This is a genomic window from Pseudomonas typographi (assembly GCF_014694385.1).
Lineage (GTDB): Bacteria > Pseudomonadota > Gammaproteobacteria > Pseudomonadales > Pseudomonadaceae > Aquipseudomonas > Aquipseudomonas typographi.
This window is the reverse complement of sequence record NZ_JAAOCA010000004.1, coordinates 1-57,066: the sequence shown is the minus strand read 5'-3', so window position 1 is coordinate 57,066 and position 57,066 is coordinate 1. Positions and strand designations below refer to the sequence as shown.

The following is a 57,066-nucleotide window of genomic DNA, read 5'->3' as shown; positions in this document are numbered from 1 at the left end:
AGACGAAGCCCTGCAGGCGAAGTTCATCCGTGACCTGGACGAGCTCGACCTATTGGTCAAAGGTGCGCTGCAGTGCGTGAAAGACACCGATATCCACGAAAACATCGAACCGGTTGACCTAAACCACACCCTGTTATGCCTGATCGAACCGTATTTGGCGCCGGAGGGCGATGGTCGCGTGACGCTCAAGGGCCGCGCACGCTGGCCCTACCTGGGCAAGCCGCTGGCGCTCAAGCGCTGCATGGGCAACCTGATCGACAACGCGCTCAAATATGGCCACCGTGCCCACCTGCTGATCGAAGACGACGTGCACCAGTTCATCCTGCATGTAAGCGATGAAGGCCCGGGCGTGCCCGAGCAGCGTTTGGAAAAAGTATTCGAGCCGCATTTTCGCCTGGCCGGGCGGCAGCAAGGCTATGGCCTCGGGCTGGGCATCGCGCGCAATATCGCCCACAGCCACGGCGGAGAGGTGACGTTGCAGAACCTCCCGGCGGGCGGGTTGCGGGTGACCCTAAGCCTGCCGCGGCGGGAACCGACAGCACCGGCTTGAATTCAATGTCACCAAGCTGTGACATTTTCCTTGCCCTTCGTTACCTACGACGTGAAAAAGCGTGGTTAAACTCGACCAGCGCTAGTCGTTTGGCTTGCAACAAATAAAAACAACAAAGGATTCGTTATGAACGCCATTACCCGTTTGGCTACTGCTGTTTCCCTTGCCTCCTTGTTCCCCCTCGCCGCCAGCGCTGCCGATGACAAAGGCACGATCGAGGTCACCCACTGGTGGACCAGCCCGGGCGAGAATGCCGCGATGGAGGTGTTGCGCAATCAGGTCAAGGCCGATGGCTACACTTGGAAAGACAACGCTGTAGCCGGTGGTGGTGGCTCCACGGCGATGACCGTACTCAAGTCCCGCGTAGTGGCGGGCAACCCACCCGGTGCGGCGCAGATCAAGGGCCCAGACATTCAAGAATGGGCAAAGGCAGGGTACCTGATCCCGGATAACGGCCTGGACGACGTGGCCAAGGAAAATAATTGGGACACGCTGCTGTATCCTACTGCGGCCAAGATCGTGCAGTACGGCAACCATTACGTGGCCGTGCCGTTCAATATCCACCGGGTGAACTGGTTGTGGATAAACCCCGAGGCTTTCAAGAAGGCCGGCATCGCCAAGCCGCCGACCAGCCTCGAAGAACTGTACGATGCTGCGGCAAAATTGCAGCAGGCCGGTATCACCCCAATCGCCCTGGGTGGGCAGCCTTGGCAGGATTCGACGCTGTTCGAAAGCGTGGTGCTGGCGGTCATGGGGCCTGAGGGCTACCACAAGTCGTTCGTCGACCTCGACCAGGCCACCCTGACTGGCCAGAAAATGGCCGATGCCTTCGCGGCGCTGAAGAAGCTCGCCGGCTACATGGACCCTAACCGCAGCGGCAAAGACTGGAACCTCACCACCGCCGACGTCATCAACGGCAAGGCTGGCATGCAACCGATGGGCGACTGGGCCAAAAGCGAATGGACCGCCGCCAAGAAAGTCGCTGGCAAGGATTACCTATGTGTGCCATTCCCAGGCACCGCCGGTAGCTACACGTACAACGTCGATTCATTGGCAATGTTCAACGTCAAGAACAAAGGCACCCTGGCCGCCCAGCGAGACGTCGCCAAGATCGCCTTGGGTACGCAATTCCAGACCGTGTTCAACCAGAACAAAGGGTCGATCCCGGTACGTAACGACATTGACATGAGCCAATTCGACAGCTGCGCCCAGGCCTCGGCCAAAGACTTCGCAGAAGCTAGCAAGGATGGCGGTGCCCAGCCGAGCATGGCGCACAATATGGCCACCAACTTGCCTGTGCAGGGCGCGGTGTTCGATGTGGTCACGAACTTCATCAACGACAAAAACGCTGACCCGGCCAAGGCGGCCCAGCAATTGGGCGCCGCCATCAAGGCCGCCCAGTAAGCGCAGCCCAGCCCGAAAGGAAGCCCGGGCGGCACTGCCGGGCCTCCTCGCGTGGCGTACATTATCGTGAGAACGTATCGATGAATTCCGTCGTTGCACTGCCCAGGGCAACCCCTGTGCTCGACCGCTTGCAGCGTTGGCTGCCCAAGTTGGTGTTGGCGCCGAGCATGGTGGTGATCTTGGTGGGTTTTTATGCCTATATCGGCTGGACGCTCGTGCTGTCATTCACCAGCTCAAGCTTTGTGCCCAACTACACCTTCGTAGGCCTGGCCCAGTACTGGCGCCTGTGGGATAACGACCGCTGGTGGGTGGCGAGCAAGAACCTGGTCATTTTCGGCGGCCTGTTCATCGGTATAAGCCTGGTCGTTGGGGTGCTGCTGGCGGTGCTGCTTGACCAACGAATCCGCCGGGAAGGTTTTATTCGCACCGTGTATCTCTACCCGATGGCGCTGTCGATGATCGTCACCGGCACCGCCTGGAAGTGGCTGCTTAACCCCGGCATGGGGCTGGATAAACTGCTGCGTGACTGGGGTTGGACGGGTTTCACCTTCGATTGGCTGATCAACCAGGACCGGGTGATCTACTGCGTGGTGATCGCCGCGGTATGGCAGGCCTCGGGCTTTATCATGGCGATGTTCCTGGCGGGCCTGCGTGGTGTCGACGGTTCGATCATCCGTGCGGCGCAGGTCGATGGCGCGAGTTTGCCCACGATCTACCTGAAAATCGTGCTGCCGAGCCTGCGCCCGGTGTTCTTTAGCGCTTTCATGATCCTGGCGCACATCGCCATCAAGAGTTTCGACCTGGTCATGGCCATGACCGCCGGCGGCCCGGGTTATGCCTCGGACTTACCTGCGGTGTTCATGTACTCGTTTACCTTCAGCCGGGGGCAAATGGGCATGGGCTCGGCCAGTGCCATGCTGATGCTCGGGGCGATCCTGGCCATTCTGGTGCCTTACCTGTATTCGGAATTGCGAGGCAAGCGCCATGACTAGTGCGGTGCTCAAACCTGGGCTTACCCCCAGCCGCGTATTGATCTACGCGGTACTGATCCTGGCCTGCCTGATGTACCTGGTGCCACTGGTGGTGATGCTGCTCACCAGTTTCAAAACCCCGGAAGACATCAACAGTGGCAACTTGCTTACACTGCCGCACGTATTCAGCACCCTTGGCTGGGTGAAGGCCTGGGCCACGGTGAGGGGCTATTTCTGGAACTCGGTAGCCATCACCGTGCCGGCCGTGCTGATCTCCACCGCAGTGGGCGCACTCAATGGCTACGTGTTGTCGATGTGGCGCTTTCGCGGCTCGCAGCTGTTCTTTGGCTTGTTGCTGTTCGGCTGTTTTCTACCGTTCCAGGCGGTGCTGCTGCCGGCCTCATTCACGCTCGGCAAGATGGGCCTGGCCAACACCACCGCCGGCCTGGTAGTGGTGCACGTGGTCTATGGGCTGGCGTTCACCACATTGTTCTTTCGCAATTTTTACGTGAGCGTGCCCGAAGCCTTGGTGAAGGCTGCGCGGCTCGATGGCGCCGGCTTCTTTACGATCTTCGGGCGTGTGCTGCTGCCGATGTCGGTGCCGACCATCATGGTGTGCGTCATCTGGCAATTCACCCAGATCTGGAACGACTTTCTCTTCGGGGTGGTGTTCGCCAGCGGCGACGCGCAACCGATCACCGTAGCCCTTAACAACCTGGTCAATACCACCACGGGTGTCAAGGAATACAACGTGGACATGGCTGCGGCAATGATCGCCGGGCTGCCGACCCTGCTGGTGTATGTGCTGGCGGGCAAGTATTTCCTGCGTGGGCTCACCGCCGGCGCGGTCAAGGGGTAAAGCATGGCAACGCTCGAACTGCGCAATGTGAACAAAACCTACGGCAGTGGCCTGCCGGACACCCTCAAGGACATCCAGCTGAAAATCGCCGAAGGCGAGTTTCTGATCTTGGTAGGCCCTTCGGGCTGCGGCAAGTCTACCTTGATGAACTGTATCGCCGGGCTGGAAAACATCAGCGGTGGGGCGATCCTGGTCGATGATGCGGACATCAGCCAGATGAGCCCGAAGGACCGTGACATCGCGATGGTGTTTCAGTCTTACGCGCTGTACCCGACCATGACGGTGCGGCAGAACATCGAGTTCGGCTTGAAGATCCGCAAGGTGCCCAAGGCGCAGATCGACCAGGAAGTGGAGCGGGTCGCCAAGCTGCTGCAGATTGAGCATTTGCTGGCACGCAAGCCCGGCCAGCTCTCCGGCGGCCAGCAGCAGCGGGTGGCCATGGGCCGTGCGCTGGCGCGGCGGCCGAAGATCTACCTGTTCGACGAACCACTGTCGAACCTCGACGCCAAGTTGAGGGTAGAAATGCGTACCGAGATGAAGTTGATGCACCAGCGGCTCAAGACCACCACCGTGTATGTGACCCACGACCAGATCGAGGCCATGACCCTGGGTGACAAAGTGGCGGTCATGAAGGACGGCATCATTCAACAATTCGGTACGCCCAAGGAAATTTACAGCGAACCGGCTAATCTGTTCGTGGCGAGCTTTATCGGTTCACCTCCGATGAACTTCATCCCGGTAAAGCCGGCGGGTGGGCGCGGCCGCTGGCACGTGCCCCTGGCCACCGACCTCGGCCAGCTAAGCCTGCCGCTGGCCGCTGGCGACGCCGACCTGGACCAGCGCGAGCTGATTCTGGGGCTGCGCCCCGAGCAACTCGCGCTGGCCGCCGAGGGCGACAGCGCGGTACTGCAGGCGCGGGTCGAGGTGACCGAGCCCACAGGCCCGGACACCTTGATATTCGTGACCATCAACGGCACCAAGGTGTGTTGCCGACTGGCGCCGGACCTGGCGCCGGCGGTAGGGGAGATGCTCAAGCTGAGTTTCGATGCTGGCAAGGCCTTGCTGTTCGACGCTAAAACCGGTGAAAGGCTGGCCCGCGAGAGCAAGACCCCGGCCGAGGGTTCGGCCGGTAACGTGGCGCAGTTCAGGGGGCGCTGAGCCCTGCCAGGTGGCCTGTCACCCGGCACTGTTGTGCTGCGATAACAACAAAAACCGCAATAACAATAATGAGGGTGATCAAGGGATGAACAAGCAAATTTATACCCGTGCCAAGCCTGCCCAGTTGGCCCGTGGGCTTTGTGTGGTCGGTGCCATGGGCCTTGCGGCCAGCGTGCAGGCCGCAGGGGATACCGGCCAATTCGACGCCTCGCAGTACGCCACCGGCGACTGGGGCGGCCTTCGCAGAGAACTCTACGATAAAGGCTACGACTTCACCCTGGAGTACGTCGGTGAAGCAGCGAGTAACCTTGACGGCGGTTACAACGACGACACCACTGCCCGCTACAGCGACCAACTCGCCCTGGGCGTGAAAATGGACTTGGATAAACTCCTCGGCTGGCATGGGGCGGATTTTCGCTTCACCGTGACCGAACGTAGCGGCCGCAATATTGGCAATGACCGCATCAGCGACCCACGCGCCGGCATGTTCAGTTCGCCGCAGGAGGTCTGGGGCCGGGGCCAGACCTGGCGCTTGACCCAACTGTGGTACCGCCAGCGTTTTATCGACGACAAACTCGACATCAAATTTGGCCGTTTCGGCCCAGGTGAGGACTTCAACAGTTTCCCTTGCGATTTCCAGAACTTGGCATTTTGCGGCTCGCAGGTGGGTAATTGGGTCAATGTCTGGTACAACTGGCCGGTCAGCCAATGGGCTGCGCGGGTGAAATGGAACTTCACCCCCGAGTTCTATGCCCAGGTCGGGGCGTATAACCAGAACCCTTCCAACTTGGAAACGGGCAATGGCTTCAAGCTCAACGGCAGCGGTACCAAGGGCACTATCTTCCCGGTAGAGGCGGTGTGGTCGCCCAAGGTCAACGGGCTGCCGGGCGAATACCGCCTGGGTTACTACTACAGCAACGCCAAGGCCGACGATGTGTACGATGGCGCCGATGGGCAGGCCCAGGCCCTGACCGGTGGCAACTTCAAAAGCCATGGCAGCAAGCACGGTTGGTGGGTGGTGGCCCAGCAACAGGTGACCTCGCACCACGGCGATAACAGCCGCGGCCTGAGCCTGTTCGCCAATGCCACGGTGCATGACAAGGCCACCAACGTCGTCGATAACTACCAGCAGGTGGGGCTTGTGTACAAGGGTTTGTTCGATGGCCGGCCCAAGGATGCCATCGGCGTGGGCATCGCCCGCATCCACGTGAACGACGACGCCCGTAAACGCGCTGAATTGCTTAACACGGTGAGCGGCATCGACGACTACGACAACCCCGCCTTCGTGCCGGTACAAGACACCGAGTACGACGCCGAGATCTACTATGGCGTCCACGTGACCAATTGGCTGACCGTGCGGCCCAACCTGCAGTACATCAAGCACCCTGGTGGTGTGGATGAGGTCGATAACGCACTGGTTGCCGGCCTGAAGTTGGAATCGAAGTTCTAAGCCACCGTGGCGCCCCGTGGCTTCATGGCCCGGCCCTGATACCGGTCCACGGGGCGCCATCAGGCGGCAACGCCACTGTGCAGCCTATTCAACCCTGTTCCAGCGGGTACCGGCTGGCGTTCAAACTTTCCTTGATTTTGCGTAAGTGCGGCTGGAAGTCGGTGCCGCGGCGCAGGGTCATGCCCGTAGCCAACACGTCCAATACCGTGAGCTGGATGATGCGCGAGGTCATCGGCATGTAGATGTCGGTATCCTCCGGCAGCGGAATGTTCAAGCTCAGGCTGCAGACTTTGTCCAGCGGCGAGCCGGCAGCGGTCAGCGCCAGCACCGAGGCGCCGTTCTCCCGCGCGGTGCGCGCCACCTCTACTAATTCGCGGGTACGCCCGGTGTATGAAATGATCACGAACAGCTCCCCGGTATGGGCAACCGACGCCAGCATACGTTGCATCAACACGTCGGCATGGGCGCTAACGGCCAGGTTGAAGCGAAAAAACTTATGCAGCGCATCCTGTGCCACTGGCGCCGAGGCGCCCAGGCCAAAGAAATGAATCTGCCGGGCCTGGATCATCATGTCGACCGCGCGGCTGACCTGGCGCGGGTCGATCTGCTGCCAGGCGCTGTCGAGCGAGGCAATGGCGCTGCCAAAGATTTTTTGTGTGTAAGCCGCCGGGTCGTCGTCGGCCGCTACCGCCCGGCTTACATACGCGGCCCCGCTGGCCAAGCTTTGCGCCAGTTGCAGTTTGAGTTCCGGGTAGCCGCTCACGGCGAAGGAACGGCAAAAACGGTTCACCGTGGGTTCGCTGACCTTGGCTGCCTGAGCCAGCGCGGCGATACTGAAGCGGGTGGCCTGTTGCGGGTTGTGCAGGATCACTTCGGCGACTTTGCGTTCGGCCTTGTTGAGTTCATCGAGGCGTTCCTGGATTTGCTCGAGGAGGTTACGCACTCGGTCCATTACGGGCTCCTTGGGCTAAGAATACGGCTGTCGTCTGCGGTGGTCTATCGTACTGAGGGGCCACCTCAATCACCACCGGTATGTATCATAGCGGTGCAATGTTGTTTTATTACTACATTTCGCCTTGAAGGTTGCCCCGCAAACCGGTAATACTTGTTCAACTTGATAAAGAAACCAAAATCATGCTTTCGATTTCCGAACCTTGCACGTTTGCCCTGTTCGGCGCCATGGGCGACCTGGCACTGCGCAAGCTGTTTCCCGCCCTTTACCAGCTCGACCGTGCCGAACTGCTGCACGAACACACCCGCTTGCTGGCGTTGGCCCGGGAACCGGGTGACGCGGCGTTTCATTTGAACGAAATCGAAGAACACCTCAAGGAATTCGTACCCGCGGCACAGCTCGATGAGGGGGTATTGGCGCGCTTCAAAGCGCGGCTGGATTATGTACACGTCGATTTTCTCAAGGCCGACGATTACACCCACCTGGCGGAACGGATCGGCGAGGCGGCAACCGTGATCGCCTATTTCGCCACCCCCGCGGCCGTGTACGGCGCGATTTGCGAAAACCTGGCCCAGGCCGGCCTCGCCGAGCGTACCCGTGTGGTGCTGGAAAAACCCATCGGCCACGATTTGGCTTCCTCGCGCACGGTCAATGATGCGGTGGCGCGGTTCTTTCCGGAAAACCGCGTATACCGTATCGACCATTACCTGGGCAAGGAAACCGTCCAGAACTTGATCGCGCTGCGCTTTGCCAACAGCCTGTTCGAAACCCAGTGGAACCAGAACTATATCTCCCACGTCGAGATTACTGTGGCCGAAAAGGTCGGTATCGAGGGCCGTTGGGGCTATTTCGACAAGGCTGGCCAATTGCGCGACATGGTGCAGAATCACCTGGTGCAGTTGCTGTGCCTGATCGCCATGGACCCGCCGGCGGAGTTGTCGGCCGATGCCATTCGCGATGAGAAGGTCAAGGTGCTTAAGGCACTGCAACCGATCACCGGGGAGGCGCTGCACAGCCAGGTGGTGCGTGGCCAGTATATTGCCGGTTATAGCGAAGGCCGGGCGGTGCCGGGTTACCTGGAAGAAGAAAACTCCAACCCGCAAAGCGACACCGAAACGTTCGTTGCACTGCGGGCGGATATCCGTAACTGGCGTTGGGCAGGGGTGCCGTTCTACCTGCGCACCGGCAAGCGGATGCCGCAAAAGCTGTCGCAAATCGTGATTCACTTCAAGGAACCCCCGCATTACATCTTCGCGCCGGAGCAGCGCATGCAGATCAGCAACAAGCTGATCATTCGCTTGCAGCCGGACGAAAGCATTTCGTTGCGGGTGATGACCAAGGAGCAAGGCCTGGACAAAGGGATGCAACTGCGCAGCGGGCCGCTGCAGTTGAATTTCTCCGATGCCTACCGCAGTGCGCGGATCCCTGACGCGTACGAGCGGCTGCTGCTGGAAGTGATGCAGGGCAATCAAAACTTGTTCGTTCGTAAAGACGAAATCGAATATGCGTGGAAGTGGTGCGATCAACTGATCGCCGGCTGGAAAAAAGCCGGGGATGCGCCCAAGCCTTATGCGGCAGGGTCTTGGGGGCCGATGAGCTCGATTGCATTGATTACCCGCGATGGGAGGTCCTGGTATGGCGATATCTGAACTGCAACTGCCACAAGGCGTGGCCCCGCACGAATTCCCCAGCCCGCCGGTGCTGGCCGAGGCCCTCGCCGAGGTGGTCAGCGCACGGTTGCGCGAGGCCATTGAAGCCCGCGGGCAGGCCGGCCTGGTGGTATCTGGCGGGCGCAGCCCGGTGATGTTCTTCCAAGCCCTGGCGCGCCAGCAGTCACTGGACTGGAACCACGTGACCATTACCCTGGCCGATGAACGCTGGGTGCCGGTGGCACACCCCGACAGCAATGAGGGGCTGGTCAGGCGCTACCTGCTGCAAGGCCCAGCGAGCAAGGCGCGCTTTATCGGCCTGTACCAGGCCAGTGACAGCCAGGAGCAGTCTGCGCTGGCGGCCGACCAAGCGCTGGCCGGGCTGGCGGGCATCGACGTATTGGTGTTGGGCATGGGCGACGACGGCCACACCGCTTCATTGTTCCCCAACAGCCCAGGCTTGGCTGCGGCATTGGCCGAGAGCAGCGCGCGCCGCTGCGTGGCGATGCAGGCCCCAAGCGTGCCACACCAACGCCTGAGCATGACCCGCGCACTGCTGGCCAGTGCGCGTTATCCCATTCTGTCCATTCAAGGCCAGGGCAAACTCGACACACTGCGCGCGGCGCTGGCCGGCGGCGAGATCGCCGAAATGCCCGTGCGTGCGTTTCTTCATTCGCCGTTGGATATTTTCTGGTGCCCATGACCCAAGGATCAGTAGCCATGACGCCTGAACAACAAACCCGCATGTCGGAAAAGGTCAAGCAGATCGACGCGCTCGCGGCGCGTGCGAAGATTTTGCCGGTGATCGTAATCAATGCCGAAAGCGAAATCCTACCGCTGGCCGATGCACTGGCCGCGGGCGGCCTGACCGTGTTGGAAGTCACGTTACGGTCGCAGTATGGGCTGAAGGCGATCAAGCTTCTGCGCGAACACCGGCCTGGTTTGCTGGTGGGCGCCGGTACCGTACTGGACCGCACCATGCTCAAGGCAGTGGAACAGGCCGGTGCGCAGTTTGTCGTCACCCCGGGCTGCACGCAAGACATGCTCGAGGCCGGCGTAGACAGCCCGGTGCCGCTGCTGCCAGGGGTGGCCAGCGCCTCGGAAATCATGATGGGCTATGCCTTGGGTTACCGCCGCTTCAAGCTGTTCCCGGCTGAGGTCAGCGGCGGTGTCGCCGCTATCAAGGCGTTTGCCGGGCCCTTTGGCGATGTGCGCTTCTGCCCCACCGGTGGGGTGAATACCGGCAATTTGAACACCTACCTGGACCAGCCCAACGTGATGTGCGTGGGTGGCACCTGGATGCTCGACAAGGCTTGGATACAGGCCGGCCACTGGGCCCAGGTGGAGCAATGCAGCCGTGAGGCCTTGGCGTTGCTGGATTAATGTTTCTTCGGGGTGTGCTCGCCTCACTCGGTGCGCGTGGTCAGCGCACTTTTTTTTGCTCGCGCAATGGCGCCAGTAGGCCGCGAAGGCCGTTATGGTCAACCTCATGCATCAAGGCCAGCAGTGTGCCCAGTTCGCCCCTGGGGAAGCCTTGGCGGGCGAACCATGCCAGGTAGTGCCCAGGCAACTCGGCAAGCAGGCGCCCCTGGTATTTGCCGTAGGGCATGGTGCGGGTGACCAGCAGTTCAAGTAATTGAGGGTTCATTGGTTGGTACGTTAATAGTTTGAAGTGAGCGCGAATAAACTTGCATTTTGCAATGGGCTTTTCAAGCGCATCATGCAGAACAACGGCTTTAAAAATTCAACCGCAATCATAACACACTGTTTTAAAAGGCTTTATTTTTTTTATATATTTGGCACGCGGCCTGCAATGTTTGTAGTTATCCCAACAGGAGGGCCGAAGAATGACCGACTCAGTCAAAGACACCATCAAAGTATTGAATAATCTTATCGAAACCAGCAAAGACGGGCAGGAAGGCTTTAAAACCTGCGCTGAGGATGTCAAAAACGCCGAATTGAAAGCACTGTTTATCAAACGTGCTGAAGAGTGTTCCAAGGCTGCAGGTGAATTACAAGCCGCCGTCACTGAATTGGGCGGCTCGCCGGAAGACTCCACCAGTGTAGTCGGTGACATTCACCGCTACTGGGTAGACCTTAAGTCGCGGATCACCGGCCAAAGCGAAGAGGCCATCCTCAATGAAGCCGAACGGGGTGAGGATGCAGCGTTGAAGGCTTATAAAGAGGCTTTAGCGAAGCCCTTACCCGCTAATGTTTACACCCTTATCGAACGCCAGTTCCACGGCGTACAGCGTAACCACGACCAGATCAAGGCGTTACGCAATATTGCTCGTGCCAGCTGATACTGGCCCTTTGCATGGCGCCGGTTAGCCCCGGCGCTTTTTTCCCCTTACAGCGGGGCCTTGGCGGTGTGCCATGCCTCCAAGGCCTGCAGTCGTTATGGCATTTGGGGCGGCGCTCGCGGAACAGCTGGCGGAACATAGTGTTAACGCGCATGTATCCGCGCGCCAGCATGGCACTTTGCTCGGATGCTGAAACGATACCCCTATTTTTCTCCTGTTTTCCTACAGCACTGTCGGAATCGTCCAATAGAACCCGTACACGAGAGCAACCAAACTGCTGGGCGTCATAAACAGATGAGAGCCGGCGATGTTCAGCCCTGTTTTGCGTTTGCTGTTCGGTGCCCCCCTGCTTCCTATCACGGTGCTGGGCCTCTATGGGGCGGTACTTGCGCTAACCCTGCATTCATTGCCCAGGGCCCAGTGGGCCTTGGGCCTTCTGCCGTTAGGGCTGTTGTTGGCGCTGGCGCAGGGTCGTGCAGCCTGCCGCTGCTTGGCGTTGCTGATGCTGATCCTGGCGGCGGCCCTCGCCGCTCAGGGCAGCGAGGGGTTGGTGCAACGGTTGCTGGGTGCGGCCGCGTTTTTGATCTGCCTATGATCAGGCCGGGAACACAACCCGGGCGGCGCGCACCAGGCTGTTGGTCAGTTCGGGCGACGAAAACTTGGTCAGCACCGCATTGGCGCCGGCTATTCGGGCTTTTTCCGCATTCATGGTGCTGTCCAGCGACGTATGCAGCAGAATGTAGAGGCCCTGGAAGTCCGGCGTTTCGCGCAGGGTACGGGTAAGGGCGTAGCCGTCCATTTCGGACATCTCGATGTCTGAAACCAGGAGGTTGATCTGCTCAGGGCCACCTTGCAATTCGAGCAGCACGTCCATCGCTTCCCGGGCGCTCCGTGCCGTGCGGCAGTGTAGGCCCAAGTTGCGCAACGCCAGGGTCGATTGCTGCAACGCCACCTGGCTATCGTCTACCACTAGAATGCGAGCCCGCGCCAGGCGCTCGGCATCCGCCGCGCTCAGCACGTCGGCGGCCTGCTCGATCTGCGAAGGGGTAACGGTGTGGATCACTTTCTCGATGTCCAGCACCTGCACCAGTTGCCCGTCCACCTGGGTCACGCCGGTAATGAACGAGCGATCGCCTGTTGCATAGGGGCGGGGGCGGATGTCGGTGGTCAGGCAATGTATGATCCGGCTCACCGCCTGCACGTGCAGGCCCTGCCGCGAGCGGCTCACGTCGGTTACGATCAAGCAGCCTTGTTCTGGGTTGGCCAAGGGGCTTTCGCCGATGGCGCGGCTGAGGTCGATCACTGACAGCGGCACGCCACGCAGGGTCGCCACGCCTTTGACATGAGGATGCGCTTCGGGCAGGCGGGTCAACCGTGGGCACGGGATGATCTCGCTGACCTTTAGCAAGTTAATGGCCATTAGCTTGCCGCTGCGCAGGGTAAACAGCAGCAGCGACAGGGCATCGGCATGGGCGTTGGCAGTTGGCATGCGACGGTTCACCAGGGTTGATAGCCTGCTATCGGCGGCCATGCGGCAAGCTTTAGGCCGGGTAGCTGTATTCATACCTAACCTGGCGCCCCAGGCGTAGGCTGCGCACGGTCGGCTGCCGGGCGCAGTGCCCGAGCACACTGCTTAACGCGTCGATTCTTTTGCGAACGCCCGGGGGCGCCACATTGGCCACTGTGGTAGGCCTCATGGTCGTATAGAAGGCACGGTGGTTAACGCCGCTTTAATAGGCTGTCTCTTAACTGCCAATGGCGTTCGGTGATACCGTAGCTGCCTTTTGCCTACCCAGTCGGAGCCTAGGGATGCCTCATGAGTGAGCTGAAATTGCGATTGGCGCGTGAACGGCGCTTTCTGGTGCTGCTGGGGCTGATTTGCCTGGCGTTGATCGGCGGCGCGCTCTTCATGCAACACGTGTTGGGCGAGATGCCGTGCCCGCTGTGCATCCTACAGCGCTATGCGCTGTTATTGATCGCCGTGTTCGCCTTTCTCGCTGCGGCCATGCCGGGTAAGCGCAGCATCACGCTGTTCGAAGTGTTGGTAGTGCTTAGCGCCCTCGGCGGGGTAGCGGCTGCCGGCAACCATGCCTGGGTGCTCGCTCACCCGCTGTCGAGCTGTGGCGTCGACACCCTGCAACCGATCGTCGATGGCTTACCGTTGGCCAAATGGTTGCCGCAGGTGTTCGAGGTGCAGGGCTTTTGCACCACGCCCTACCCGCCGGTACTGGGGTTATCGTTGGCGCAGTGGGCATTGTTGGCCTTCGTGCTCACGCTGCTGCTGGTGCCGCTGGGCGTTATCCACAACCGCCGGCGGGCGGTGTCATAAATCGTGCCGAAGGCTGGCAATGCCCTGCATTGGCGCAGGGGCATGGTTCGCCCCAGCGCGCTACCTCAAAACGCTGAAGCGCCCGATTTCAAAGGGCTTCAGCCCCTCTCGAGCAGGTGCGACATCGTGTCGCAAGGGGTTGAAAATGCGCTGGATTGTTGCATACTTCAGAAGTAACTGTTGCTATATAAGCCATATTCAATGTGGGGTTAGCTCACTACAATCGCGGCAATTTCTGCTCGGGCTATGCTCTGCGAGCCGCTAAACTCAAGGCAATGGCGCTTGATATAGGCGTTTCGACGGCCCCCGTGGAAGGCCGGGTAGATACCCTTCATGATTGCCCGCACCAAAAGGATTTGGGGCGCGAATGGGCGACTTGCCTATAATCGACGAGTCACAGCAAGAGACCGTACCGAACAGGTCTGCCTACCGCAGTAACCGGTCTGTAGGCACGCCCGTCATCAATCTCGAGAAATGCTGACGCTTGGCAGGACGAAGTGTTGGCGATCACAACACACATTGCATTGAAGCAAGCTGCTTAGAGGTCGTGAGATGAGTAAAAAGCGTTACCCCAGACTATTTGGCATATTGCCGTTCACCGGCATGCTTTTTCTCAGTGGGTGCGACTGGACCCTGCTCAACCCGAAAGGGCAGGTCGGTATCGACGAGAGAAACCTGATCCTCATCGCTTTCACGCTGATGCTGCTGGTCGTCGTTCCGGTCATCATCATGGCCCTGGCGTTCGCCTGGAAATATCGCGCTTCCAATAAAAGCGCCACCTATGCACCTGAGTGGGCTCACTCCACTAAAATCGAGATGGTCGTGTGGGGCATCCCGCTGCTGATCATCCTGGCGCTGGGCACGGTCACCTACGTGTCGACCCACCACCTCGACCCCTATCGCCCGCTTGACCATGAAGCCAAGCCGGTGACCATCGAGGTGGTATCGCTCGACTGGAAATGGGTATTCATCTACCCAGAACAAGGTATCGCCACGGTCAACAAAATCGTGTTCCCGGCCAATACCCCAGTCAATTTCCGCATTACTTCCGACTCGGTGATGAACTCCTTCTTCATCCCCGCGCTGGGCGGCCAGATTTACGCCATGGCCGGCATGACCACGCAGCTGCACCTGATCGCCAACGAGAACGGCGAGTTCGACGGCATTTCCGCGAACTACAGCGGCGCGGGCTTCACCGGCATGAAATTCAAGGCGGTGGCCACCTCCCAGGCCGATTTCGACTCCTGGGTCAATGAAGTGAAAGGTTCGTCTAAAACGCTCGATGCGGCAACGTACGATGCACTGGTCAAACCGAGCGAGAATAACCCTGTCGAGTTGTACGCCTCGTATGCCCCCAACCTGTTCCAGACCATCGTCGACAAGTACGAAGGCATGAACCCAGGCAAGGGCCATGGCGAGCATAAAGGCGAAACGGCCGACATGGGCGGGATGGACATGAGCACGCACGCAGCTGCAGGGGCAGAGGAGTAAGAGATGTTCGGTAAACTAAGTCTGGAAGCGATACCCTTCCATGAACCGATAGTGATGGTGACCCTTGCCGTCGTTGCGGTTCTGGGGTTGGGTGTCGTGGGTGCCATCACCTACTTCAAGAAGTGGGGTTACCTGTGGACCGAATGGTTCACGTCGGTAGACCACAAGAAAATCGGCGTAATGTACATCGCTGTCGCGGTGGTCATGCTGCTGCGTGGGTTCGCCGACGCCATCATGATGCGGTCCCAGTTGGCCGTCGCCACCGGCGGCTCCACGGGCTACCTGCCGCCGGAGCACTATGACCAGATCTTCACCGCTCACGGTGTGATCATGATCATTTTCATGGCGATGCCGTTCATGATCGGCCTGATGAACATCGTCGTGCCGCTTCAGATCGGTGCCCGCGACGTCGCCTTCCCGTTCCTGAACTCGGTGAGCTTCTGGTTCTTCGTGGTCGGCGTGTTGCTGGTGAACATCTCCCTGGGCGTTGGCGAATTCGCGAAGACCGGTTGGGTGGCCTATCCACCACTGGCGGGCTTGCAATACAGCCCCGGGGTTGGCGTCGACTATTACATCTGGGCCCTGCAGATCTCCGGCCTGGGTACGTTGCTGACGGGCGTCAACTTCATCGTCACCATCTTGAAGATGCGTGCCCCCGGCATGACCCTGATGAAGATGCCTGTCTTCACCTGGAACTGCCTGTGCACCGCGATCCTGATCGCTGCCTCCTTCCCGATCCTGACCGCTACCTTGTTCCTGCTCTCGCTTGACCGTTATCTGGGCATGCACTTCTTCACCAACGAGCTTGGTGGCAACCCGATGATGTACGTCAACTTGTTCTGGGCGTGGGGTCACCCAGAGGTGTACATCCTCATCCTGCCAGCGTTCGGCGTGTTCTCCGAAGTCACCTCGACGTTCTCCAAGAAGCGCCTGTTCGGTTATGTTTCGTTGGTCTGGGCGACGGTGGCGATTACCGTGCTGTCGTTCATCGTTTGGCTGCACCACTTCTTCACCATGGGTTCGGGTGCCAACGTCAACGCCTTCTTCGGCATCATGACGATGATCATCGCGGTGCCTACGGGTGTGAAAATCTTCACCTGGCTGTTTACCATGTACCGCGGGCGCATCGAGTTCAAATCACCGATGCTGTGGACGGTGGGTTTCATCGTGACCTTCAGTATCGGCGGTATGACCGGCGTACTGCTGGCTGTTCCGGGCGCTGACTTCGTACTGCACAACAGCCTGTTTTTGATTGCCCACTTCCACAACGTGATCATCGGCGGCGCGGTATTCGGTTACCTGGCGGGCTTCGGCTTCTGGTTCCCGAAAGCGTTCGGTTTCACCTTGAACGAGCGTTGGGGCAAGGCTTCCTTCTGGTTCTGGCTGGTGGGCTTCTACCTCGCGTTCATGCCGCTGTACGTGCTGGGCTTCATGGGTATGACCCGTCGCCTGAACCACACCGACAACCCGGATTGGACCCCTTGGCTGCACATCGCCATGCTGGGTGCGGTGATCATTGCCCTGGGTATTGCTTGCCAACTGATCCAGCTCTACGTCTCGATCCGCGACCGCCACCAGAACGCCGACCTTACCGGCGACCCATGGGATGGTCGTACCCTGGAATGGTCGACTTCCTCGCCGCCGCCGTTCTACAACTTTGCCCAAGTACCCGCGGTTTCCGACCTCGACGCCTACTGGGGCATGAAGGAGCGCTCTCAGGCCACCGAGAAGACGGCTAACTACCAGCCGATCCACATGCCTCGCAACACCGGCATGGGCGTACTGATGGCAGCGTTCAGCCTGATCTTTGGCTTCGCCTTCATCTGGCACATCTGGTGGGCTGTTGGCGTGGGCTTCGTGGGCATGATCGTTACCCTGATCGTGCGCAGCTACGACGATGACATCGACTACTACGTACCAGCCGATGAAGTCGCCCGTATCGAAGCTGAGCATTTGAAAACATTGGCAAACGCCAACGCTGGCCTGGCTGGTGAGCGCGTTAACTCCTCGATGGAGAAGGCTTAACACAATGTCCAATACAGTACTGCACGGTGATGTTGCCCACGGCCACGACCATGGGCACGATGACCACCATGACGCCGGGGGCGTGACCGTCTTCGGCTTCTGGATCTACCTGATGACGGACTGCATCCTGTTCTCGTGCCTGTTCGCCGCTTATGCGGTGCTATCAGGCAACGTGGCAGGCGGCCCTTCAGGCCATGAAATCTTCGAACTGGATTACGTCCTGGTCGAGACCTTCCTGTTGCTGTTCAGCTCGATCACCTTTGGCTTCTCCATGCTGGCGATGCATAAGGGCAACAAGAGCGGCGTGTTGCTGTGGTTGTTCATCACTTTCCTGTTTGGCGCCGGCTTCATCGGCATGGAAATCAATGAATTCCACAAGCTGATCGGGGAGGGCTTCGGCCCTGACCGGAGCGGTTTCCTCTCGGGCTTCTTCACCCTGGTAGGCACCCACGGGCTGCACGTGAGCAGCGGCTTGCTGTGGATGGCGGTATTGATCGCGCAGATCTCCAAAAAAGGCCTGACCGCTACCAACCAGACGCGCATGAGCTGCCTGAGCTTGTTCTGGCACTTCCTGGATGTGGTCTGGATCTGCGTGTTCACCGTTGTCTACCTGATGGGGGCCCTGTAATGGCTAACTCCAATCATTCCGCCGGTGGCGCCAGCCACGGCAGCTTCAAGTCGTACATGGTTGGCTTTGTGCTGTCCGTGATCCTGACGGTGATTCCGTTCGGCCTGGTGATGTTCCCGTCGATGTCCAAAGACGCGATCCTCGCCATTATCCTGGTGTTCGCAGTGGTGCAGGTGATCGTTCACCTGGTGTACTTCCTGCACCTGGATCGGTCGTCGGAGCAGCGTTGGAATGTGATTGCCTTCATTTTCTCGGCAGTCATCATCGCGTTCCTGGTGGGCCTGTCGCTATGGATCATGTTCAGCATCCATCACTTCATGATGGCGAAGTAAGGAAAGCTCGCATGTCCATTAAGCACTTTATCCAAATCACCAAACCGGGGATCATTTTCGGTAACGTGCTTTCAGTGGCAGGCGGCTTCTTCCTGGCCTCGCAAGGGCATGTCAATTTTGCCCTTTTCCTGGCCGCGATTATCGGCACGTCGTTGGTCGTTGCCTCCGGTTGCGTGTTCAACAATTGCATCGACCGCGACATCGACGTGAAGATGGAGCGCACCAAAAACCGCGCCATGGTCCAAGGCTTGGTGCCGATCAGGCTGGCCCTGGCCTATGGCGCGGTGCTCGGTGTGGCGGGGTTGGCGCTGCTGTACTGGCGCGCTACCCCGCTGGCTGCACTGTTCGCGTTGATTGGGTTCGTCATCTATGTAGGGTTCTACAGCCTGTACCTGAAGCGCAAGTCGGTCCATGGCACCCTGGTGGGTAGCTTGTCTGGCGCCATGCCTCCGGTGATTGGCTATGTGGCGGTCAGCAATAGCTTCGACCTGGCCGCGCTGACCTTGCTGGTGATGTTCAGCCTGTGGCAGATGCCGCATTCTTACGCGATTGCGATCTTCCGCTTCAACGACTACCTGGCCGCCTCGATTCCGGTGTTGCCGGTCAAGCGTGGCATTCTGGTAGCCAAGAAGCACATCCTGCTCTATACCCTGGCCTTCCTGCTCGCTACGTTGATGCTCACCTTCGGCGGTTATGCCGGCATGAGCTACCTCGCGGTGGCAGCGGCGATGGGCATGTACTGGCTGTACATGGCTTGGACGGGCTACAAGGCCACCGACGACCGTGTCTGGGCACGCAAGCTGTTCGTGTTCTCGATTTTCACCATCACCGCGCTGAGCGTGGCGATGTCTCTGGACTTCAAGGCTCCGAGCGAATTGCTGCTGACGTACGCGGTGCCGTAAGCGGTACGCCCTTTCACAGAAGCCCGGCCTTGCGCCGGGCTTTCTGTTCAGGGGGCTTTATCGCTAGACAACACAGCCACCCTGCCGGTATGTTGCGCACAGGCCCACCCAAGGGCCTGCGTCGCTCGGACGGTTCCGGGCGCTTACGTCATATCGAGGGCACCATGGCCGACCTGCGTCCGCCGCGCCGCTTTGCGCGCATTGATCGTCTCCCCCCCTACGTTTTCAATATCACCGCCGAGTTGAAGATGGCCGCGCGCCGCCGTGGCGAAGACATCATCGACTTGTCCATGGGCAACCCCGATGGCGCAACCCCGCCGCACATCGTAGAAAAACTCGTCAGTGCCGCGCGGCGTGAAGATACCCACGGGTATTCCACCTCGCGTGGCATCCCCCGGTTGCGCCGCGCGATTTCACATTGGTACGCCGAGCGTTATGGTGTGGCCATCGACCCTGAAAACGAAGCGATCGTGACCATCGGCTCGAAGGAAGGGTTGGCGCATTTGATGCTGGCTACCCTCGACCAGGGCGATACGGTACTGGTGCCCAACCCCAGTTACCCTATCCATATCTACGGAGCAGTGATCGCCGGCGCCCAGGTACGCTCGGTGCCATTGGTACCGGGTGTGGATTTCTTCAACGAACTGGAGCGGGCGATTCGTGAGTCCATTCCCAAGCCCAAGATGATGGTCTTGGGCTTCCCGTCCAATCCCACGGCGCAATGTGTCGAACTTGACTTCTTCGAGCGGGTGGTGGCATTGGCCAAGCGCTACGATGTGCTGGTGGTGCACGACTTGGCTTACGCCGACATCGTCTACGACGGCTGGAAGGCGCCGTCGATCATGCAGGTGCCCGGTGCCAAGGACATCGCCGTGGAGTTCTTCACGCTGTCCAAGAGCTACAACATGGCCGGCTGGCGTATCGGCTTCATGGTCGGTAACCCAGAATTGGTAAGCGCCTTGGCGCGGATCAAGAGCTACCACGACTACGGCACCTTCACGCCGCTGCAGGTGGCCGCCATCGCGGCCCTTGAGGGTGACCAGCAGTGCGTTCGCGACATCGCCGAGCAGTATCGCCAACGCCGTAACACGCTGGTCAAAGGGCTGCACGAAATCGGTTGGATGGTCGAGAACCCCAAGGCATCGATGTACGTCTGGGCGAAGATCCCTCCGGCTTATGCGCACCTGGGGTCGTTGGAGTTCGCCAAGAAGCTGTTGGCAGAGGCGAAGGTGTGCGTATCGCCCGGCATCGGTTTCGGTGACTACGGCGACGACCACGTGCGTTTTGCCTTGATCGAGAACCAAGATCGCATTCGCCAGGCGGTGCGGGGCATCCGCCAGATGTTCCGTGCCAGTGGCGTCGAGCCGCCGGCCAAGGCCCTGCGCAAAGCGCGTATCACCGAATAAACCAAAGGCCGGGCTCGCCCGGCCTTCTTCGTTGCAATTGTTGCCCAGGCGGTAAAGCAGTTTTCCTATATCGTGGTTTTCGAAGCCGTTCATCGGCCTTAAGCTCATTTGGTTAGCCGATAACGATTTTTCATGGTGAGTTGAAGAGGCTTAGCGGAACTTTCATGGCGGCGCGCTAAACTGAATTGGACACTGTGGCCATACGTACCGCCCTTTCGGTCGCTGGCCCGGGGTTCGTTCAGCCGTACATTCGCCGCACCGTTTAAGCTCGTTTTGAAACAGGGGATCGTCATGCAGACCAAGCTTTCTGGTTCACCCGCGCCTACCGCCTCATCCTCACGTACCTCCAGCGCCTATAAGTTCGCCCGCGACCTGCTCGCCAAGGCCGGCATCGGCATGGACGGCGAGCAGCCCTGGGACATGATCCTCAAAGATGCCCGCGTGCCTGAGCGCGCCCTGGCCGAGGGCAACCTGGGCTTGGGTGAGGCCTACATGAACGGCGAGTGGGATGCGGGTAAGCTCGACGAATTCTTCGCACGCTTGCTGCGTTCGGGCGTGGCCGATATGGTCAACCCGGCGGCGCTGCTGTTCCATGCGGTCAAGGCCAAGTTCGTTAACCTGCAAACCAAATCCAGGTCATGGCAGGTGGGCGAGCAACATTACGACCTGGGTAACGACTTCTACGAACAAATGCTCGACTCACGCATGACCTATACCTGTGGGTATTGGAAAGACGCCGAGAACCTCGAACAGGCCCAAACCGCCAAGCTTGACCTGATTTGCCGCAAACTCAACCTTCAGCCGGGCCAACGGGTGCTGGACATCGGCTGTGGCTGGGGCAGTTTCATGTCTTACGCGGCCGAGCATTATGGTGTCGAATGCGTGGGTGTGACCATTTCTCGCGAACAGTGCGATTGGGCTAAGCAGCGCTACCCGGACTTGCCCCTGGAGTTTCGCCTACAAGACTACCGCGACATCAATGAACAATTCGACCACATTGTCAGTGTCGGTATGTTCGAGCACGTGGGCCGTAAAAACCACCGCGTGTACATGGAAACCGCACACCGTTGCCTGAAAGACGATGGCCTGTTCCTGCTGCACACCATCGGCAAGAACCGCCGGCACAGCACGCCAGACCCTTGGATCGACAAGTATATTTTTCCCAACGGTGACTTACCGTCGATCGGGCAAATGGGCGATGCCATGGACGGGCTGTTCGTCGCTGAAGACCTGCATAATTTCGGCGCGGATTACGACAAGACACTGATGGCATGGTGTTCGAATTTCGAGCGGGCCTGGCCGCAGTTTGCCGAGAAGATGGGGGAGCGTTTCTGGCGCATGTGGCGGTACTATCTGCTTTCTTGCGCGGGTGCGTTTCGTGCCCGCGATATTCAGCTCTGGCAATGGGTACTGTCTAAAAAAGGCGTACTCGGTGGCTACGAGCGTGTCAGTTAAGAGGTAAACAGTTAAAACGATGAGTAGCCAGTTCCCCGCCAGCCGCCCGCGCCGCTTGCGACGCAGCGAAACCCTGCGTTCGGTTTTTCAGGAAACGGAGTTTCGCCTCGAGGACCTGGTCCTGCCCATTTTCGTTGAGGAAGGCATCGACGATTTCGTGCCTATCACCAGCATGCCGGGGGTGAATCGGATTCCCGAATCCCGCTTGGCCGGCGAGATCGAACGCTACGCCCATGCGGGTATCCGCTCGGTGATGCTGTTTGGCGTGTCCCATCACCTGGATGAAACCGGCAGCGATACCTGGAACGACAACGGGCTGGTGGCCCGTTTGGTGCGGACCACCAAACAGGCTGTGCCAGGCATGATCGTGATGTCCGACACCTGTTTTTGCGAGTACACCTCCCACGGCCATTGCGGAATACTGCATAACGGTGAAGTGGATAACGACGCGACCCTGGTCAACCTTGGCAAACAAGCGGTGGTTGCGGCCCAGGCCGGTGCCGATTTCATTTCGCCGTCGGCGGCCATGGACGGCCAAGTCCAGGCCATTCGCAGCGCGTTGGACGGGGCCGGCTTCAACGGCACTTCGATCATGGCCTACTCGACCAAGTTCGCCTCGGCGCTGTACGGGCCCTTTCGCGAAGCGGGCGGCACCGCGTTGAAAGGGGACCGCAAGGCTTACCAGATGAACCCGATGAACCGCCGCGAAGCGGTGCGTGAATCGCTGCTCGATGAAGCCGAAGGCGCCGATGTGTTGATGGTCAAGCCGGCCGGGGCCTACCTGGACGTGATCCGTGACATCCGCGAAGCTTCGCGCTTGCCGCTGGCGGCGTACCAAGTCAGTGGTGAATACGCGATGATCAAATTTGGCGCGTTGGCCGGCGCCGTAGACGAAGCCCGGGTGGTGCGCGAAAGCCTTGGCGCCATCAAGCGGGCCGGTGCCGACCTGATATTGACCTATTTCGCCATGGACATCGCCCGCGACGGCTTATGAAGCCGAGGCCAGGCGCAGCGGCAGGCATACTTCCACGCAGGCCAGCGGCGCGTGGTTGTGGAAGTTCACCGTGCCACCGAAACTCTCGCACAGTGCCTTGACGATGGGCAGGCCGAGGCCCCAGCCCTTGGTGTCGCTGCGCGTCGAAATGAAATAGGGTGTGGCCAAGTTCGCCAGGACTTCATCGGGAAACGCGCCGTGGTTGGTCACCCGCAGCAGCACCTCATCGTCGCGCAGCAACTGCTCGACGTCGATCGGGGTGTCTTGGGCGCCATGTTTCGCCGCATTGATCACTAAATTGTCGTAGATGCGCAAGAAGGCGTTGCGGTCCCAATGTACCTGCGCCGCGCCCCCCAAGTGCAGCTCCACGGGCTGGGCGACCTGCAAGCGTAGGTTCTCCGATGCCTCAGCCAGCAGCGCATGCAGGTCGAGCATCTCGGCACACAGCTCGATGCCGCCACCAATGGCCACATGGGAAACGTCGAGCACATTGGTGATCATGCGGTCGATACGTTTGAGGTTATCTTCGACCACCTTGATCAGCTCTTCCGTGCGCCGTGCCGGGTTGCGTTTCATCAAGCCGGCCGCCATCGTGGCGGCGGCCAGCGGCGAGCGAAGGTCATGGCTGAATGAGCGCATGAAGCGCTCCAGGGTGATTTTTTCCGAACGCAGGCTTTCACTGCGGGCTACCGCCATCTTGCGCCGCCGTTCGATGCGCTCCAGGCGGTTGTTGGACTTCATCAGGCTGGTGATGGTGGCCAGCATCTCCTCGGCATCGATCGGGTGGGTGAGGTATGCCCGGGCACCGTTGTTGAGCCCCATGGCTTTGTCCGAGCCACTGATGAACGTCGCTGAGACATTGATAATGGCGGGCATATGCTCGCTGCCAAGCTTTTCTTCGGCGGCGCGGACCAGCTCAAAGCCCGTCATGTCGGGCAAATTGACGTCCAGAATGGCCAAGTCTACGTGGGCATCGAGCCGCGCCAGGCCCTCGGCGCCGTTGCTAGCCTCGATGACTTCATAACGGGGTTCGCTGGCCAGTATCTTGCGCAGCACGTAACGGTTGGCATCCATGTCATCGATGATGAGGATTCGCCTAGTTCGCATGTTTCAAGCTCCCAGCCAGCCGCCCCACCTGCCGCAGTACGGCGCCGGCGTAGTTGCCCTGTGATTTGAACAGCACACCTGCGCACTGCGCGGCCAGTTGGGCGGCCTCCTGGTCGGTCAGGGTTTTGGCCGTGTTGATCAATACCCGTGCGTGCATGGCCCAGTCCATGCTGTCGAGTAAGTCGGCGCCATAGATATCCGGCAATTCCAAGTCCAGGAAGATCAGGTCAGGGCGCACGGCATGAAGCTTGTCTATGCTTGCGCTGGCACTGCCCGCCTCGATGATCAGCGGCCCATATGGCGCCAGGAGTTGGCGCAGCAGGTAGCGATCCGCTTCGTTGTCGTCGATGATCAATACGGTATGGCCGTGCAAGCTGAACTCGCCCACCGGCCCGCCGGCAGGCTCGAACTCGCGTGCGATGACCGCGGTAAAGCAACTGCCCTGGTGCAATTGGCTGGTGACCGTCAGGTCGCCCTTGAGCAGTTGCGCCAACCGCTTGGCCAGGGGCAGGCCTAAGCCATTGCCCTGCACATGGGCCATCCCAGGCATGCGCACCCGGGCGAACTCCTCGAACACGCGTTCGAGGTTTTCCGCAGCGATGCCAGCGCCCGTGTCTTGCACCACGAATTCGACCTGTTCTTCGTTGGGCACGAAGACCCTCACCTCGATAGCGCCTTGGGCGGTGTACTTGAAGGCGTTGCTGATCAGGTTGCGCAGTATCTGGAACAGCCGGCCGCGGTCGGTGTTGAACTGCACTTGCCGTTGCACCGGGCTGATATGCCAGCTTACGCTGGGGTAACGCATGCCCAGCGCCATCATGAAATCGTGTAATTGCTCCAGCAGGCCAGTGAGCTCGAAGGTTTCGCTGTTGACGTCGATGCGCCCGGACTCGGCCTGGGCAAGGTCAAGCAACTCGTTGACCATCTCCGCCAGCTCCGCGGCGGCCGAGCTGATGAACGACACTTGCTTATGTTGTTCTTCGTTTAAACGGCCATCGTTGCCGTTGAGCAGCAGTTTGGAAATGTTTTCAATGATGTTGATCGGCGTGCGGAACTCGTGGGTCATGTTGGAAAAGAATCGGCTTTTCGCCTCACTGGCCTGTTGCAACTCCTGCGAGGCCTTTTCCAATTCTGAATATAACGCCACCACACCCTTGTTGGTGTTTTCCAACTCGTGGTTGATCGCTTCGAGTTCTTGCTGCTTGGCTTGCAGTTCGCCGGTGGTCAGCAACAGTTCCGAGCCGCGGGTGTTCAGTTCTTCATAAGGGTCGACCACCCCCAAGCTGGCCAGCTCCCGGCGAACCGTGGCAACGGCCGTTTCAGTGGGAAAAGGCTTGGGCACCAGGTACTTGCTCGCGCGGATACGAGTACCCTGGCTGGAGGTCTGGATGTCGAACTCATCCATCAACCGCTGCGCACCGCGCAGGCCGACGCCCATTCCGGTCGATGAAACATAGCTGCCGTTGAGGATCGCGTCCATCTGGCCAATACCCTGGCCATGGTCGAACGCTTCGAACGCGACCGCCCGCAGTTGCCCTTGCGCGTCAGCCAGCAGCTCGAAATGAAATGCCCCTGCGCCCGCGTATTGGTAGATATTGCGCGCCAGTTCCGATACCGCGGTGGCCAGGCGGATCTGCTCCAGCGTAGGCAACCCCAGCCAGCCTGCGATGTGCTTGGCGCCCTGGCGGCAGGTGACGATGTCCGTTTCCTTGCGCACCGTAATGGTGGTCACGCGGCATATGGCCGTCAAGTGCGGGCAACTATTACGGTAGCGTCATCGTTCAGGCGGCGAAAGTCCCGGTGAATGACGCCGGCAATCACCGCCGGATGCTTCAGGCGAAGGCCGGGATACGGGCTTAGGTCCAGGCGGCTATTGATGCCATCGGAGGTCATGATCAGCAAGGTATGGCGATCCCAAGGGTAGCTATAGGTATTGATTCGACCTACGCGATAGCCCACGGTGCCATTGCATGACACCAGGCCGCGGGATTTTTCGCCATACAGCATGCCGGCGATGTTGCCAACGCCGCAGAATAGCACCTGCCCGGCGCCTGCTTGCACTTCAGCGATGGCCGCTGCACCACCGCGGGTGGCGGCCAGCGCACGGTGCAGTTGTTCCATCGCCGTTTCCAGTGGCAGGTGCCGGCCCTGGCCAAGGAATACCTCACGGGCTCGCTGGCTAGCCTGCTGGGCATGCTGGCCGTGGCCTAGGCCGTCACACACCAGCACGCGTTCACCGTGCACCACCCAAGCGTCACCGCAGACGGTTTCGCCAGGGTAGGGCGTACACAGCGCGCCGTAGGTGAGCCCAGCGGGTACGCCAGCGGGCATTTCGAACCGGGCCAGGACCACAGTGCCCTGGCCCGGCAACGAGTACAGGTCGAACTGGTCAGACATCCGCTTGATCGAGCCCAGGCCCACGCCCAGGGTGCCAATGGTCGAGTAATGGTCGCCCATGCACTGCGCGGTATTGGCCATGCCGGGCCCGCGGTCGATGGCCAGCAGTGTCAGGTAGGCGGCATCGGATTGGTAATACAGCTCACCGCCGCCGGCATGGCGAACCAGGTTATGCGCCATTTCCTGCGCCACCACCGCGAGCCTCGCCAGCAATGGCTCGCCGGCGCCGGCCGCCACGGCCCCGCGGATAACGGCACGGCGGGCCGCGTCGACATGGGCCGGCTCGGTAACCGGCAGCGCCCGGGCGGTGCCGGGCGCGATCATTTCCATTTCCACATTTCCACCGAGGTGCCTTGGCCGGGCTGGCTCGCGATTTCAAAGGCATCCACCAGCCGGCGTGCGCCGCTCAAGCCCAGGCCCAGGCCATTGCCGGAGGTATAGCCGTCGGTCATGGCTTGTTCCAGGTTGGCGATACCAGGCCCGTGATCAATGATCACCAAGCGCACCGCCGCCCGGCCTTCGCGCTGGGTACGCTCTATCAGGCACTGCCCGCCGCCGCCGTAGATCAGCCCGTTACGGGCGATTTCGCTGGCGGCGGTGACGATCTTGGTTTGTGACACCAACCCTAGCCGGGCGTCTTCGGCGGCCTTGCGTACCCGTTGGCGAATAGTGACGATATCAGTCTCCTGTTTCAGCGGCAGCGTCTCTGTCGTCGTCACGCTCTGCCTCCACCCGCAGCCCTTCGTTGACGTTCCTTTGCAGCCAGGCCATGCCCTTCTCGACGTTAAGCGCGGTAGCGATACCGTCGAGCGACAAGCCCAGCTCCACCAGGGTGATGGCCACCGCCGGTTGCATGCCCACCACGATCACCTTGGCGTCGAGGATGCGCGCCACACTGGCAATGTGGGAAAGTGTACGGCCAATGAACGAATCGACGATCTCAAGTGCGGAAATATCGATCAAAACCCCTTTGGCACTGTGCCGCACAATCTGCTCGGTGAGGTCTTCTTGCAGGTCCAGGGCCAGTTGGTCGTGCATGTCTACCTGGATACTGATCAGCAGGTAGTCGCCCATTTTCAGGATTGGAATTTTGGCGGTCATCTCAGGCCCCTAAGCGGTTGGCGACCAGCCGAACGTTCAGTTCGCGCAGCGCCAGCTGGAACGCATCGGCCAGCGACGCCTTGGTCACGACGTCGCCCAGTTCTACGCCCAGGTGGACGATGGTTGCGGCGATCTGCGGGCGGATGCCACTGATGATGCATTTAGCGCCCATCAACTTGGCGGCGGTAATGGTTTTGAGCAGGTGCTGGGCAACCATGGTATCGACGGTCGGCACGCCGGTGATGTCGATGATGGCGATATCCGATTCGGTATCGACGATTTTCTGCAACAGCGCCTCCATCACCACCTGCGTGCGGTTGCTGTCCAGCGAACCGATCAGCGGCACCGCCAATACGCCCTTCCACAGCTGCACCACGGGGGTAGAGAGTTCGAGCATGCTTTCCTGTTGTTCGCGGATCACCTGTTCGCGGCTGGCCATGTAAGCCTGCATGGTGAACAGCCCCAACTGGTCGAACAGGCGCGTGCAGGCCCAGAGCAGCTCAATAGTGTTTCCGTCGCTTTTTTGGATCAAGCGGAACAGCGGCTCTTTGAGCGACAGCACGAAGGTCGCCGTTTCGGTGGGCGGGAAGCCTTGCTGGCTATGCACGTGGGATAGCCGCTCGAGCAACTGCTTGACCGGCCGCCATTGCGGGTGTTCGATGTCGTCGCCACCTTCGCTGATTGCCCGGACCAGGGCGTGCAGCAGGTCGCGAGCATTGTCGGTTATGCTGCGGTCGTCGAGCCGGTTGGGGTCGATACCGGCCGCTCGCTGCACTGCGATCCAGCGGTCGAGCAGGGCGGTTTCATTCTGCTGCAGCAACTCGGCAAGTACAGTCACGGTCATAGAAGCTTCCTGTTACGAGGGGATTAGGGCGTACCCGATATGCGCCCACAGTAACAGGAAGTTGCAGCCAAAAGCAGGGCCGGCGCCCCATGGGCGGACGGCCTTGGCGGTCATACCAAAGGGTCGCCCACGTGCAGCAATTTCATGCCGTTGGTGCCGCCGACCGTGTGGTAGCTGTCGCCTTTGGTGAGGATTACCCAGTCGCCCTGTTCGACCAGGCCACGCTTGAGCAACTCATCGACGGCAGCCTGGCTTACTTCGCCCAGCGGCAAGGCGGCCGGGTCGAACGGGATGGTGTATACGCCACGGAACAGGGCTACCCGCGCCTGGGTTTCCCGGTGCGGCGAAAAGGCGAAGATCGGTACCGAGGAACGAATGCGCGACATGATCAACGGCGTGTAGCCGCTTTCGGTCAATGCGATGATCGCTTTCACCCGCGGGAAGTGGTTGGCGGTGTACATCGCGGCCAAGGCGATGCTCTCGTCGCAGCGGTCGAACTGGGTATACAAACGGTGGCTGGACTTTTTGCTGGTGGGGTGTTTTTCCGCGCCCAAACACACCCGCGCCATGGCCTTGACCGCTTCGATCGGGTAAGCCCCGGCAGCGCTTTCGGCCGAGAGCATCACCGCGTCGGTGTAATCCAATACCGCGTTGGCCACGTCCGACACTTCCGCGCGGGTAGGCATCGGGTTCTGGATCATCGACTCCATCATCTGGGTAGCGACGATCACCGCTTTGTTATTTCGCCGTGAGTGCTGGATGATTTTCTTCTGGATCGCCACCAGCTCGGCATCGCCGATTTCCACACCAAGGTCGCCACGGGCGACCATTACCGCATCACTGGCGCGGATCAAGCCGTCGAGGGTTTCGTCGTTGGCCACGGCTTCGGCGCGCTCGATCTTCGACACCAACCAAGCGGTGCCGCCGGCTTCTTGCAGCAGTTGGCGCGCATACTCCATATCGGACGCGTCACGGGGGAACGACACCGCAACGTAATCGACTTCCATTTCCGCCGCCAGCTTGATGTCGGCCTTGTCTTTTTCGGTCAGTGCCGGTGCGGTCAGGCCGCCGCCTTTGCGGTTGATGCCTTTATGGTCAGACAGCGGGCCGCCGATCAACACCACGCAGTGCAAAGCGTCTGCGGTGGCGTTTTCCACGCGCATCACCACGCGCCCGTCGTCGAGCAGCAATTCGTCGCCCACGCCGCAATCCTTGACCAAGTCGGGGTAGTCGATGCCGACCACTTCCTGGGTGCCTTCGGCCAAGGGATGGCTGGTGGAGAAGGTGAACTGATCCCCCACCTTCAGTTCGATGCGTTTGTTGGTGAACTTGGCGATACGGATTTTCGGACCTTGCAGGTCACCAAGCAACGCGACGTAGCGGCCATGCTTGGCGGCGAGGTCGCGTATCAGGCGGGCGCGAGCCTTGTGTTCTTCTGGGGTGCCGTGGGAAAAGTTCAGGCGGGCCACGTCCAGCCCAGCCAATATCAGCTGTTCCAGCACTTCCGGCGAGTTGCTGGCCGGGCCCAGGGTGGCGACGATTTTGGTACGGCGAACGGTCATGCACTGACTCCTTTATTGACGCGCAGCGAAAGGCTACTCCTCTAATAGGCTGTAGTCATTGTTCGGCTGCACTACCGGCGCCGATTTTGCCCGGCGCAGATGACTGAAGAAAACCGCGCTGGCGCCGATAACGGGGCTAGTCCAGGAGATTGCCATGCGTACCCTTATAGCCATGACCTTGCTGGCGAGCCTCGCTGGCTGTACCCGTTGGTCGGCCGACCAGCACTTGAACAGTGCTTACCGTGCCTATGATGAAGGCGACTGCCAAAAGGTGGTGCTTGAATTATCGCAGGTCGACCGCAAAACCCAGTCTCGCCCGTACATCCGCCCCGAATCGGCACTGTTGCGTGGCCAGTGCTTGGAGCGCCAGAACCTGTTCGTCGATGCGGTGCAAACCTACCAGTGGATTCTGTTCCAGTACCCGGGCAGCGAATACGCCTTCCGCGCTCGGGCCCGGTTGCAAACGTTAGAACAAACTGGGCAGTACCACCCGGCGCAGGAGGCAGTTCCCCGACCGGCGGCACTGTGAAAAGATGAAACTTCATTGGCAGTTGCGGCAGTTCGCCGGTCGTGGTTTAAGCTGGGCGTAACAACCTATTCGCATTGTGCGCGGCAAGTGCGGGTACGACCTAATAAGGTCAGGGAACGATTGACATGGCTAAGTTTATCGAGCGACGCATCGAACGGCATCAGTTGCCGTATTACCTGAAGGTGTACAACCGCTACACCGACCTACCCATCGGCTATCTGGGTAATGTGTCCGAGGCAGGGTTGATGCTCATCAGCCAGTTACCGCTGCTGGTAGGGCCCGACTTCGAGTTGCAGCTTAGAGTGCCGGTTAGGGCGCCGGAGGCCGATGCGACTGCGCAACTGATCAACCTGACCGCGAGTTGCCTGTGGTGCCATGAAGACGCTACCCCGGGCTATTACGATTCGGGCTTCATGTTATTGCAGGCACCGCTGGAATATGAACAATTGGTGCAAGCGTTGCGCCGCTATTTCAGCTTTTTGCCGATGAGCGCATCGGCCTGAGCGCCACACTACATCACACCGGCTTTTTTCCATTCCAGGTACTTACCGAGCAGGGCGCCGCCCAGCTCGCTCGGTGTGACGTCCAGCACCGCTACCCCTTGTGCGGCCAACCGCTCATGCAACCGCGCGCGGCCTTGCAGGTACTGCACCGCCGCGCAGTAATCCAGTGCTTGGGCGTGGTCGGTGACAGGGCACTGGCTCATGTCGTTGACCACCGCCTCGCGCAGGTTAGCCACCAGCACACGGTGGTGGCGCTTGACCCGGTTCAGGGCCGGTAACAATTGCTCGTCGTCTTCATCGCGCAGGTTAGTCAATAGAATGACCTGCGCCCGGCGCTTTTGTGTGGCGATCAACTGCGTAGCCGCGCCGCTGAAGTCTGCATGGGCGGTACTGCTGTCCAAGTCATAGAGCGCACCGAGTAGGCTGCTTAATTGGCGTTGGCCCTTTCCTGGGCTAAGCCGGCGCGGCGCGGTGGCCAAGGTGTGTAGCCCCACCGCATCGCCCTGGCGAAGCGCTACGTACGCAAGCAACAGGCTGGCGTTCAGCGCGTGGTCGAAGTGCGCCAGCTCGCCGTCGCGGCTGCGCATGCGCCGGCTGCAATCGAGCCATAGCAGTATTGTTTGGTCACGCTCTTCCTGGTACTCGCGCACGATCGGTGTGCGCAACCGCGAGGTGGCTTTCCAGTCGACCTGGCGCAGCGCGTCGCCTTCGCGAAACGCGCGTAACTGGTGGAACGTTTGGCCTTCGCCACGGCGTGGGTGCTGGCGCACGCCCAGTTGGCCGAGCCAGGCATCGACCAGGCGCAACTGCGCGCCATGCAGGCGGGCAAAATCGGGGAATACCCGCGCTTGGGCGGGTAGCGCCAGGTAACGGCGCTGTGTCCACAGCCCCAGCGCGCTGCGCAGGTGCAGCTCGCAGCGTTCGAAGCGAAAGTGCCCGCGCCGAAGCGGCCGCAGCCGGTAACCCAGGCGTACCGTTTGCCCAGGGCGCAAGAACACCTGTTGCGCCGGGCCCTCGTAGACCATGCCGGCGGGCGGGTGGTCGATCGCCCACAGCATAAGCGGTTGCTCGCTGGCCAAGCGAAGTTCAAGCCATACTTCGCTGTACCGGCCCAGGGCCAGGTTGGCCGGCATTTCGCGGCTTGCCCGTGGTGAGCGGCGGCGGTACAACAACCCTGCATCGAGGGCCGCCGACAGTGGCAATGCCAGCAACGCGGCCCACAGCGGGGCAGCGAAGCCATCGCCCAGTACGCCCCAAGCGCGCAGTACGCCATAGACCATGCTCACGCTGGCAAGGCCGGCCAACCAGGCCAGCGCGGGGCGGGTAGGCCGCAGCATCAGGCACGCGGCGCCGGGGTCTGGTCGAGCAACTGGCGCAACACCTGGTCGGTATCGAAGCCGTCGATTTCAAGCTCTGCCGCCAGCCGCACCCGATGGCGCAGCACGGCCAGGGCGCAGCTTTTGATGTCATCGGGGGTTACGAACGCCGCGCCGCGCAGCAGGGCCCGCGCCCGGCCGCAGCGCACCAATGCGATAGACGCGCGAGGGCCAGCACCGGTGGCGAGCCCTGGCCATCCGCGGGTGGCCCTGGCCAGGCGCACGGCATAGTCGAGTACCTGGTCGTCAACCGGCAACTGGCTGGCAAAGGTTTGCAAGGCGGTGACATCGGCGGCCGTGAGCAACTGGCGCAGCGGCTGCACATCGAGCATGTCGGCGCGGCTTGAGCCGCTGACCTTACGGACCATGGCGAGTTCTTCTGCGGCCGCTGGGTAGCCGATGTGCACCTTCAACATGAAGCGGTCCAACTCGGCTTCCGGTAATGGGTAGGTGCCTTCCTGTTCGATCGGGTTCTGCGTAGCCATCACCAGGAACGGCCGAGGCAGGGGCAGGGCCCTGCCCTCCAGGGTCACCTGGCGTTCCTGCATGGCTTCGAGCAGCGCCGCCTGGGTCTTGGCCGGTGCGCGGTTGATTTCGTCGGCCAGCAGCAGGTGGGTGAATACAGGGCCCCGGCGCAGTTTGAACTGCTCGCTCTGCAGGTCGAACACGGCATGGCCGGTGACATCGCTGGGCATCAGGTCGGGGGTGAACTGTATCCGTGCGAACTCACCGCCGAAGCAGCGCGACAGCGCGCGCACCAATAGGGTTTTGCCGAGCCCTGGCACACCTTCGAGCAACAGATGCCCGGCACCTATCAACGCGGTGAGCACATCATCGATCACCGCATCTTGGCCGATCACGGCTTTGCGTAGCTCCTGCGCCAACCCCTGGGCCAGCTCGCTGGCCTCGCTCGACGACAGCGGGCGAATCTCACTCATAGTGCGTTCCTGATGCGTTGCAATTGGGCGACTCGTTCGCTGAAGTCGCGACGGGAAAGGGCATTGCCACGGCCAGGTGCCATGGCCTGGGCGATGTGTGCGGTAGGCTGGCCAGCCAGGCGCCCCAGCAGCTGCCACTGTTCGGCGATGGGCAGTCGGGCAAAGCCTGGGTGATGGCGCTCAGCATGCTGGGTAAGGTCTTGGCGTAGCACCTGCAGCAGGCGTTGCTGGCCACCGTGGCGCAGGGCAAACGTGGCACTTGCCCGCAGGTGTTCGGCCAAGCTTCGCCGTGCCGGGTCAGGCGCTGGCAGTATAGGGCCCCTGCGCACCGCGCGGTGCCAGCACCAGGCCAGCGCTAATGCAAGCGCAGCCACCCCTGCCTGCGCAAAGTAGCGCCAGAGCAGGCTGTACCAGGGTTCATGGGTGGTGCTGAGCACCAGCGTGACATTACGGTCTTGGTTCAGGTACCACAGCAGCCAGGCGTTGTCGTAGTGGCCTATCCGCTCGTTGCGCCACAGTGCGCCGTCGCTGAGCACGGTGATGACGCCATCACCCCACGCCAGTTGCATCAGGTGTGTGGCAATACGGCTGTTCGCCCAAGCCACGGCCTTGTCGGTCGGGTCTTCCAGATGGTATGCGGGGTCAAAGCCAAGCCGCACGGGCGCCGTTTGGTTTTCCAGGTAAAGGTATGTCAGGTCGGGCTGTTGCGCCGTGGCGGGCGCACGCGGTGCGTTCGGCAGGTCGGCGCTCAGCGACTTGCGAATGCGCAGCGTGTCGAGCAACAGGTCGCCGCCGCTGGCGCTTTGGCTGTTCCAAAGGCCATGGGCGACCACCGCCAAGCGCCCGCCGCGCTGTACCCAGGTGAGCAATTGCTGCACCTGCGCGGGGCTTAAGGCACGCTGATCGGCGAGCAGCACGACGCTGCTGGCACCCGGCGAAAGACCAGCCCAGAAGCGGCTGCGGCCGCTGTAGGCAACCGTTAGCCCTTGCCCGCGTAAAAAGCGCGCGGCGGCCAGGTAGGGGTTGGCCAAAGCCTCCGGGCTGGGGCCGCTGTCGGCGGTTTCCTCGACACGCTCCAGGTGCGACCACAGGTAATAGCTGCCCAACCCCAGCACCACCAGCGCTAGCGCCAGCAGCGCGGTGCGGCGCGCAGTCATTGGCTGGCCCCCTGCAGCGGGAACAGCCGCCGCCAGCCCCGGCACAGCGCCTCGCACGTACCCGCGGGTGGCACGCGGTGCCCGTAGGCGATGGCCTGCCAATGCCAGGTGAGCTTTTGGCTGAAATCGTCGAGCCCGCGCAATTGCAGCGCGGCGACCTTGGCCAACACTTGGGCTTCGGTATCGGCGGCACGCAAAGGCAGTTTGTAGTCATGCACCAGGCGGCTGAGCAGGCCCCGGTAAAGTAGCGCCAGGGCTTGGCGGGGGTCGCTGGCCCACAGTTGCTCGGCATGGCCGGCGACGTCCATCGGCAGGCGTTCCGGTGCCAGGTCCTGGGCAAACAGCGGTGGCAAGGCTTGGTGTGGCGGCGTGCGGCGCCTGGCCAAGCGCGCCGCCCATTGCCGCGCGCGCAGCCGGTGATGCCAACCCAGCCAGGCCAAGCACCCGGCCAAGGCTGCCCATAACAGTATCTCGGCGGCGCGGGCCAGTCCCTCCGACGGGTTGGCGGCCGCATGTGGGGCGGGCGCAGCGGCGGGCGCGGGGGAGGGGTCGCCGCGGCGCCAGTGCCAACGGGCGCGGGTTTCGATGTTTTCGAACGGTGGGCGCTGGAGCAACGCCTCGATGGCTTGGTGCGCGGTGCTCACGCTTACCCGTGGTTGCTCCGCCGGTGCGGCGTCGGCCGCCAGGGCAGGTGGCGGCGTGAGCATAAAGGCCAATAACAGGCCCAATACCACCAACGGTGCCAGGCGCTGGCACAATGCGCGCAGCACCAGTTCGATGTCCCAGGCCTCCAGGTGAGTACGGCGGTTCAGGTACAGCGTGAAGCCACACGCCACGTAGATCGGTCCCCACACCGCCAGCACCAACACATAGAAGGCGTTAGCCAAGTGTTGTAGCCACAGCCTGCCCGGGATCGGCGGGCCCAACAGCCATTGTGCCCAGTGCCAACTGTCGCCGGCGCTGCGTGGCACCATCAGCAGCAGCAAGCTCACCGCGCCCAGCACCAGGCAGGTTTCAACATAGGCACCGACCACAGTCAGCCAGCGGGCGGCCCGGCCATCTTCCCGGTGTAGCAGGCCGAGCCGCTGTTGCCGGGCCCGGCCGGCCTGCCCTTCGAGCTGCGTCACTGGCAGGTCGAAGCTGCGCATGAGGCTTGCCCGCCGCCAGGTCAGGCTCGCCAGCCATTGCCGGCGCAGCAGCCCGGGCCAAGCGCGCAGTGCCTGGCCGATGCTGGGCGGGTGGTCGAACAGGGCTTGGGCGAGGATGTGCAGGGCCAAGCGCTCATATAATGGCTTGCCCCACCAAAACAGCAACAATGCAAGCGTGGGGGCATTCCAGCACAGCAAGCTGATCAGCGAAAACACCGGCACCGTGAGGGCCAGCCAGGCCAGCGCTAGCAACCGGCGGTGCCGGGCAGCCAGGCGGCAGCCTAAATCCAGCGCTTCCCAGGGGGATCTGGGGCGGATCGTGACGCGCGCCCGATCAAGCTGCACGGGGCGTTCTCCCGGCCAATAACAGGTAGGCCAGCACCCCTGCCCATAGGGCGGCGCCCACGGCGAACTTGGTGGCCGGGGTAATGCTGCCCTTGGCCGACCAGTAGGCCTCCAGCAGCGCGGCCACCAGCAAAAATACCACCACGCCGTACACCAGTTGCACCGCCGCCTTGGCCGCCTGGCGCAGGGCTTGGCCGCGGCTGAGCGGGCCCGGGGCGATCAACGCCCAACCCAATTGCAAGCCGGCCGCCCCGGCCAGGGTGATGGCCGTGAGCTCGAATGCACCATGGCCGATCACGAACGACCAGAACGGCAGGCCCGCGGCGCTGTGTGACACATGGCCGGCCACAACGCCGATCTGCAGGCCGTTGTAGAACAGGTAGAACAGGCTGCCGAGCCCCACTAGCAAACCGCTGGCAAAGGTTTGAAAGGCAATCCCGATGTTGTTCATCACGTAGAAGCAGAACATCACCCAATCGGCGCTGGCCTGGCGGTCTGCCGCCCGGCCCAAGTGGCTGTGGGCCGGGCTATACATCTGTTCGATGCTGGCGAGCTGGCCTGCCGGCAACACGCTATAGGCCAGCTCGGGGTAGGCATAAACCAAACCGGCAACCAATGCCAACGTACCGGAGAGTGTGGCCGCCGCCAGCAATACGAAAACCCCCTTGGCGCGCACCTGACGCGGAAAACCTACCCATAGAAAGTGGGCCAGTTGGGCGCTGGGCTTGGGCTGGTGCCGGTACAGTTGTTGGTGGCCGCGCAGTGCCAGGTGTTGCAGGCGGTCGATCAGGTGGCTGGTGTACTGGCGCTCTTGCGCTAGCGCCAAGTGGCTGCACAGGCGGCGATAGGCCGGGCCGAAAGTCTGCGCATGCTCCACGGGGGCCTTGGCGCGCTCGGCCTGCCCCAGCTGTGCCTCGAAGGCTGCCCAGGCGCGTTGGTGGCTGGCTTCGAACTGCCGTTGCTTCATGCCGGGCCGACCCAGGCGCGGGCGATACCGTTGATGCGCGCCATGGCCTGCTGGGCAGGAACGCCGAGCGCCGGGGCGAGCAACGCGGCCAATTCTTCGACCCGCGCTGGCGCCAGGTTTGCCTGGCGCTGAACCAACTCGAGCAGCGCGCGCTGTTCGCTGGCCGCCAGGGCGAAGGGGGCCGGCGCGGGTGCGACCTCTGGCCAGCGAAGCACGGGCGGCGGGGCGTCTTGGTATACCACCAGGGTACCGGCAGCGAGGTCGCCCACGCGCTTGAATGCCGGGTGCAGCAGGCTGCTGGTGATACCCAATGCGTAACCGAGGGGCAGCATGTCGGCAGCGCGTAACAAGTTGCGCAGCAACGACGCCGACCAACCGATCGGGGTGCCGTCGTCCAATACCACGCGCAGCCCCAACAACTGCTTGCCGGGCGTTCGCCCTTGATGCAGCACCTCGAACAGCACCATGTACCAGCCGTTCACCAGGAATATCGCCAGCAGCAGGGCGCCCACGCCCATGTCGCCCTGTGGGTGGAGCAATAGCGCCAACAGCAGCAACACCACGCCGCGAATGGCCAGGTCGACGGTAAAGGCCAAGGCCCGTGGCACCAGGCCCGCTGGTCGCAAAGGCAGGTCGATGCCCTCAGGGGTTTCGACCAGCATCAGGGTGTCGACAGGGGGCGGATGCGGTCCGGTCGCGAGCATGGTGGGTTCCTCTGGGCGGCCCGCCGATGCTATCCAGCGCTGGCCGATCCGGCAACCTGCCTTTGTAACAGCCAGCGCCAGGGCGGCCGAATAGGGCACAATGCCGGTGACTTGGACGACGCGAAGGCCCGCCTGTGACCACCAGCTTATTCTGGTACGACTTCGAAACCACTGGCATCAACCCCCGTTGCGACCGGCCTTTGCAAATGGCCGGGCTGCGTACCGATGCCGAATTTAACGAAATCGACGCCCCTGTGAACCTGTACTGCCGGCTCAGCGACGATGTGTTGCCACACCCCGCTGCCTGCTTGATCACCGGTATCACCCCGCAGGTGCTCGAAAGCCAGGGCATGAAGGAATGCGAGTTCATGGGCCGGGTGCATGCCGAATTATCGCGGCCCGGAACCTGCGCGTTGGGCTATAACACGCTGCGCTTCGACGATGAGGTCACCCGTTACAGCCTGTACCGCAATTTCTACGACCCCTATGGGCGCGAGTGGCAGGGCGGCAATAGCCGCTGGGACTTGATCGACGTGGTGCGCACGGCTTATGCGCTGCGCCCCCAGGGTATCGAATGGCCCCTGCGCGACGGGCAGCCAAGCCTCAAGCTTGAGGCGCTCACTGCCGCCAACGGCCTGGAGCATGGTAAGGCCCACGATGCACTGTCCGATGTGCATGCGACCATCGCCTTGGCACGGCTGGTCAAACAACGCCAACCGCGGTTGTTCGATTGGTTGTTCGCATTGCGCAGCAAACACAAGGTGCTTGAGCAGATACGGCTGATGCAACCATTGGTGCATGTTTCAGGGCGGTTTTCCGCGGCGCGCTCTTATTTGGGGGTGGTGTTGCCGTTAGCCTGGCACCCGCGCAATCGCAATGCGTTGATCGTGTGTGATTTGCAATTGGATCCGAGTGTGTTGTGGCGCGAGCCGGCATCGGTATTAGCCCGGCGCTTATATACCCGCCGTGACGCGCTGGCCGAAGGAGAATTGCCGGTCCCATTGAAGTTGGTTCAAATCAACCGCTGCCCAGTGTTGGCGCCGATGTCGGTATTGCGCGAGGCAGACATCGAGCGCCTAGGCTTGGATATGCCGTTGTTGCGCAGCCGCGCCAATGAGTTGGAACAAACCCAAGGCCAATGGAATGAAACGCTACGCGAAATTTATGCCGGCGAAGAGTTCGCCCCGCATGAAGACCCGGAACAACAGCTATACAATGGTTTTATCTCAGAGCGCGACCGACGGCTGTGTGAACAAGTACGCGCCGCCTGCGCCACGCAGCTGCGTGGCGAGGCATGGATATTTGACGACCCGCGTTTGCCGGAATTGTTATTTCGCTACCGGGCGCGAAACTTCCCCGAGTCATTGAGCGCCGAAGAGCAGGCCCGTTGGTTAGCCTTTTGCCAGGGGCGCCTGACCCAACCCGCCTGGGGCGCGCCCAACACCCTAGAGGCGTTCGAAACAGCCCTGGCTGAGTGCCTGCCACAGGCCAGCGGGCCTGGCCAGGCGGTATTGGTGCAGTGGCAGCGCTATGCCGGCGAACTCGCCGCGCGGCTGGGCATTACCGCTGGCGGCCCGCCCCAGTAACAAAAAACGCCAGCAGGCGCTGGCGTTGTTTTGTGGCCGGTGCCGAATTAATCGAGCAGGGTGGCCCAGCTTTCGACTTCGTCACCGCCCCACTTGGCTTTCCACTCTTTCAGGGTTTTGTGGTTGCCGCCTTTGGTTTCAACGACTTCACCATTATGCGGGTTCTTGTATTGCTTCACCTTGCGCGCGCGCTTGGGTGTGCTGACCTTGGCGGCGCCGCGGGCGGCCTTAGTTGCGCGGAAATCGGGATCGAGCAATGCAACGATGTCGCGTAACGATTTCTGATATTCACCCATCAGCTGGCGCAATTTGCCTTCGAATTCCAGCTCGGTTTGCAGGTTTTTATCGCCTTTAAGCGCTTCGAGGCGGGCTTGCAGTTCGCGAATGGTCTCTTCGGTGCTGCGATATTCATTGATCAACGACATGGGAGGCCTTTTTTGAATGAGGGCGGTATTCGTGAAGGCATAATAGTCATGCTGTGCCTGGGAGTAAATCTGAACGTGAAATAAATCGGGTAAAAAAAAGGACCGTAATTAGCATTATATGTTTCAAAACGCTGCGCTATATCCGCGAGGGGCCATTGCCCCGGTGCTTCATGTCACACCCACCTGCTGTCTCTTTCATCACAACCGTGCTGCACTTTCGGCAGTGTAACCGCTAGAATGGCGCCCTTTTCCCGAAGTACTGGAGTTTCCCATGCGCACTTTTCGGTTGGTGATCGCTTGCCCCGATCGGGTTGGCATCGTTGCCAAGGTCAGCCACTTCCTGGCCTCGCACAACGGCTGGATACACGAAGCGAGCCACCACTCCGACGCCCAAAGTGGCTGGTTCTTCATGCGCCACGAAATCCGCGCCGACAGCCTGCCGTTTGGGCTGGAGGCGTTTCGTGAGGCCTTTGCGCCTATCGCCGACGCCTTCTCGATGGTGTGGCACATCAGCGACAGCGCGGTACAAAAGCGCGTGGTATTGATGGCCAGCCGAGAGTCGCATTGCCTGGCCGACCTGTTGCACCGGTGGCACAGCGATGAACTGGATTGCGATATCGCCTGCGTGATCTCGAACCACGACGACCTGCGCGGCATGGTCGAGTGGCACGGTATTCCCTACTACCACGTGCCAGTAGACGCCAATGACAAGCAACCGGCGTTCGCCGAGGTGTCCCGGCTGGTGGCCCAGCATCAGGCCGATGTAGTGGTGCTGGCGCGTTATATGCAAATTTTGCCGCCGCAACTGTGCCAAGCCTATGCACAAAAAGTGATCAACATCCATCACAGTTTCCTGCCCTCGTTCGTGGGTGCCAAACCCTACCACCAGGCAGCGCTGCGGGGCGTGAAGCTGATCGGTGCGACTTGCCATTACGTGACCGAGGAACTTGATGCCGGCCCGATCATCGAGCAGGATGTGGTGCGCATCAACCACAGCGACACCACCGAAGATATGGTGCGCCTGGGCCGGGATGTCGAAAAAATGGTACTTGCCCGCGGCTTGCGTTATCACCTGGAAGATCGGGTGCTGGTGCATGGCAATAAAACCGTCGTCTTCGCTTGATGAAGGCGGCGCGTTGCAGGCATCAAATAGGCCGGTTGCTATGGTTTTTCCAGCCGTTGACCGCGCACTGTTAGCGGCGCCTTTGGCTGCCGGGCGGCCTTCGCTGCTCGCCATAGCCCTGCTGTGACGCGTTGCGCCGTTTTGCCCGGCACACTAGTCACGCGTCAATGCAGGTGCGAATACCTGAGGCGCCCCATTAGCGGTTCCCCAGCCGCAGCAATCTCGCCAATAGCGGTTTGCCCACCAGCATGAGAAACAGTGGGCCGCCGGCGACCAGGTAGAAATAATAGGTCACGATACGCCAGATAAGTATCGCCGCGGCGGCCGTGGATTTGCCCACCATCGGTGCCAGCAGCGCGGCGGATGTCAGCTCGGTAGCCCCCGCGCCGCCGGGTAGCAGGCTGAACTGCCCGGCACAGAGGGCCAGCATTTGCACGAGAAAACTCCAGGCCCACTCCAGCTCGGCGCCCAACCCCAGCAAGGTGATATACAGCACGGTGTAGCGCAAGCTCCAGTGCACGCAGGTCAGGCCGAACACCAGCAGTAGGCGGCGTTTGGGCTGGCGCAGGGTTTCGGCCAATTGCGCGCTGAAGTGCAACGTGCGCCGCGCCCAGCGCCAGCGCGTAGCATGGCGAACGCGCAGCCGGGCCAGCAGCTTGCCGCTCAGGCTCAGCAGGCGCCGGTGGTAGCGGGCCAGGCCATAGCAGCCGGCCAGCGCGGCAACGATCAGCACCGCGCTGCTGACCAACAACCCACGCATGTGCTCGTTCAAGTGGTGCAGCAGCGCATAGCAGAGCACACCGATCAGGGCGAACAAAAAAAACAGCAAGTCATTGAGTTGGTCCATGGCGAATACCGCGCCGCTGCGCGCCGGGTGCACGCCGTGGCGGCGCAACAGGGCCATGAAGGTCAGGGGGGCGCCGCTGCCGCCGGGGGTGGCGCAATAGGCGAACTCGGTGGCCATGACCAGCCCCAGGCAGCGCAGCGGCCCTACGTTCCCAGCCTGGTCACCGAGCAACAGGCGGGTGCGGGTAGAGTTGATAACCCAACACAGCAGGATCATGGCGAACATACCCAGCAACCACGACAGCGGGAAGCCGCGCAGGCGCCCGAACATCTCGCCGCCGCCGAGCACCAGCGGAATAGCAAGGGCCGCGACGATGGCCAGGCCCAGCCAAAGCAGGCGTTTCAACGGTGAGCCTCAAGCAGTTTGCCGAGGGAGTAGCGGGCGCGGTACACGTGTCGGGCAGCCTTTGCAAACCGGGCCTCAATGGACCACGGTGACTCAGGGATGTTCGATGCGTGGCGAGGCGGGCTCGCCCGAAGACCCTAGGGGTCGCCGGGCGATGATAATCAGGAAACGAACTTCGACGCCAGCCAGAAAAGCCCCGCCGCCAGCAGCATGGCCACGGGCAGGGTAAGCACCCACGCCAGCAGGATGTTCTTCACCGTACTGCCTTGCAGGCCGCTACGGTTGGCGACCATGGTCCCGGCCACACCCGACGACAACACGTGGGTGGTCGATACCGGCAGCGAGAACACGTTGGCCAGGCCGATTGCCGCCACCGCGGTTACCTGCGCGGCTACGCCCTGGGAGTAGGTCATCCCTTGTTTGCCAATCTTCTCGCCGATGGTCTTGACCACGCGTTTCCACCCGACCATGGTGCCCATGCCCAATGCCAATGCCACCGCCAGAATCACCCAGAAGGGCGAGTACTCGGTGGTGTTGGTGAGGTCGGTGCGCAGCTTGTCGAGGTCGGCCTTTTCGCGTGCATTAAGCTGGGGTAGCTTGCCGACCTTGCGTGCGGTATCGTCCAGGCACAACAGGTAGCGGCGGGTTTCAATGCGGTGCTCCGGCGCCATGGCGTGGTAGTCGGTGACGTTGGTCAGGTTATCGAGCAGGGCGGCGATGGTCGGCTCGGTCTGCTTGGGGTCGCACTGGAACCGCCCCGGCAGGTCACCTGGCCGGGACTTACCCAGCGCCAGGTATTCGCCGAGGGTGCTGGCGTTGCGCTGGTAGAACTGGCTCAGGTGCACCGTGGCGTCACGGGTGCGCTCGATCTGGTAGGTGGTGCTCGACAGGTCGAGCACGAACTGGTTCGGGACGATGCCGATCAGCACCAGCATGATCAAGCCGATGCCTTTTTGCCCGTCGTTGGAGCCGTGCACGAAGCTCATGCCCATCGCCGACAGTACCAGCCCCAGGCGCCCCCAGAACGGTGGATGTTTCTTGTCGTCGATTTGCCGGCGTTGCTCCGGCGTTTTGTGCATTTTCGAGTTCGGCCGTAGCTTTTTCATGCCGATCAGCAATAGGCCGGCAAGCACGAAGCCCACGACGGGCGAGACAACCAGCGACGCGCCGATATCGATTGCCTTTTGCCAGTTCACGCCGTCCACCAGCGGGATATGGTTGATCAGCGCATTGGCCATGCCCACGCCGAGGATCGAGCCGATTAGGGTGTGCGAACTGGAAGCGGGAATGCCGAAGTACCAAGTGCCCAAATTCCAGGTGATGGCGGCCGCCAGCAGCGAGAACACCATCGCCAGGCCGTGGCCGGTATTCACATTGATCAGCAACTCCACGGGCAGCAGGTGCACGATGGCATAGGCCACGCCCACGCCGCCGAGCAGCACCCCGAGAAAGTTGAAAATGCCCGACGAAGCCACTGCCAGGTGCGGTGGCATGGCCTTGGTATAAATGACGGTGGCTACCGCATTGGCGGTGTCATGGAAGCCGTTGATGAACTCGAAGGCCAGGACGAAGCCCAGGGCCAGCAACAGGCTGACCACGACCCAGGCGTCCAGTCCACTGAATAGATCAATCATGAAGGTTAAGTGACCGTTCTTTGGGGGGCGCGATTATGACAGAAAAGTTGCCCCGCCGAAGCGCTCACCTACCAAATCGATCGAAGTCTATGACCGCCGGGCGCTTGCGCGGCCTGGGCGGGGCCCCCAACTCTGTCCGCCCGTTCTTTGCCAGGGCCAACGGCCACGTGTTCACCGGCGGCCTACTGCTCGGCTTCGTCGAGGCCTTTTTCCAGTTTTTGCAGTTCTTCGGCGAAGGCTTTGTCTTGCACCGTCGCACGTTTTCGCCACGGCTTGCGCTCGGGCTCCGGTTGGGCGGCATAAGTAGTCACTTCCCCGCCGTAAACATCCTTGAAACGTTTTTCCTGGCGCTCGAGTTCCACGCGCAGTTCTTCTTTGGTCACAGTGTTTCCCAATGATGGTTTGAAAGTAGCTGTTCAGTTAAGTACGCGCAGTGGCACCCACAGCACCGCGGTTGCCACTGGCAGGCGGGCGGGTGCAACGGTAGCGTTGTGGTTATGACTCGTCAACGCGCCAGGAGGTTTCAGATAAGCCGTGCAAAACTTTTCCGGCAACTTCGCAGTTGCCGATAGGCAACTAAAAAGGCCTCGCGCGAATGCAAGGCCTTGCCTGGAACTTCCGTGGCGGGTACCTGACCAGTCTCTCCTTGGAAATCCCCGGCCTCTTGGAAAGAGGCCTGGCAGGCAAAAGGTATAGCGGCACGCGGCGGGGGTCAATTGCGATTATCGGCCATGAGTCCGATAATCGCCCAAATCACCCTCGGCCCGTTGAAGGGGGCGCGATGCTTGCCTGGAGTAGCCATGAACGACCAGTTGCGCAATTCATTCGCCTCCCTGGCGCCGCCGATCGTAGCGTCGCCCGCCAAGCGTATCCAGGCGTTCGCGGGCGACCCGGATTTCATGACCTCGCTCGCCCGCGGCTTGGCGGTGGTGCAGGTATTCCAAGAGCGCAAGCGACAGTTGACGATCGCGCAAATCAGCCACCGCACCGAGATTCCGCGGGCATCGGTGCGCCGCTGCCTGCACACGCTGATCAAGTTGGGCTACGCCACCACCGACGGGCGGACCTACTCGCTGCTGCCCAAGGTACTCACCCTTGGCCATGCGTACTTGTCGTCTACGCCGCTGGCAGTGTCGGCGCAACCTTACCTGGACCAGATGAGCGAGCAATTGCATGAGGCCTGCAACATGGCCACCCTCGAAGGCGAAGACATTCTCTATATCGCCCGTTCGGCGGTCACGCAGCGTGTGATTTCGGTCGACCTGAACGTGGGCGGCCGCTTGCCAGCCTATTGCACGTCGATGGGGCGTATCTTGCTGTCGGCGCTGGACGACGCCTCGCTGCGCGAGTACCTCGAGCATGCCGACCTGCAAGCGAAAACCAGCCGTACCATCACCTCACCCAGCGCATTGCTTGAGTGCCTGCAGCGGGTGCGCGAGCAAGGCTGGTGCATCGTCGACCAGGAATTGGAGCAGAGTTTGCGCTCCATTGCCGTGCCGGTTTACGACGCATCGGGGCAGGTGCTGGCTGCACTGAACATAAGCACCCACGCTGGGCGTGTGAGCCGCTCACAGCTAGAACAGCGCTTTTTGCCGATTATGCTGGCCGCTAGCCGCAATGTGAGTGCGCGTTTGTTCACTTGATGCGTTTCGCCAGCCGCACCCACCGGCTTTGCTTGTTGGGGCGGGGGCGCCACGCCTTCGCCGCCTGCCGAGACTGTTGTTCGAATATTGAACTGCTTCACGCCCGACCAGGGCGGCGCTTAAGCTCATCGGCCTGCAGGGCACCGCCCTGGTGAATTTCGACGGGGTCGAACTTAACGAAGCGTTCGCCGCACAGGGGCTTGGCGATGCGGCGGGAGCACGGCATTGCCGATGGCGCCCGTCAGGTTAACCCCCACGGCGGCGGCATTGCCCCAGGCCACTCACTCGGCAAGAGCGGGGCACGCCTGTTACCCGCGGCGGTGCACCCGCTTGCAAAAACCGGCGGCCGCTTGGGCTTGGCGACCCTGTGCGTAGGTGCGGGCCAGGGGCCGGCCCCGGCGGTGGAACGGGTGGTTGAAAAGGCCCGAGCGCCTGGGTTGTTAGGCAATATGGCATTTTGGGTGCTCGTGACCCAGGTAGAGTGTTACGTTATGTTTCCCTGTGTCACAACCTAATGAGATATAAACATGACAACGACTCATTACACGAGTGAAGAGCGGCGCAAGCGGATCTTCGCGATCGTGGGTGCCTCTTCAGGTAATTTGGTGGAGTGGTTCGACTTCTATGTCTACGCCTTCTTCGCCCTGTATTTCGCCCCGTCTTTTTTCCCCAAGGATGACCCCACCGTACAACTGGTGAACACTGCCGGTGTGTTTGCCGCAGGTTTTTTGATGCGCCCTATCGGCGGTTGGCTGTTCGGCCGTATCGCCGACCGCCTTGGCCGGCGTACTTCGATGATGATTGCCGTGCTGTTGATGTGCGCAGGCTCGCTGCTCATCGCTTGCCTGCCCACCTACGCCTCCATCGGCGCCGCGGCGCCCATTCTGTTGTTGCTGGCGCGGCTGATACAGGGCTTGTCGGTAGGCGGCGAGTATGGCACCTCCGCCACCTACATGAGCGAAGTGGCCATGCGCGGCGAGCGCGGTTTCCTGGCTTCGTTCCAATACGTGACCCTGATCGGCGGGCAACTGTTGGCGGTGTTGGTGGTGGTTATCCTGCAACAGTTCCTCGACAAGGGCGAATTGACGGCCTGGGGCTGGCGCATTCCTTTCGTGATCGGCGCGATCACCGCGTTGATTTCGCTGCTGCTGCGCCGTTCTTTGAAAGAAACCAGTACCGAGCAAACCCGCAGCGACAAGAGCGCCGGCAGCCTGGCGGCGCTGTTCAAGGACCACAGCGCCGCGTTCGTTACCGTGTTGGGCTACACCGCGGGCGGTTCGCTGATTTTCTACACCTTCACCACGTACATGCAGAAGTACTTGGTGAACACCAGCAAGATGAGCCCAGAAACCGCAAGCTTCATCATGACCGGTGCGCTGTTTGTGTACATGTGCATGCAACCGCTGTTCGGCATGCTTGCTGACCGCATCGGCCGCCGCGCGTCGATGCTGTTGTTCGCCGGGTTGGGCACCTTGTTCACGCTGCCGATCCTGCTGGCCCTCAAAAGCGTGACCAGTCCGTTCTTAGCCTTCGTGCTGATTGTGCTCGGCATGGCCATTGTCAGTTTTTACACGTCCATCAGCGGTTTGGTGAAGGCCGAGATGTTCCCGCCGCAAGTGCGGGCATTGGGTGTGGGCTTGGCCTACGCGCTGGCTAACGCAATTTTTGGTGGGTCGGCCGAATTCGTGGCCTTGAGCCTCAAATCTGCCGGCAATGAAAATGCGTTCTATTGGTACGTGACAGTGATGATGGTGATTGCCTTTCTGTTCAGCCTGCGCTTGCCGAAGAAGCCCAGTTATTTACACGACGACCTTTGACCCTCGCGGCGCGCGCGAAGCCGCGCGCCTGATCCCCCCTGGCCAATGGCGGCCTCATCCGCGAGCCAGTGCTGCCACGCACCTCGCCTAAGCCACCCTGGTCCTGCCGCCCCGGCCGCCCCGCTTGTTGTTGCGCACTGCGCTACAGTAAACGACACCTACGCCCACAGGTAGCTCTATGGTCACCCGCGAACTTGCCCACCACTACCGTGCCTACATCGCCTGCCTGAATGCACAAAACTGGCGGGCCTTGGGCCAGTTCGTCGCCGACGAGGTCGAGTACAACGATAAGCCAGTGGGCCTGGCCGGTTACCGGGCCATGCTCGAAAACGACTTCCAGGTGATCCCGGACCTTACCTTCAACATACAACTGCTGCTGGTTGACCCACCCCACGTGGCGAGCCGGTTGGCCTTTCGCTGTTCGCCCACAGGCGAGTTTCTGGGCCTGCAAACCCACGGCAAAACGCTGGCGTTCAGCGAGAACGTGTTCTACGAATACCGCGAAGGGAAAATCGCCCGGGTGTGGTCGGTGATCGACAAGGCCGCGGTTCAGGCCCAATTGTAGCGAACCCGAACCGCCGCTTTGCGATGTTGTGCCGAGGGGTTAGAACAGCGCGGGAGGGCCCCGCGCCGCCAAAGGGTTCCAACAGGCAAAGGCATTGCCAAATTGTACAGTCAAGGCTCAGGCACCACACCAGGCGGTGCATCACCCGGAAGCCTCGCATAGGCCAAGCCCGGCAACGGGCCGGGTTTGGCTTACGCGCCAGATCAGCCTTTAGAGGGCTGAGCCTGCGCCGGCTGCGCCTGGGCGGTATTCTCATACCAGCCGCCGCCGAGGGCCTTGTACAAGTTCACTTCGGCCATCAACTGTGCCAAGCGGTCGCTGATCAGCGTTTGCTGGGCGCTGAACAGCGAGCGCTGGGCGTCGAGGAAGGTCAGGTTGCTGTCTACACCGATGCGGTAACGGCGTTCGGCCAGGCGGTAGTAATCCTGGTTGGCCTTGACCAAATCACCCTGGGCTTGCAGTTGATCGGTGTAGGTCCTGCGTGCGGTCAAGCCGTCGGACACTTCTTGGAAGGCCGTCTGGATCGACTTCTCGTAGTTGGCCACGCTGATGTCTTTCTGGATTTTCGAGTAATCAAGGCTGGCCTTGAGCGAGCCTGCGTTGAAAATCGGCAAGTTGATGGTTGGGGTGAACACCCAGCTACCAGAACCCCCCTTGAACAGCCCGTCGAGGTCGGCACTGGAGGTGCCGGCAGTGGCGGTCAGACTGATGCTCGGAAAGAACGCCGCGCGGGCTGCGCCGATGTTGGCATTGGCGGCCTGCAGGGTGTGTTCGGCCTGGATGATGTCTGGGCGCCGGGTGAGCAGGTCTGACGGCAATCCGGCGGGGACTTCGGTCATAAGGTCCGAGTCCAATGGCTGCGGTTGCGGCAGGTTCGCCGGCAGGCCACTACCGAGCAGCAGTACCAGGGCGTTTTCGTCCTGGGCCACCTGGCGCTGGTAGGTGGCCAAGCTGGCGCGGGCACTTTGCACTGAAGTGCGCGCTTGGCTTAGGTCCAGCGCGGAGGACACGCCCACTTCATTACTGCGCGTGGTCAGGCGCAGGCTTTCTTCGTAGGTACCCAGGGTGTCTTGGGTGAGCTTGAGCAGTTCGCGGTCGGCCTGCCAGGTGAGGTAAGCGTTGGCGACGCTCGCCACCAGGCTGATCTGCGTCGAACGGCGCGCCTCTTCACCGGCCAGGTAGGTTTCCAGGGCTTCTTGGCTCAGGCTGCGGATACGCCCGAACAGGTCTAGCTCATAGGAGCTGATACCCAGGTTCACGTCGTACTCGCTGGAAATGCCAGCCTTGCCAGAGTAGCTAAGGTCTGCTGGGGTGCGTTGGCGGGTGCTAGTGGCATTCGCGTCCACCGCTGGAAACAGGTCTGCACGCTGGATGCGGTACTGCGCCCGGTAGGCTTCGACGTTCAATGCCGCGACTTTCAGGTCGCGGTTGTTGGTCAGTGCTGTTTGGATCAACTGGCGCAGGGCCGGGTCGCGAAAGACTTCGCGCCAGCCTTGTTCGGCGGCGGCCTGGTCGGCGGCCTGAGCCGCCGAATAGGCCGGCCCTTGCGGGTATTGCGCGGCAACTGGGGCAGCCGGCCGCGTGTAATCGGGGATCAGCGAGCAGCCGCTGAGCACGGCTGCGGCGATCGCGAGGGACATCAGGGACTTGCTCATTGGCCAGCCTCATCGCGAGAAGGGGCTTCGTCCTGCTTCATACGGTTGCCTTTGAACAGGGACGAAACGCTAACGAAGAACATCGGGACCCAGAAGATCGCCAGTATCGTGGCCGTGATCATACCGCCAATCACGCCGGTACCGATGGCGTGCTGGCTGCCGGAGCCGGCGCCGGTGGAAATGGCCAGCGGCACCACGCCCAGAACGAACGCCATCGAGGTCATCACGATTGGGCGCAGGCGCATGCGGCAGGCTTGCACCGCCGCATCGAACAGCGATTGGCCCTGCTCATGCAACTCCTTGGCGAACTCCACGATCAGGATGGCGTTCTTCGCCGCCAGCCCCACCGTGACCAACAAGCCCACCTGGAAGAACACGTCGTTGGACAAGCCGCGCAAGCTGGTAGCGATCAGGGCACCGATCACACCCAAGGGCACCACGAGGATGACCGCAATCGGGATCGACCAACTTTCGTACAGTGCTGCCAGGCAAAGGAACACCACCAGCAGCGATAGCGCATACAGCGCCGGCGCCTGGGAGCCGGAAAGGCGCTCTTCGAACGACAGCCCGGTGAACGACACGCCCACGCCTGGGGGCAGGTCCTTGGCCAGCCTTTCGACTTCGGCCATGGCCTGGCCAGAGCTGTAGCCTGGGGCCGGGGTGCCGAGGATCTCCTCTGCTGGCACGCCGTTGTAGCGCGACAACTTGGGCGAACCATAGCCCCATTCACCGCTGGCGAACGCGGAGAACGGTACCATTTTACCGTCACTGTTGCGCACGTACCATTTGCCCAGGTCTTCCGGGCGCATGCGGGCTTCGGCTTGGCCTTGCACATACACCTTCTTCACCCGGCCGCGGTCGATGAAGTCGTTGACGTAGCTACTGCCGAACGCCACCGACAGGGTGGTGTTGATGTCGGACAGCGACAGGCCCAGGGCGCGGGCCCGCTCGTCGTCGATGGTCAGGTGATACTGCGGCTCGTCCGTCAGCCCATTGGGGCGTACGCCGGCCAGCAATTTGCTTTGCGCCGCCATCCCGAGGAATTGATTACGCGCTTCCATGAGCTTTTCATGGCCGACGCCCGACTGGTCCTGCAGGTAGAAGTCGAAACCGGTGGCGTTACCCAGTTCCAATACCGACGGTGGAACCACGGCATATACCATGGCGTCGCGGTAGTCGGGGCCGAAGAAATGCTTCTGGGCACGCGCGGCTACGTTGAACACGGTATTGTCGGAGTCGCGATCTTCCCACGGTTTGAGCATCACGAACGCCAAGCCCGAACTTTGCCCGCGGCCGGCGAAGTTGAAGCCGTTCACGGTGAACACAGAGTTGACCGCTTTGCCTTCACCCTTGTCGGCGTCAAGCAAATAGACGCGCATGCGGTCAAGCACGTTCTGCGTGGTTTCGGCCGAGCTGTTGGGTGGGGTTTGCACCTGGGTGAAGATAACCCCCTGGTCTTCTTCGGGCAGGAACGAGCTCGGAATGCGCGTGAACAGCCACATCATGCCGGCGATGATGATCAGGTACACCACGAATGCGGGCACCCGGTGCCGGATGATACGGCCCACGCCGCGTTCATAAGCCCTTACGCAAGCGTCGAAGCTGCGATTGAACCAGCCGAAGAAACCGCGTTTGGGCTGGCCGTGCTTTTCTGCCTCAATGGGTTTGAGCAAGGTGGCGCACAACGCCGGCGTGAACACCAGGGCCACGAACACCGACAAGGCCATGGCCGAGACAATGGTGATGGAGAACTGGCGATAGATCACACCGGTGGAGCCGCCAAAAAATGCCATCGGCAGCAGTACCGCCGACAGCACCAGGGCAATACCCACCAGGGCGCCCTGGATCTGCCCCATTGATTTGCGCGTGGCTTCTTTGGGTGAAAGGTGTTCTTCACCCATTACCCGTTCGACGTTTTCCACCACCACGATGGCATCGTCCACGAGTAAGCCGATCGCCAGGATCATGCCGAACATAGTCAGGGTGTTGATGGTGAAACCCGCGGCCGAGAGGATACCGAAGGTACCCAGCAGCACCACCGGTACGGTCATGGTGGTGATAATGGTGGCCCGCAGGTTCTGCAGGAACAACAGCATCACCAGGAACACCAGCACGATCGCTTCAATCAGCGTGTGCACTACGCCGGAAATAGACTCGGTCACCACCGGGGTGGTGTCATACGGGTACACCGCCTCGACCCCTTCCGGGAAGAACGGCTTGAGCGACTCGACTTCGGCGCGGATCGCCTTGGCGGTGTCCAACGCGTTCGCGCCGGTGGCCAGCTTGATCGCCATGCCCGAGGCGGGCTTGCCGTTGAACTGGGCGTCGATGCTGTAGTTCTCGCCGCCCAGGCCGATGGTGGCGACGTCACGCAGGCGCACCTGCGAACCGTCGGTGTTGACCTTAAGCAGAATGTCGCCGAATTGCTCCGCAGTCTGCAGGCGGGTCTTGCCGATGATGGTGGCATTGAAGACGGTGCCCTTGACCGCCGGCAGGCCGCCGAGCGCGCCGGAGGAAATCTGCACGTTCTGGTCGGAGATCGCTGTTTTCACATCTACCGGGGTCAGTTGGTAGTTGTTCAGCTTGGCCGGGTCGAGCCAAATACGCATGGCGTACTGCGCACCGAACACCTGGAAGTCACCCACACCCGGGGTACGGGAGATCGGGTCTTGCATGTTCGATACGATGTAGTTGGCCAAGTCTTCCTTGCCGAGCTTGCCATCGGTGGACACCAGGCCAATCACCAGCAGGAAGTTCTTCACCGCTTTGGTCACGCGCAAGCCTTGCTGCTGCACTTCTTGTGGCAGCAGGGGGGTGGCGAGGTTGAGCTTGTTCTGCACCTGCACCTGGGCGATATCCGGGCTGGTGCCTTGGTTGAAGGTCACGGTGATCGTCATGCTACCGTCGGCGTTACTCTCCGACGAGATGTAGCGCAGGTTATCGATACCGTTCATTTGCTGTTCGATCACCTGCACCACGGTGTCCTGCACGGTTTGTGCGGACGCACCTGGGTAGGTGACCTGGATCGCGATCGCAGGTGGCGCGATAGCCGGATACTGGTTGATCGGCAGGTTGAGGATCGACAGCGTCCCTACCAGCATGATCACCAGGGCCAGCACCCAAGCGAAGATGGGCCTATCGATGAAAAACTTCGACATGGGTTACTCCGATTTCGCGCCGGCATTCGCCGCTGCGGGGGCATTGGTCGGGGCGCTGCTTTGGGCTTCGTGCGGGTTCACCGTGGCGCCTGGCTTGACGAACTGCAGCCCTTCGACGATGACTTTGTCACCCGCTTTGAGGCCGTCTTCGATCAGCCATTCGTTACCCACGGTGCGAGCCGTCTTGATTGGGCGCTGTTCGACCTTGTTGTCGGCGGTCACCACCATAACGGTCGGGTTGCCCTTGAGGTCGCGGGCCACGGCAACCTGGGGCGCCAGGATAGCTTGCTGGGCAATACCGGCCGGTAGCTTGGCGTGCACGAACATCCCCGGCAGCAACAGGTGGTCCGGGTTCGGGAACACCGCGCGCAGGGTCACCGAGCCGGTGGTTTCATCGACCGAAACTTCAGAGAATTCGAGCGTGCCATCGAGCGGGTATTTGCTGCCGTCTTCCAGGGTCAGGTTGATCTTGGCGGCATTCTCGCCGGCCTTCTGCAGTTGGCCGTTGTCCAGCGCGCGGCGCAGCTTGAGCATGTCGGAGTACGACTGGGTCACGTCGACATAGATTGGGTCGAGCTGCTGGATGGTCGCCAAGGCGGTGGTTTGACCGTTGGTCACCAGCGCGCCTTCGGTCACTGCCGAGCGCCCGATGCGGCCGCTGATAGGCGCCAACACCTTGGTGTAGCGCAGGTTGATCTGCGCGGTTTGCACCTGCGCCTCGGCCTGTTGCTGCTGGGCACGGGCGGTGTCGTATTCCTGCCGGCTCACAGCCTGCTCGTCGATCAGTTGGCGATAGCGGCCGGCCAATGACCGGTATTGCTCGGCGCTGGCCTGGGCATTGGCCAGGTTCGCTTCGTAGGTCGAAGGGTCGATCTGGTAAAGCTGCTGGCCGGCCTTGATGTCGGCGCCTTCCTTGAACAGGCGCTTGAGAATGATCCCATCGACCTGTGGGCGTACCTCCGCAGCCCGGAAGGCGCTGGTGCGCCCAGGTAGATCATTGGACAGGCTCACGGTCTTCGGCTGCAGGGTCACCACACCGACCTGGGGTGGAGGGGGCGCAGCGGAAGCTGCCTGCTCTTTGTTACAGCCACTGAGCAGCGTGGCCAGGGCGATGGCGGACACCAAAGCGGGAACGGCTGGCTTGAATTGCATGAAAATCCTCGGGGGCGTGGGACGCGCAAGACGCTCAAGAGTTTAGGAAAGGGCAGATAAAGGCTGTTGCTGGATTAGTAGCTTGCTATCGAATATACTTACATTCACGCCTGTTTGTAAACAGCTGCGACTTAACGCCGCAGGCCTTTCAGAACAGGCGTCGTAGGCGCTGGGCACTCCTATAACAAAGCCCCCGGCATTCCCGGTAACACCAAAGGTTGCACCGCCATGGTCCGCCGTACCAAAGAAGAAGCCCAGCAAACACGTTGTCAAATACTCGAAGCTGCCGAAAAGGCATTCTACGAGCGAGGTATTGCCCGTACCACTCTGGCCGATATCGCGGCGTTGGCTGGGGTGACCCGGGGTGCGATCTATTGGCATTACAGTAACAAGGCGGACTTGGTGCAGGCCATGCTCGACAGCCTTACCGAGCCCCTTGATGAACTGGCCCGTGCTTCTGAAAGTGAGCATGAACTTGACCCACTGGGCTGCGTAAAACAATTGCTTATCAAATTGTTTCGGCGGTTGGCGCTGGACCCTAAAACCCGACGCATCAACGAAATCCTCTTCCATAAATGTGAATTCACCGATGAGATGTGCGACCTTCGTCGCCAGCGCCAGGAGGTGAGCGCAGAGTGTAACGAACGCCTCGAGGTGTCACTGCGCAACGCTGTCAATCGTGGCCAGTTACCGGCCGATCTCGATACTCGCCATGCCGCATTGAGCATGCATGCGTTCATCGATGGGCATATTGGCCAGTGGTTGTTGCTACCTGAGAGCCAACCGCTGGAATACAACGCCGAGCGCATTGTCAACTCGCTCATCGACATGCTGCGGATGAGCCCGGCCTTGCGCCAAAGCGCAGCCTGGCCTACCGATTCTGGCACTGCTTGATTACACTATTTTTCGAGCTGTTGCATTATTAAATGCATAACTACCTAGCTGCGCCCGCGCAGCGTGTTGTTCGGCAATGCCGCTGCGGCCGCGAGGCCGAGTAGCGAAACCGCCGCGCTGGCCAGGAACAGGTGGCGGAAAATCACCTGCAATTGCTCGCGCAGGGCTTGGCGTGTATCGCCATCGGCGGCGCCCAGCGCATCCAGCAGTGGGTTACCGCCTTCGCCGAGCGCCAGCGGTTGGCTGGCGCCGAAATGCGCCAGCTGTAGCAAGCCCAACAGCAGGGCAGACATACATGCCACACCCACGGCACCCCCCAGTGAGCGAAACAGGTTGGTGGTGCTGGTAGATACGCCCATGTCGGTAGGGTGGGCTGCGTTTTGCGCGCCCACCAGCGACGTTGGAAACTGCATCCCCGCGGCCGCCCCAGTCAAGATCATGAACAGCGCGCTGAGCCAGGTGGCCTGCGGCGGGGTGGCGGCCAGGCCCGCAACGGCCAGCGGCATCAACGCCGCACCGGCCAGGATCACCGGTTTGAAGCGCCCACTTCGGGCCGTATGGCGGCCGCCAAAGAAAGCGCCCAACGGCAACCCCATCGCCAAAGGCAACATGTGTAGCGCCGCGCTGTCGGCACCGCTGCCGAGCACTGTTTGGTAGCGCAGCGGCACCATCACGGTAAGGGAGATGGCCTGGAACGCGGTAATGAACACGGTGCACCAGCACAGGACCGCCGAGCGATTGTTGAACAGGCGCAGCGGCAGCAGCGGCTCACGAAAGCGTGCCTCATGCCAGGCGAACAGCACCAGCATGGCCAGTGCCGTAGCCCAGAGCGCCAACAGTGCGATGCTGTTCCACGCTTGGCCCTGGCCGACGAGGGTGATGGCCATCAGCAGCGAGGTCAACCCGACCACCAACATGCCCACGCCCGGGTAATCCACCACGGCGCGGCGCTGTGGCGTGTGCAAGCCAGCCAGGGTGCGACGGATGTACAGCCAGCCGAGCACACCCAAGGGCAAGTTGACCCAGAACACCCAACGCCAAGATAAAAACTCGGTCATGTAGCCGCCCAGCACCGGGCCAACCACACTGGCTGCGGCGTACATACTGCTGAAGTACCCCTGGTAACGGCCGCGCTCGCGCGGCGGCACCACATCACCGATGATTGCCTGGCTGACCGACACCAGGCCGCCGGCCCCCATGCCTTGCAGTACCCGCGCCAGCACCAGTTGCTCCATGCTTTGCGCAAAACCGCAGAGCAGTGAAGCCAGGGTGAACAGGCCCATCCCGAACAGGATCATCGCCCGGCGCCCATACAAATCCCCCAGCTTGCCGTACACAGGGGTCGCCACTGTCATGGCCACCATGTAGCCGGAAATTACCCAGGCGAGCAGGGCCAAGTCCTGGAATTGCGCAGAAATCGCTGGCAGTGACACCGCGACGATGGTTTGGTCCAGCGCACCGAGAAAGATGGCCAGCATCAGGGCGGTCAGGATAGACCTGAGCGCAGGAGCAGACAGCGGTTGCGGTTGGGGCACGACGGAGACCCTGGCGTGGGAGGCTGCGCCAGTTTATCTGATAGCCCACTTATGAGACACCTGATGCGATGTCCCGGCGTTCCCACACGCTTTGGCACTCAATTTTGCTACCGCGCAACGTTCCCCTGCGGCAACATGCACCGCCGGGATTATGCAGCCAACCTCTGAGACGTGCCGCTGGCGTTCTATCCGGGCGTCATCGCAGGGCACTGAATGACGCGGATTGTGGCACGCATTGGGCATAAACACAGCTACGCCCCACATGCTGCTCACGCATCAACTCCACGCGCACCACTGCCATCGCGAAAAGCGCGGCGAGGGCGCAAAACGAACAGACCATCAGGCATTTTTTTGTTTTTATGCCCATGACGTTTACCTCCTACTACTGGAAAGCTTCGTCTTGATATTGAGCATAGTCGATATGGCGCCCTGCGCCCGGTGGGGCTGCGAGCGAATTGAACAGGCAAACGCCAGCGGGTTTTGTGCCCAATAGTTGGCTGCACGGGTTTGACGGGTCGATTCTTACACGAACTTATGATGCAGCGACCCGTGATCAACAGGTGAGGCAGGTGCCGAGGGCGGCCTGAAGCATCCCAGCGGCCCGGGCAGCAGGGCGGCAGGTCAGCGCCCGGCTCTTAACCGCGCCAAGTCCCTCGATGGCGGGGCCCCGTACAGCCGGCTGTACTCGCGGCTGAACTGGGAGGGGCTTTCGTAGCCCACGCGGTAGCTTGCCGCGGCAGCTTCCAGGCCTTCGTTGAGCATCAGCCGGCGGGCTTCCTGCAGGCGCAGTTGCTTCTGGTATTGCAGCGGGCTCATGGAGGTCACCGCCTTGAACCGGTGATGCAGGGTAGACACGCTCAAGTTGACCCGGCGGGCGAGGTCTTCGATGCGCAGCGGTTGCTGGAAATGGCTATTGAGCCAGTCGATGGCCTGGCTTACGCGGTGGGTTTGGCTGCTGCACAGGGCGATTTCGTAAAGGCGGTGGCCTTGTTGCCCACGCAACAGGCGGTAGAGGATCTCGCGGCGAATCAATGGCGCCAGCATGGGAATGTCACGTGGGGTTTCTACCAGCGCTACCAGGCGCACCAGCGCATCGAGCAAGGCACTTTCCATGCGCTCCACATACAGGCCACGCTCGGGCGGGCGGGTGG

The 57,066-nt window shown here is 61.2% G+C and carries 53 protein-coding genes and 1 pseudogene (1 of these 54 only partly in view); 29 read left to right on the top strand and 25 right to left on the bottom strand.

The genetic code is table 11. The features are described 5' to 3' along the window. From HAQ05_RS03905 to HAQ05_RS03880, 6 genes are all read left to right on the top strand, one after another. On the top strand, positions 1–550 hold the final stretch of the coding sequence (locus HAQ05_RS03905; RefSeq protein WP_238936458.1) for an ATP-binding protein. 869 nt of this gene lie to the left of the window's left edge; 550 of the gene's 1,419 nt are visible here — the last part of the coding sequence; the start codon falls outside the window, past its left edge; the stop codon is at positions 548–550. Positions 551–676: 126 nt separating this feature from the next. After that, positions 677–1,954, top strand: coding sequence for an ABC transporter substrate-binding protein (locus tag HAQ05_RS03900; protein WP_190417597.1), 1,278 nt, complete (start codon positions 677–679; stop codon positions 1,952–1,954). An 80-nt stretch (positions 1,955–2,034) separates the two neighbouring features. Next, positions 2,035–2,946, top strand: a complete 912-nt coding sequence (locus HAQ05_RS03895; RefSeq protein WP_190417595.1) for a carbohydrate ABC transporter permease — start codon at positions 2,035–2,037, stop codon at positions 2,944–2,946. Continuing rightward, the gene (locus tag HAQ05_RS03890; RefSeq protein WP_190417593.1) at positions 2,939–3,784 is read left to right on the top strand and encodes a carbohydrate ABC transporter permease; all 846 of its coding nucleotides are present in this window, start codon (positions 2,939–2,941) and stop codon (positions 3,782–3,784) included. The genes HAQ05_RS03895 and HAQ05_RS03890 overlap by 8 nt, the downstream gene beginning before the upstream one ends. A 3-nt stretch (positions 3,785–3,787) precedes the next feature. Next, the gene (locus HAQ05_RS03885; protein ID WP_190417591.1) at positions 3,788–4,942 is read left to right on the top strand and encodes an ABC transporter ATP-binding protein; all 1,155 of its coding nucleotides are present in this window, start codon (positions 3,788–3,790) and stop codon (positions 4,940–4,942) included. Between the two features lie 154 nt (positions 4,943–5,096). Continuing rightward, on the top strand, positions 5,097–6,392 hold the full coding sequence (locus tag HAQ05_RS03880; protein ID WP_238935023.1) for a carbohydrate porin: 1,296 nt from the start codon (positions 5,097–5,099) through the stop codon (positions 6,390–6,392). An 88-nt stretch (positions 6,393–6,480) separates the two neighbouring features. Here HAQ05_RS03880 and HAQ05_RS03875 read toward each other — a convergent pair whose 3' ends face one another. Further along, positions 6,481–7,335 carry a transcriptional regulator HexR gene (locus HAQ05_RS03875; RefSeq protein ID WP_190417902.1) on the bottom strand — a complete coding sequence of 285 codons (855 nt, stop codon included), beginning with the start codon at positions 7,333–7,335 and terminating at the stop codon, positions 6,481–6,483. 191 nt (positions 7,336–7,526) lie between these two features. Here HAQ05_RS03875 and zwf point away from each other — a divergent pair, with 191 nt between their 5' ends. From zwf to HAQ05_RS03860, 3 genes are read left to right on the top strand one after another with little or no spacing between them, the layout of a single operon-like run. Further along, on the top strand, positions 7,527–8,993 hold the full coding sequence (gene zwf / locus HAQ05_RS03870; protein ID WP_190417587.1) for a glucose-6-phosphate dehydrogenase: 1,467 nt from the start codon (positions 7,527–7,529) through the stop codon (positions 8,991–8,993). Beyond that, positions 8,965–9,696 carry a 6-phosphogluconolactonase gene (pgl, locus tag HAQ05_RS03865; RefSeq protein ID WP_190417585.1) on the top strand — a complete coding sequence of 244 codons (732 nt, stop codon included), beginning with the start codon at positions 8,965–8,967 and terminating at the stop codon, positions 9,694–9,696. Before zwf ends, pgl begins: the two co-directional genes overlap by 29 nt. Positions 9,697–9,713: 17 nt before the next feature. Beyond that, complete coding sequence (locus HAQ05_RS03860) at positions 9,714–10,376, top strand: bifunctional 4-hydroxy-2-oxoglutarate aldolase/2-dehydro-3-deoxy-phosphogluconate aldolase (protein WP_190417583.1); 663 nt, start codon at positions 9,714–9,716, stop codon at positions 10,374–10,376. A 40-nt stretch (positions 10,377–10,416) separates the two neighbouring features. Here the strand turns inward: HAQ05_RS03860 and HAQ05_RS03855 are convergent, their stop codons facing one another. After that, complete coding sequence (locus tag HAQ05_RS03855; RefSeq protein WP_190417580.1) at positions 10,417–10,641, bottom strand: DUF3820 family protein; 225 nt, start codon at positions 10,639–10,641, stop codon at positions 10,417–10,419. A gap of 199 nt (positions 10,642–10,840) precedes the next feature. Here HAQ05_RS03855 and HAQ05_RS03850 point away from each other — a divergent pair, with 199 nt between their 5' ends. Both HAQ05_RS03850 and HAQ05_RS03845 read left to right on the top strand, forming a co-directional pair. Beyond that, positions 10,841–11,296 (top strand): PA2169 family four-helix-bundle protein, encoded by a 456-nt coding sequence (locus HAQ05_RS03850; protein WP_190417578.1) that lies wholly within the window; start codon positions 10,841–10,843, stop codon positions 11,294–11,296. Between the two features lie 307 nt (positions 11,297–11,603). Then, positions 11,604–11,891: a hypothetical protein gene (locus HAQ05_RS03845; RefSeq protein WP_190417576.1), complete on the top strand. Its 288-nt coding sequence runs from the start codon at positions 11,604–11,606 to the stop codon at positions 11,889–11,891. Here the strand turns inward: HAQ05_RS03845 and HAQ05_RS03840 are convergent, their stop codons facing one another. Next, positions 11,892–12,785 (bottom strand): chemotaxis protein, encoded by an 894-nt coding sequence (locus tag HAQ05_RS03840; protein WP_190417574.1) that lies wholly within the window; start codon positions 12,783–12,785, stop codon positions 11,892–11,894. 327 nt (positions 12,786–13,112) lie between these two features. Between HAQ05_RS03840 and HAQ05_RS03835 the strand changes: the two genes are divergently transcribed. The 9 genes from HAQ05_RS03835 (at position 13,113) to hemB (ending at position 22,858) form a co-directional block, all read left to right on the top strand. Next, a complete protein-coding gene (locus HAQ05_RS03835) occupies positions 13,113–13,625 on the top strand; it encodes a disulfide bond formation protein B (protein ID WP_190417572.1) in 513 nt (170 codons plus the stop codon). A gap of 552 nt (positions 13,626–14,177) precedes the next feature. Beyond that, positions 14,178–15,116 carry a ubiquinol oxidase subunit II gene (gene cyoA, locus HAQ05_RS03830; RefSeq protein WP_190417569.1) on the top strand — a complete coding sequence of 313 codons (939 nt, stop codon included), beginning with the start codon at positions 14,178–14,180 and terminating at the stop codon, positions 15,114–15,116. A 3-nt stretch (positions 15,117–15,119) separates the two neighbouring features. Continuing rightward, entirely contained in the window at positions 15,120–17,141 is a 2,022-nt protein-coding gene (gene cyoB, locus HAQ05_RS03825; protein WP_190417568.1) for a cytochrome o ubiquinol oxidase subunit I, read from the top strand. A gap of 4 nt (positions 17,142–17,145) precedes the next feature. Then, a complete protein-coding gene (locus tag HAQ05_RS03820; RefSeq protein ID WP_190417566.1) occupies positions 17,146–17,769 on the top strand; it encodes a cytochrome o ubiquinol oxidase subunit III in 624 nt (207 codons plus the stop codon). Further along, entirely contained in the window at positions 17,769–18,101 is a 333-nt protein-coding gene (gene cyoD / locus HAQ05_RS03815) for a cytochrome o ubiquinol oxidase subunit IV (RefSeq protein ID WP_190417564.1), read from the top strand. The genes HAQ05_RS03820 and cyoD overlap by 1 nt, the downstream gene beginning before the upstream one ends. Positions 18,102–18,112: 11 nt before the next feature. Beyond that, positions 18,113–19,003, top strand: a complete 891-nt coding sequence (gene cyoE, locus HAQ05_RS03810; RefSeq protein ID WP_190417562.1) for a heme o synthase — start codon at positions 18,113–18,115, stop codon at positions 19,001–19,003. Between the two features lie 164 nt (positions 19,004–19,167). Continuing rightward, the gene (alaC, locus tag HAQ05_RS03805) at positions 19,168–20,409 is read left to right on the top strand and encodes an alanine transaminase (RefSeq protein WP_190417560.1); all 1,242 of its coding nucleotides are present in this window, start codon (positions 19,168–19,170) and stop codon (positions 20,407–20,409) included. 291 nt (positions 20,410–20,700) lie between these two features. Beyond that, a complete protein-coding gene (gene cfa, locus HAQ05_RS03800) occupies positions 20,701–21,864 on the top strand; it encodes a cyclopropane fatty acyl phospholipid synthase (RefSeq protein ID WP_190417558.1) in 1,164 nt (387 codons plus the stop codon). Positions 21,865–21,883: 19 nt separating this feature from the next. Further along, a complete protein-coding gene (gene hemB, locus HAQ05_RS03795; RefSeq protein WP_190417556.1) occupies positions 21,884–22,858 on the top strand; it encodes a porphobilinogen synthase in 975 nt (324 codons plus the stop codon). Here hemB and HAQ05_RS03790 read toward each other — a convergent pair. The 7 genes from HAQ05_RS03790 to pyk form a co-directional block, all read right to left on the bottom strand. Further along, positions 22,853–23,965: an ATP-binding response regulator gene (locus HAQ05_RS03790; RefSeq protein ID WP_190417554.1), complete on the bottom strand. Its 1,113-nt coding sequence runs from the start codon at positions 23,963–23,965 to the stop codon at positions 22,853–22,855. The two genes, hemB and HAQ05_RS03790, sit on opposite strands and share 6 nt — an antisense overlap. Then, positions 23,955–25,697, bottom strand: a complete 1,743-nt coding sequence (locus HAQ05_RS03785; protein WP_338050106.1) for an ATP-binding protein — start codon at positions 25,695–25,697, stop codon at positions 23,955–23,957. The genes HAQ05_RS03790 and HAQ05_RS03785 overlap by 11 nt, the downstream gene beginning before the upstream one ends. 14 nt (positions 25,698–25,711) lie before the next feature. Continuing rightward, the gene (locus HAQ05_RS03780; protein ID WP_238936453.1) at positions 25,712–26,692 is read right to left on the bottom strand and encodes an ATP-binding protein; all 981 of its coding nucleotides are present in this window, start codon (positions 26,690–26,692) and stop codon (positions 25,712–25,714) included. After that, entirely contained in the window at positions 26,683–27,081 is a 399-nt protein-coding gene (locus HAQ05_RS03775) for an ATP-binding protein (RefSeq protein ID WP_190417550.1), read from the bottom strand. The genes HAQ05_RS03780 and HAQ05_RS03775 overlap by 10 nt, the downstream gene beginning before the upstream one ends. Next, positions 27,041–27,463: an STAS domain-containing protein gene (locus tag HAQ05_RS03770; RefSeq protein WP_190417548.1), complete on the bottom strand. Its 423-nt coding sequence runs from the start codon at positions 27,461–27,463 to the stop codon at positions 27,041–27,043. Before HAQ05_RS03770 ends, HAQ05_RS03775 begins: the two co-directional genes overlap by 41 nt. Before the next feature lies 1 nt (position 27,464). Further along, on the bottom strand, positions 27,465–28,307 hold the full coding sequence (locus HAQ05_RS03765; RefSeq protein WP_190417546.1) for an STAS domain-containing protein: 843 nt from the start codon (positions 28,305–28,307) through the stop codon (positions 27,465–27,467). A gap of 110 nt (positions 28,308–28,417) precedes the next feature. Then, positions 28,418–29,869, bottom strand: a complete 1,452-nt coding sequence (pyk, locus tag HAQ05_RS03760) for a pyruvate kinase (protein ID WP_190417544.1) — start codon at positions 29,867–29,869, stop codon at positions 28,418–28,420. 154 nt (positions 29,870–30,023) lie between these two features. On the opposite strand from pyk, the gene HAQ05_RS03755 reads away from it, so the two are divergent. Both HAQ05_RS03755 and HAQ05_RS03750 read left to right on the top strand, forming a co-directional pair. Continuing rightward, on the top strand, positions 30,024–30,398 hold the full coding sequence (locus HAQ05_RS03755; protein ID WP_190417542.1) for a tetratricopeptide repeat protein: 375 nt from the start codon (positions 30,024–30,026) through the stop codon (positions 30,396–30,398). 125 nt (positions 30,399–30,523) lie between these two features. Beyond that, positions 30,524–30,901 carry a PilZ domain-containing protein gene (locus HAQ05_RS03750; RefSeq protein WP_190417540.1) on the top strand — a complete coding sequence of 126 codons (378 nt, stop codon included), beginning with the start codon at positions 30,524–30,526 and terminating at the stop codon, positions 30,899–30,901. 8 nt (positions 30,902–30,909) lie between these two features. On the opposite strand, the gene HAQ05_RS03745 is transcribed toward HAQ05_RS03750, so the two are convergent. Genes HAQ05_RS03745 through HAQ05_RS03720 form a run of 6 tightly spaced genes read right to left on the bottom strand, consistent with a single transcriptional unit; the run spans position 30,910 to position 37,536 of the window. Beyond that, positions 30,910–32,235 (bottom strand): DUF58 domain-containing protein, encoded by a 1,326-nt coding sequence (locus HAQ05_RS03745; protein ID WP_190417898.1) that lies wholly within the window; start codon positions 32,233–32,235, stop codon positions 30,910–30,912. A gap of 2 nt (positions 32,236–32,237) precedes the next feature. Then, a complete protein-coding gene (locus tag HAQ05_RS03740; protein ID WP_190417538.1) occupies positions 32,238–33,215 on the bottom strand; it encodes an AAA family ATPase in 978 nt (325 codons plus the stop codon). Continuing rightward, positions 33,212–34,372: a DUF4350 domain-containing protein gene (locus HAQ05_RS03735; protein ID WP_190417536.1), complete on the bottom strand. Its 1,161-nt coding sequence runs from the start codon at positions 34,370–34,372 to the stop codon at positions 33,212–33,214. Before HAQ05_RS03735 ends, HAQ05_RS03740 begins: the two co-directional genes overlap by 4 nt. Beyond that, positions 34,369–35,865 carry a DUF4129 domain-containing protein gene (locus HAQ05_RS03730; RefSeq protein WP_190417534.1) on the bottom strand — a complete coding sequence of 499 codons (1,497 nt, stop codon included), beginning with the start codon at positions 35,863–35,865 and terminating at the stop codon, positions 34,369–34,371. The genes HAQ05_RS03735 and HAQ05_RS03730 overlap by 4 nt, the downstream gene beginning before the upstream one ends. Next, complete coding sequence (locus HAQ05_RS03725; protein ID WP_190417531.1) at positions 35,855–36,832, bottom strand: stage II sporulation protein M; 978 nt, start codon at positions 36,830–36,832, stop codon at positions 35,855–35,857. The genes HAQ05_RS03730 and HAQ05_RS03725 overlap by 11 nt, the downstream gene beginning before the upstream one ends. Continuing rightward, complete coding sequence (locus HAQ05_RS03720) at positions 36,829–37,536, bottom strand: RDD family protein (protein ID WP_190417529.1); 708 nt, start codon at positions 37,534–37,536, stop codon at positions 36,829–36,831. The genes HAQ05_RS03725 and HAQ05_RS03720 overlap by 4 nt, the downstream gene beginning before the upstream one ends. Before the next feature lie 134 nt (positions 37,537–37,670). On the opposite strand from HAQ05_RS03720, the gene sbcB reads away from it, so the two are divergent. After that, entirely contained in the window at positions 37,671–39,122 is a 1,452-nt protein-coding gene (gene sbcB, locus HAQ05_RS03715) for an exodeoxyribonuclease I (protein WP_190417527.1), read from the top strand. Positions 39,123–39,169: 47 nt separating this feature from the next. Here the strand turns inward: sbcB and mvaT are convergent, their stop codons facing one another. Further along, positions 39,170–39,547: a histone-like nucleoid-structuring protein MvaT gene (gene mvaT / locus HAQ05_RS03710; protein ID WP_190417525.1), complete on the bottom strand. Its 378-nt coding sequence runs from the start codon at positions 39,545–39,547 to the stop codon at positions 39,170–39,172. Between the two features lie 271 nt (positions 39,548–39,818). On the opposite strand from mvaT, the gene purU reads away from it, so the two are divergent. Continuing rightward, complete coding sequence (gene purU, locus HAQ05_RS03705; protein ID WP_190417523.1) at positions 39,819–40,670, top strand: formyltetrahydrofolate deformylase; 852 nt, start codon at positions 39,819–39,821, stop codon at positions 40,668–40,670. A 196-nt stretch (positions 40,671–40,866) separates the two neighbouring features. Here the strand turns inward: purU and HAQ05_RS03700 are convergent, their stop codons facing one another. From HAQ05_RS03700 to HAQ05_RS03690, 3 genes are all read right to left on the bottom strand, one after another. Further along, on the bottom strand, positions 40,867–41,862 hold the full coding sequence (locus HAQ05_RS03700; protein WP_190417521.1) for a glucosaminyl phosphatidylglycerol flippase: 996 nt from the start codon (positions 41,860–41,862) through the stop codon (positions 40,867–40,869). A 161-nt stretch (positions 41,863–42,023) separates the two neighbouring features. Beyond that, positions 42,024–43,496, bottom strand: a complete 1,473-nt coding sequence (locus HAQ05_RS03695; protein ID WP_190417519.1) for an inorganic phosphate transporter — start codon at positions 43,494–43,496, stop codon at positions 42,024–42,026. Positions 43,497–43,678: 182 nt separating this feature from the next. Next, the gene (locus HAQ05_RS03690; protein WP_190417517.1) at positions 43,679–43,879 is read right to left on the bottom strand and encodes a hypothetical protein; all 201 of its coding nucleotides are present in this window, start codon (positions 43,877–43,879) and stop codon (positions 43,679–43,681) included. A 417-nt stretch (positions 43,880–44,296) separates the two neighbouring features. On the opposite strand from HAQ05_RS03690, the gene pcaR reads away from it, so the two are divergent. From pcaR to HAQ05_RS03670, 4 genes and pseudogenes are all read left to right on the top strand, one after another. Beyond that, positions 44,297–45,139: a pca regulon transcriptional regulator PcaR gene (gene pcaR, locus HAQ05_RS03685; RefSeq protein WP_190417516.1), complete on the top strand. Its 843-nt coding sequence runs from the start codon at positions 44,297–44,299 to the stop codon at positions 45,137–45,139. Positions 45,140–45,242: 103 nt separating this feature from the next. Next, positions 45,243–45,552: pseudogene (locus HAQ05_RS03680) on the top strand (3-oxoadipyl-CoA thiolase); the annotation flags it as partial. A 114-nt stretch (positions 45,553–45,666) separates the two neighbouring features. Further along, the gene (locus HAQ05_RS03675; protein ID WP_190417512.1) at positions 45,667–46,956 is read left to right on the top strand and encodes an MFS family transporter; all 1,290 of its coding nucleotides are present in this window, start codon (positions 45,667–45,669) and stop codon (positions 46,954–46,956) included. 178 nt (positions 46,957–47,134) lie between these two features. Then, entirely contained in the window at positions 47,135–47,521 is a 387-nt protein-coding gene (locus tag HAQ05_RS03670) for an ester cyclase (protein ID WP_190417510.1), read from the top strand. Positions 47,522–47,724: 203 nt separating this feature from the next. Here HAQ05_RS03670 and HAQ05_RS03665 read toward each other — a convergent pair whose 3' ends face one another. From HAQ05_RS03665 to HAQ05_RS03655, 3 genes are read right to left on the bottom strand one after another with little or no spacing between them, the layout of a single operon-like run. Then, the gene (locus tag HAQ05_RS03665; RefSeq protein ID WP_190417509.1) at positions 47,725–49,176 is read right to left on the bottom strand and encodes an AdeC/AdeK/OprM family multidrug efflux complex outer membrane factor; all 1,452 of its coding nucleotides are present in this window, start codon (positions 49,174–49,176) and stop codon (positions 47,725–47,727) included. Next, positions 49,173–52,334 (bottom strand): efflux RND transporter permease subunit, encoded by a 3,162-nt coding sequence (locus tag HAQ05_RS03660; RefSeq protein ID WP_190417507.1) that lies wholly within the window; start codon positions 52,332–52,334, stop codon positions 49,173–49,175. The genes HAQ05_RS03665 and HAQ05_RS03660 overlap by 4 nt, the downstream gene beginning before the upstream one ends. Before the next feature lie 3 nt (positions 52,335–52,337). Beyond that, positions 52,338–53,486 carry an efflux RND transporter periplasmic adaptor subunit gene (locus HAQ05_RS03655; RefSeq protein ID WP_190417505.1) on the bottom strand — a complete coding sequence of 383 codons (1,149 nt, stop codon included), beginning with the start codon at positions 53,484–53,486 and terminating at the stop codon, positions 52,338–52,340. 228 nt (positions 53,487–53,714) lie between these two features. On the opposite strand from HAQ05_RS03655, the gene HAQ05_RS03650 reads away from it, so the two are divergent. Beyond that, complete coding sequence (locus HAQ05_RS03650; RefSeq protein ID WP_190417503.1) at positions 53,715–54,380, top strand: TetR family transcriptional regulator; 666 nt, start codon at positions 53,715–53,717, stop codon at positions 54,378–54,380. Between the two features lie 44 nt (positions 54,381–54,424). On the opposite strand, the gene HAQ05_RS03645 is transcribed toward HAQ05_RS03650, so the two are convergent. Next, on the bottom strand, positions 54,425–55,858 hold the full coding sequence (locus HAQ05_RS03645; protein ID WP_190417896.1) for an MDR family MFS transporter: 1,434 nt from the start codon (positions 55,856–55,858) through the stop codon (positions 54,425–54,427). 678 nt (positions 55,859–56,536) lie between these two features. After that, on the bottom strand, positions 56,537–57,066 hold a 530-nt coding region (locus HAQ05_RS03640), incomplete at its 5' end, for an AraC family transcriptional regulator (protein ID WP_190417501.1).

Bases quoted from the DNA above. Each gene is read 5' to 3' on its own strand.
- HAQ05_RS03660 (WP_190417507.1), bottom strand. From the start codon at position 52,334: ATGTCGAAGTTTTTCATCGATAGGCCCATCTTCGCTTGGGTGCTGGCC.
- HAQ05_RS03675 (WP_190417512.1), top strand. From the start codon at position 45,667: ATGACAACGACTCATTACACGAGTGAAGAGCGGCGCAAGCGGATCTTC.
- HAQ05_RS03650 (WP_190417503.1), top strand. From the start codon at position 53,715: ATGGTCCGCCGTACCAAAGAAGAAGCCCAGCAAACACGTTGTCAAATA.
- HAQ05_RS03750 (WP_190417540.1), top strand. From the start codon at position 30,524: ATGGCTAAGTTTATCGAGCGACGCATCGAACGGCATCAGTTGCCGTAT.
- HAQ05_RS03835 (WP_190417572.1), top strand. From the start codon at position 13,113: ATGAGTGAGCTGAAATTGCGATTGGCGCGTGAACGGCGCTTTCTGGTG.
- HAQ05_RS03855 (WP_190417580.1), bottom strand. From the start codon at position 10,641: ATGAACCCTCAATTACTTGAACTGCTGGTCACCCGCACCATGCCCTAC.
- cyoA (WP_190417569.1), top strand. From the start codon at position 14,178: ATGAGTAAAAAGCGTTACCCCAGACTATTTGGCATATTGCCGTTCACC.
- hemB (WP_190417556.1), top strand. From the start codon at position 21,884: ATGAGTAGCCAGTTCCCCGCCAGCCGCCCGCGCCGCTTGCGACGCAGC.
- HAQ05_RS03755 (WP_190417542.1), top strand. From the start codon at position 30,024: ATGCGTACCCTTATAGCCATGACCTTGCTGGCGAGCCTCGCTGGCTGT.
- HAQ05_RS03780 (WP_238936453.1), bottom strand. From the start codon at position 26,692: ATGGAAATGATCGCGCCCGGCACCGCCCGGGCGCTGCCGGTTACCGAG.
- HAQ05_RS03735 (WP_190417536.1), bottom strand. From the start codon at position 34,372: ATGACTGCGCGCCGCACCGCGCTGCTGGCGCTAGCGCTGGTGGTGCTG.
- HAQ05_RS03890 (WP_190417593.1), top strand. From the start codon at position 2,939: ATGACTAGTGCGGTGCTCAAACCTGGGCTTACCCCCAGCCGCGTATTG.
- purU (WP_190417523.1), top strand. From the start codon at position 39,819: ATGCGCACTTTTCGGTTGGTGATCGCTTGCCCCGATCGGGTTGGCATC.
- HAQ05_RS03645 (WP_190417896.1), bottom strand. From the start codon at position 55,858: ATGCTGGCCATCTTTCTCGGTGCGCTGGACCAAACCATCGTCGCGGTG.
- HAQ05_RS03770 (WP_190417548.1), bottom strand. From the start codon at position 27,463: ATGACCGCCAAAATTCCAATCCTGAAAATGGGCGACTACCTGCTGATC.
- HAQ05_RS03840 (WP_190417574.1), bottom strand. From the start codon at position 12,785: ATGCCAACTGCCAACGCCCATGCCGATGCCCTGTCGCTGCTGCTGTTT.
- HAQ05_RS03740 (WP_190417538.1), bottom strand. From the start codon at position 33,215: ATGAGTGAGATTCGCCCGCTGTCGTCGAGCGAGGCCAGCGAGCTGGCC.
- pcaR (WP_190417516.1), top strand. From the start codon at position 44,297: ATGAACGACCAGTTGCGCAATTCATTCGCCTCCCTGGCGCCGCCGATC.
- HAQ05_RS03765 (WP_190417546.1), bottom strand. From the start codon at position 28,307: ATGACCGTGACTGTACTTGCCGAGTTGCTGCAGCAGAATGAAACCGCC.
- pgl (WP_190417585.1), top strand. From the start codon at position 8,965: ATGGGAGGTCCTGGTATGGCGATATCTGAACTGCAACTGCCACAAGGC.
- HAQ05_RS03725 (WP_190417531.1), bottom strand. From the start codon at position 36,832: ATGAAGCAACGGCAGTTCGAAGCCAGCCACCAACGCGCCTGGGCAGCC.
- HAQ05_RS03900 (WP_190417597.1), top strand. From the start codon at position 677: ATGAACGCCATTACCCGTTTGGCTACTGCTGTTTCCCTTGCCTCCTTG.
- HAQ05_RS03895 (WP_190417595.1), top strand. From the start codon at position 2,035: ATGAATTCCGTCGTTGCACTGCCCAGGGCAACCCCTGTGCTCGACCGC.
- cyoE (WP_190417562.1), top strand. From the start codon at position 18,113: ATGTCCATTAAGCACTTTATCCAAATCACCAAACCGGGGATCATTTTC.
- HAQ05_RS03860 (WP_190417583.1), top strand. From the start codon at position 9,714: ATGACGCCTGAACAACAAACCCGCATGTCGGAAAAGGTCAAGCAGATC.
- HAQ05_RS03880 (WP_238935023.1), top strand. From the start codon at position 5,097: ATGGGCCTTGCGGCCAGCGTGCAGGCCGCAGGGGATACCGGCCAATTC.
- HAQ05_RS03670 (WP_190417510.1), top strand. From the start codon at position 47,135: ATGGTCACCCGCGAACTTGCCCACCACTACCGTGCCTACATCGCCTGC.
- mvaT (WP_190417525.1), bottom strand. From the start codon at position 39,547: ATGTCGTTGATCAATGAATATCGCAGCACCGAAGAGACCATTCGCGAA.
- HAQ05_RS03695 (WP_190417519.1), bottom strand. From the start codon at position 43,496: ATGATTGATCTATTCAGTGGACTGGACGCCTGGGTCGTGGTCAGCCTG.
- HAQ05_RS03665 (WP_190417509.1), bottom strand. From the start codon at position 49,176: ATGAGCAAGTCCCTGATGTCCCTCGCGATCGCCGCAGCCGTGCTCAGC.
- HAQ05_RS03720 (WP_190417529.1), bottom strand. From the start codon at position 37,536: ATGCTCGCGACCGGACCGCATCCGCCCCCTGTCGACACCCTGATGCTG.
- HAQ05_RS03845 (WP_190417576.1), top strand. From the start codon at position 11,604: ATGTTCAGCCCTGTTTTGCGTTTGCTGTTCGGTGCCCCCCTGCTTCCT.
- HAQ05_RS03885 (WP_190417591.1), top strand. From the start codon at position 3,788: ATGGCAACGCTCGAACTGCGCAATGTGAACAAAACCTACGGCAGTGGC.
- cyoD (WP_190417564.1), top strand. From the start codon at position 17,769: ATGGCTAACTCCAATCATTCCGCCGGTGGCGCCAGCCACGGCAGCTTC.
- cfa (WP_190417558.1), top strand. From the start codon at position 20,701: ATGCAGACCAAGCTTTCTGGTTCACCCGCGCCTACCGCCTCATCCTCA.
- HAQ05_RS03790 (WP_190417554.1), bottom strand. From the start codon at position 23,965: ATGCGAACTAGGCGAATCCTCATCATCGATGACATGGATGCCAACCGT.
- zwf (WP_190417587.1), top strand. From the start codon at position 7,527: ATGCTTTCGATTTCCGAACCTTGCACGTTTGCCCTGTTCGGCGCCATG.
- pyk (WP_190417544.1), bottom strand. From the start codon at position 29,869: ATGACCGTTCGCCGTACCAAAATCGTCGCCACCCTGGGCCCGGCCAGC.
- HAQ05_RS03655 (WP_190417505.1), bottom strand. From the start codon at position 53,486: ATGCAATTCAAGCCAGCCGTTCCCGCTTTGGTGTCCGCCATCGCCCTG.
- HAQ05_RS03820 (WP_190417566.1), top strand. From the start codon at position 17,146: ATGTCCAATACAGTACTGCACGGTGATGTTGCCCACGGCCACGACCAT.
- alaC (WP_190417560.1), top strand. From the start codon at position 19,168: ATGGCCGACCTGCGTCCGCCGCGCCGCTTTGCGCGCATTGATCGTCTC.
- HAQ05_RS03850 (WP_190417578.1), top strand. From the start codon at position 10,841: ATGACCGACTCAGTCAAAGACACCATCAAAGTATTGAATAATCTTATC.
- cyoB (WP_190417568.1), top strand. From the start codon at position 15,120: ATGTTCGGTAAACTAAGTCTGGAAGCGATACCCTTCCATGAACCGATA.